Annotated in this window: 54 protein-coding genes and 3 pseudogenes (2 of these 57 cut by a window edge); 21 read left to right on the plus strand and 36 right to left on the minus strand. The window is 34.2% G+C overall.

What is annotated here, in order from left to right; genetic code table 11:
- The 3 genes from OPR42_RS03710 to OPR42_RS03720 form a co-directional block, all read right to left on the minus strand.
- Positions 1–1064, minus strand: the 5' portion of a protein-coding gene (locus OPR42_RS03710; RefSeq protein WP_265025439.1) for a phosphoglycerate kinase. It extends 124 nt beyond the left edge of the window; 1064 of the gene's 1188 nt are visible here — the first part of the coding sequence; its start codon is at positions 1062–1064; its stop codon lies beyond the left edge, outside the window.
- A gap of 79 nt (positions 1065–1143) precedes the next feature.
- Positions 1144–2421 (minus strand): serine hydroxymethyltransferase, encoded by a 1278-nt coding sequence (gene glyA, locus OPR42_RS03715; protein WP_265041860.1) that lies wholly within the window; start codon positions 2419–2421, stop codon positions 1144–1146.
- Entirely contained in the window at positions 2393–3628 is a 1236-nt protein-coding gene (locus OPR42_RS03720; RefSeq protein WP_265041861.1) for an MFS transporter, read from the minus strand. Before OPR42_RS03720 ends, glyA begins: the two co-directional genes overlap by 29 nt.
- A 387-nt stretch (positions 3629–4015) precedes the next feature.
- Here OPR42_RS03720 and OPR42_RS03725 point away from each other — a divergent pair, with 387 nt between their 5' ends.
- Positions 4016–4528 carry a hypothetical protein gene (locus OPR42_RS03725; RefSeq protein ID WP_264682827.1) on the plus strand — a complete coding sequence of 171 codons (513 nt, stop codon included), beginning with the start codon at positions 4016–4018 and terminating at the stop codon, positions 4526–4528.
- Positions 4529–4544: 16 nt separating this feature from the next.
- Here the strand turns inward: OPR42_RS03725 and OPR42_RS03730 are convergent, their stop codons facing one another.
- From OPR42_RS03730 to hemE, 3 genes are all read right to left on the minus strand, one after another.
- Complete coding sequence (locus OPR42_RS03730) at positions 4545–4862, minus strand: DMT family transporter (RefSeq protein WP_211907571.1); 318 nt, start codon at positions 4860–4862, stop codon at positions 4545–4547.
- 48 nt (positions 4863–4910) lie between these two features.
- A complete protein-coding gene (locus OPR42_RS03735; RefSeq protein WP_265041862.1) occupies positions 4911–6104 on the minus strand; it encodes a pyridoxal phosphate-dependent aminotransferase in 1194 nt (397 codons plus the stop codon).
- 254 nt (positions 6105–6358) lie between these two features.
- A complete protein-coding gene (hemE, locus tag OPR42_RS03740) occupies positions 6359–7375 on the minus strand; it encodes a uroporphyrinogen decarboxylase (protein WP_264375167.1) in 1017 nt (338 codons plus the stop codon).
- Between the two features lie 404 nt (positions 7376–7779).
- Here hemE and OPR42_RS03745 point away from each other — a divergent pair, with 404 nt between their 5' ends.
- Positions 7780–8598, plus strand: a complete 819-nt coding sequence (locus tag OPR42_RS03745) for a transporter associated domain-containing protein (protein WP_010403535.1) — start codon at positions 7780–7782, stop codon at positions 8596–8598.
- 239 nt (positions 8599–8837) lie between these two features.
- Here OPR42_RS03745 and OPR42_RS03750 read toward each other — a convergent pair.
- From OPR42_RS03750 to OPR42_RS03760, 3 genes and pseudogenes are all read right to left on the minus strand, one after another.
- Positions 8838–9264: pseudogene (locus OPR42_RS03750) on the minus strand (transposase); the annotation flags it as partial.
- Between the two features lie 21 nt (positions 9265–9285).
- Positions 9286–10638 carry an IS66 family transposase gene (gene tnpC / locus OPR42_RS03755; RefSeq protein ID WP_264330462.1) on the minus strand — a complete coding sequence of 451 codons (1353 nt, stop codon included), beginning with the start codon at positions 10636–10638 and terminating at the stop codon, positions 9286–9288.
- Between the two features lie 105 nt (positions 10639–10743).
- Positions 10744–11414 (minus strand): annotated as a pseudogene (locus OPR42_RS03760) (IS256 family transposase); the annotation flags it as partial.
- A gap of 219 nt (positions 11415–11633) precedes the next feature.
- On the opposite strand from OPR42_RS03760, the gene OPR42_RS03765 reads away from it, so the two are divergent.
- The 4 genes and pseudogenes from OPR42_RS03765 to OPR42_RS03785 all read left to right on the plus strand — a co-directional run bounded on the left by OPR42_RS03765 (position 11634) and on the right by OPR42_RS03785 (position 16154).
- Positions 11634–12656, plus strand: a complete 1023-nt coding sequence (locus OPR42_RS03765; protein WP_264375440.1) for an IS110 family RNA-guided transposase — start codon at positions 11634–11636, stop codon at positions 12654–12656.
- Positions 12657–12800: 144 nt separating this feature from the next.
- Positions 12801–13103, plus strand: coding sequence for a hypothetical protein (locus OPR42_RS03770; RefSeq protein WP_265041863.1), 303 nt, complete (start codon positions 12801–12803; stop codon positions 13101–13103).
- A gap of 492 nt (positions 13104–13595) precedes the next feature.
- Positions 13596–14512, plus strand: a pseudogene (locus OPR42_RS08905) (IS5 family transposase).
- A gap of 466 nt (positions 14513–14978) precedes the next feature.
- Positions 14979–16154, plus strand: a complete 1176-nt coding sequence (locus OPR42_RS03785) for a hypothetical protein (protein WP_265041865.1) — start codon at positions 14979–14981, stop codon at positions 16152–16154.
- A gap of 24 nt (positions 16155–16178) precedes the next feature.
- Here OPR42_RS03785 and thyX read toward each other — a convergent pair whose 3' ends face one another.
- The 4 genes from thyX to acpP form a co-directional block, all read right to left on the minus strand.
- Positions 16179–17021 carry an FAD-dependent thymidylate synthase gene (gene thyX, locus OPR42_RS03790; RefSeq protein ID WP_265041866.1) on the minus strand — a complete coding sequence of 281 codons (843 nt, stop codon included), beginning with the start codon at positions 17019–17021 and terminating at the stop codon, positions 16179–16181.
- 9 nt (positions 17022–17030) lie between these two features.
- A complete protein-coding gene (murA, locus tag OPR42_RS03795; protein WP_265041867.1) occupies positions 17031–18308 on the minus strand; it encodes a UDP-N-acetylglucosamine 1-carboxyvinyltransferase in 1278 nt (425 codons plus the stop codon).
- Positions 18309–18536: 228 nt separating this feature from the next.
- On the minus strand, positions 18537–19808 hold the full coding sequence (fabF, locus tag OPR42_RS03800) for a beta-ketoacyl-ACP synthase II (RefSeq protein WP_015588005.1): 1272 nt from the start codon (positions 19806–19808) through the stop codon (positions 18537–18539).
- Positions 19809–19814: 6 nt separating this feature from the next.
- Entirely contained in the window at positions 19815–20075 is a 261-nt protein-coding gene (gene acpP, locus OPR42_RS03805; RefSeq protein WP_064085853.1) for an acyl carrier protein, read from the minus strand.
- Positions 20076–20202: 127 nt separating this feature from the next.
- On the opposite strand from acpP, the gene OPR42_RS03810 reads away from it, so the two are divergent.
- Together OPR42_RS03810 and OPR42_RS03815 are read left to right on the plus strand one after the other, a co-directional pair.
- Positions 20203–20985, plus strand: coding sequence for a polyprenyl synthetase family protein (locus OPR42_RS03810; RefSeq protein WP_265041868.1), 783 nt, complete (start codon positions 20203–20205; stop codon positions 20983–20985).
- Positions 20978–21850: an FKBP-type peptidyl-prolyl cis-trans isomerase gene (locus OPR42_RS03815; RefSeq protein WP_265041869.1), complete on the plus strand. Its 873-nt coding sequence runs from the start codon at positions 20978–20980 to the stop codon at positions 21848–21850. Before OPR42_RS03810 ends, OPR42_RS03815 begins: the two co-directional genes overlap by 8 nt.
- 70 nt (positions 21851–21920) lie before the next feature.
- Here the strand turns inward: OPR42_RS03815 and hslU are convergent, their stop codons facing one another.
- Both hslU and hslV read right to left on the minus strand, forming a co-directional pair.
- Entirely contained in the window at positions 21921–23372 is a 1452-nt protein-coding gene (hslU, locus tag OPR42_RS03820; RefSeq protein ID WP_265041870.1) for an ATP-dependent protease ATPase subunit HslU, read from the minus strand.
- A gap of 1 nt (position 23373) precedes the next feature.
- A complete protein-coding gene (hslV, locus tag OPR42_RS03825; RefSeq protein ID WP_010406442.1) occupies positions 23374–23928 on the minus strand; it encodes an ATP-dependent protease subunit HslV in 555 nt (184 codons plus the stop codon).
- A gap of 82 nt (positions 23929–24010) precedes the next feature.
- On the opposite strand from hslV, the gene gshA reads away from it, so the two are divergent.
- On the plus strand, positions 24011–25165 hold the full coding sequence (gene gshA, locus OPR42_RS03830; protein WP_010406439.1) for a glutamate--cysteine ligase: 1155 nt from the start codon (positions 24011–24013) through the stop codon (positions 25163–25165).
- Here the strand turns inward: gshA and OPR42_RS03835 are convergent.
- The 3 genes from OPR42_RS03835 to OPR42_RS03845 all read right to left on the minus strand — a co-directional run bounded on the left by OPR42_RS03835 (position 25162) and on the right by OPR42_RS03845 (position 27807).
- Complete coding sequence (locus OPR42_RS03835) at positions 25162–25962, minus strand: hypothetical protein (protein ID WP_006014617.1); 801 nt, start codon at positions 25960–25962, stop codon at positions 25162–25164. The two genes, gshA and OPR42_RS03835, sit on opposite strands and share 4 nt — an antisense overlap.
- Positions 25963–26023: 61 nt before the next feature.
- Entirely contained in the window at positions 26024–26986 is a 963-nt protein-coding gene (hemH, locus tag OPR42_RS03840) for a ferrochelatase (protein WP_265041871.1), read from the minus strand.
- Entirely contained in the window at positions 26983–27807 is an 825-nt protein-coding gene (locus OPR42_RS03845) for a hypothetical protein (protein WP_265041872.1), read from the minus strand. The genes hemH and OPR42_RS03845 overlap by 4 nt, the downstream gene beginning before the upstream one ends.
- A gap of 114 nt (positions 27808–27921) precedes the next feature.
- On the opposite strand from OPR42_RS03845, the gene ndk reads away from it, so the two are divergent.
- From ndk to folD, 6 genes are all read left to right on the plus strand, one after another.
- Positions 27922–28341, plus strand: coding sequence for a nucleoside-diphosphate kinase (gene ndk, locus OPR42_RS03850; protein ID WP_265041873.1), 420 nt, complete (start codon positions 27922–27924; stop codon positions 28339–28341).
- 122 nt (positions 28342–28463) lie between these two features.
- Entirely contained in the window at positions 28464–29642 is a 1179-nt protein-coding gene (locus tag OPR42_RS03855; RefSeq protein WP_015587994.1) for an aspartate aminotransferase family protein, read from the plus strand.
- 68 nt (positions 29643–29710) lie between these two features.
- Positions 29711–30988, plus strand: a complete 1278-nt coding sequence (locus OPR42_RS03860) for an HlyC/CorC family transporter (protein ID WP_265041874.1) — start codon at positions 29711–29713, stop codon at positions 30986–30988.
- A gap of 9 nt (positions 30989–30997) precedes the next feature.
- Entirely contained in the window at positions 30998–31255 is a 258-nt protein-coding gene (locus tag OPR42_RS03865) for a DUF2312 domain-containing protein (RefSeq protein ID WP_064085427.1), read from the plus strand.
- Complete coding sequence (locus OPR42_RS03870) at positions 31248–31823, plus strand: UbiX family flavin prenyltransferase (RefSeq protein ID WP_010406412.1); 576 nt, start codon at positions 31248–31250, stop codon at positions 31821–31823. The genes OPR42_RS03865 and OPR42_RS03870 overlap by 8 nt, the downstream gene beginning before the upstream one ends.
- Positions 31807–32694, plus strand: a complete 888-nt coding sequence (gene folD, locus OPR42_RS03875) for a bifunctional methylenetetrahydrofolate dehydrogenase/methenyltetrahydrofolate cyclohydrolase FolD (RefSeq protein WP_265041875.1) — start codon at positions 31807–31809, stop codon at positions 32692–32694. The genes OPR42_RS03870 and folD overlap by 17 nt, the downstream gene beginning before the upstream one ends.
- 115 nt (positions 32695–32809) lie before the next feature.
- Here folD and OPR42_RS03880 read toward each other — a convergent pair whose 3' ends face one another.
- The 13 genes from OPR42_RS03880 to OPR42_RS03940 all read right to left on the minus strand — a co-directional run bounded on the left by OPR42_RS03880 (position 32810) and on the right by OPR42_RS03940 (position 46610).
- Entirely contained in the window at positions 32810–33535 is a 726-nt protein-coding gene (locus OPR42_RS03880) for a cell envelope biogenesis protein OmpA (RefSeq protein ID WP_265042365.1), read from the minus strand.
- Positions 33536–33659: 124 nt separating this feature from the next.
- Complete coding sequence (locus OPR42_RS03885; protein ID WP_265041876.1) at positions 33660–34229, minus strand: hypothetical protein; 570 nt, start codon at positions 34227–34229, stop codon at positions 33660–33662.
- A gap of 108 nt (positions 34230–34337) precedes the next feature.
- Entirely contained in the window at positions 34338–36797 is a 2460-nt protein-coding gene (gene leuS, locus OPR42_RS03890; RefSeq protein ID WP_265041877.1) for a leucine--tRNA ligase, read from the minus strand.
- Positions 36798–36801: 4 nt separating this feature from the next.
- Positions 36802–37392 (minus strand): murein hydrolase activator EnvC family protein, encoded by a 591-nt coding sequence (locus tag OPR42_RS03895; RefSeq protein ID WP_264682861.1) that lies wholly within the window; start codon positions 37390–37392, stop codon positions 36802–36804.
- 52 nt (positions 37393–37444) lie between these two features.
- Positions 37445–37771, minus strand: coding sequence for a MerR family transcriptional regulator (locus tag OPR42_RS03900; protein ID WP_012481900.1), 327 nt, complete (start codon positions 37769–37771; stop codon positions 37445–37447).
- The gene (locus OPR42_RS03905; protein WP_265041878.1) at positions 37768–38067 is read right to left on the minus strand and encodes an integration host factor subunit alpha; all 300 of its coding nucleotides are present in this window, start codon (positions 38065–38067) and stop codon (positions 37768–37770) included. The genes OPR42_RS03900 and OPR42_RS03905 overlap by 4 nt, the downstream gene beginning before the upstream one ends.
- 38 nt (positions 38068–38105) lie before the next feature.
- Entirely contained in the window at positions 38106–39302 is a 1197-nt protein-coding gene (locus OPR42_RS03910; RefSeq protein ID WP_264376050.1) for an MFS transporter, read from the minus strand.
- A 304-nt stretch (positions 39303–39606) separates the two neighbouring features.
- Complete coding sequence (uvrB, locus tag OPR42_RS03915) at positions 39607–41541, minus strand: excinuclease ABC subunit UvrB (protein WP_264682863.1); 1935 nt, start codon at positions 41539–41541, stop codon at positions 39607–39609.
- A gap of 86 nt (positions 41542–41627) precedes the next feature.
- Entirely contained in the window at positions 41628–42389 is a 762-nt protein-coding gene (locus OPR42_RS03920) for a cytochrome c1 (protein ID WP_265041879.1), read from the minus strand.
- Entirely contained in the window at positions 42389–43615 is a 1227-nt protein-coding gene (locus OPR42_RS03925; RefSeq protein ID WP_264376047.1) for a cytochrome b, read from the minus strand. The genes OPR42_RS03920 and OPR42_RS03925 overlap by 1 nt, the downstream gene beginning before the upstream one ends.
- Positions 43616–43737: 122 nt before the next feature.
- Positions 43738–44910: an ankyrin repeat domain-containing protein gene (locus OPR42_RS03930; protein WP_265041880.1), complete on the minus strand. Its 1173-nt coding sequence runs from the start codon at positions 44908–44910 to the stop codon at positions 43738–43740.
- Between the two features lie 259 nt (positions 44911–45169).
- Positions 45170–46267 carry an ankyrin repeat domain-containing protein gene (locus tag OPR42_RS03935; RefSeq protein WP_265041881.1) on the minus strand — a complete coding sequence of 366 codons (1098 nt, stop codon included), beginning with the start codon at positions 46265–46267 and terminating at the stop codon, positions 45170–45172.
- Between the two features lie 91 nt (positions 46268–46358).
- Complete coding sequence (locus OPR42_RS03940) at positions 46359–46610, minus strand: DnaJ domain-containing protein (RefSeq protein WP_236607909.1); 252 nt, start codon at positions 46608–46610, stop codon at positions 46359–46361.
- Positions 46611–46779: 169 nt separating this feature from the next.
- Here OPR42_RS03940 and OPR42_RS03945 point away from each other — a divergent pair, with 169 nt between their 5' ends.
- Both OPR42_RS03945 and hisS read left to right on the plus strand, forming a co-directional pair.
- Entirely contained in the window at positions 46780–47352 is a 573-nt protein-coding gene (locus OPR42_RS03945; RefSeq protein WP_265041882.1) for a NifU family protein, read from the plus strand.
- Positions 47349–48572: a histidine--tRNA ligase gene (hisS, locus tag OPR42_RS03950; protein ID WP_265041883.1), complete on the plus strand. Its 1224-nt coding sequence runs from the start codon at positions 47349–47351 to the stop codon at positions 48570–48572. Before OPR42_RS03945 ends, hisS begins: the two co-directional genes overlap by 4 nt.
- On the opposite strand, the gene surE is transcribed toward hisS, so the two are convergent.
- Positions 48569–49339, minus strand: coding sequence for a 5'/3'-nucleotidase SurE (gene surE, locus OPR42_RS03955; protein WP_265022967.1), 771 nt, complete (start codon positions 49337–49339; stop codon positions 48569–48571). The genes hisS and surE overlap by 4 nt on opposite strands.
- A gap of 210 nt (positions 49340–49549) precedes the next feature.
- Complete coding sequence (locus tag OPR42_RS03960; protein ID WP_265041884.1) at positions 49550–50725, minus strand: hypothetical protein; 1176 nt, start codon at positions 50723–50725, stop codon at positions 49550–49552.
- A gap of 376 nt (positions 50726–51101) precedes the next feature.
- Here OPR42_RS03960 and OPR42_RS03965 point away from each other — a divergent pair, with 376 nt between their 5' ends.
- The gene (locus tag OPR42_RS03965) at positions 51102–52376 is read left to right on the plus strand and encodes an APC family permease (protein ID WP_265041885.1); all 1275 of its coding nucleotides are present in this window, start codon (positions 51102–51104) and stop codon (positions 52374–52376) included.
- A 70-nt stretch (positions 52377–52446) separates the two neighbouring features.
- Positions 52447–53733 carry an APC family permease gene (locus OPR42_RS03970; protein ID WP_265030774.1) on the plus strand — a complete coding sequence of 429 codons (1287 nt, stop codon included), beginning with the start codon at positions 52447–52449 and terminating at the stop codon, positions 53731–53733.
- Between the two features lie 28 nt (positions 53734–53761).
- Here OPR42_RS03970 and OPR42_RS03975 read toward each other — a convergent pair whose 3' ends face one another.
- Positions 53762–54187 (minus strand): hypothetical protein, encoded by a 426-nt coding sequence (locus OPR42_RS03975; protein ID WP_264375113.1) that lies wholly within the window; start codon positions 54185–54187, stop codon positions 53762–53764.
- Positions 54188–54325: 138 nt separating this feature from the next.
- Between OPR42_RS03975 and OPR42_RS03980 the strand changes: the two genes are divergently transcribed.
- Complete coding sequence (locus tag OPR42_RS03980; RefSeq protein ID WP_265030776.1) at positions 54326–55348, plus strand: aspartate-semialdehyde dehydrogenase; 1023 nt, start codon at positions 54326–54328, stop codon at positions 55346–55348.
- 1 nt (position 55349) lies between these two features.
- Here OPR42_RS03980 and OPR42_RS03985 read toward each other — a convergent pair whose 3' ends face one another.
- On the minus strand, positions 55350–56426 hold the full coding sequence (locus OPR42_RS03985; RefSeq protein ID WP_264375254.1) for a 5-(carboxyamino)imidazole ribonucleotide synthase: 1077 nt from the start codon (positions 56424–56426) through the stop codon (positions 55350–55352).
- A gap of 106 nt (positions 56427–56532) precedes the next feature.
- On the opposite strand from OPR42_RS03985, the gene apaG reads away from it, so the two are divergent.
- The gene (gene apaG / locus OPR42_RS03990; RefSeq protein ID WP_010402892.1) at positions 56533–56937 is read left to right on the plus strand and encodes a Co2+/Mg2+ efflux protein ApaG; all 405 of its coding nucleotides are present in this window, start codon (positions 56533–56535) and stop codon (positions 56935–56937) included.
- Between the two features lie 218 nt (positions 56938–57155).
- Here apaG and OPR42_RS03995 read toward each other — a convergent pair whose 3' ends face one another.
- A protein-coding gene (locus tag OPR42_RS03995; protein WP_265041886.1) for an ABC transporter permease crosses the window boundary here: on the minus strand, positions 57156–57671 show its 3' portion. 1083 nt of this gene lie beyond the right edge of the window; the window shows 516 of its 1599 coding nt (coding positions 1084–1599); its start codon lies off the right edge, out of view; its stop codon occupies positions 57156–57158.

The following is a 57671-nucleotide window of genomic DNA, read 5'->3' on the forward strand; positions in this document are numbered from 1 at the left end:
AGACTATCTCCTCCTCCTATTACACTGGTTAATTTTCCTTCGTGTGTCAAATCACTTACTACTCTCATCACCTCTACTGTACCATTTGCAAAAGCTGAATGTTCAAAAACACCAATAGGTCCGTTCCACAGCAGAGTTTTACTGCTTGCTATTATACCGCTTATTGTGCTTAAAGTTTGAGGTCCGATATCTAAAATTATATCATCATCCAAAACGGATTCGGTTTTTCTTAAAACGCCAGTGCTATAATCAGAATTTACTGCAACCAAAACGTCTTCTGGCACAACTATTTTGCAATTGTTTTTATTTGCCGTCTCAACAATATCGTGCAGAAGATCATCAACGCCATCTTGAAAAAAAGACTTGCCTACATTAACTTTATTAAATAACAAAAAATTATTAGCAATTGCGCCGCCCAGAATAAGGTAATCAACCTTTTCTGCTAGCTTTATAAGCATTTTTATTTTAGTTGATATTTTAGCTCCACCAACTATCGCAGTAATAGGTTTAGCGTCAAACGATATAGCTTGCTCAAGATACTTTAGCTCATCTTGCAAGCAAAATCCTGCATAAGAAGGTAAAAATTCCGTAATGCGTGAAATAGAAGCGTGAGCTCTGTGAGAGCAAGAAAACGCATCATTTATATATATATCTGCTAGAGATGCTAATTGTTTAGCAAAATTTGAATCATTCTGCTCTTCTTCTTTATAAAACCTCAGATTCTCTAGTAATATTATATCTCCTCCATCCATCGCATTTATTGCTCTTTGTACTCTCTCACCAATACAATCATCAATAAATTTCACTTCTTTGCTTAGCAGCCGCGATAAAGTTTCAACTACGTTTTTTAGCGATAAGTTACTGTCTTTGGCTTTTGGACGCCCAAAATGTGAGATAACAATAACTTTTGCACCCGCATTTGCCAAATACTGAATGGTAGGTAGCGCTCTCAAAATACGAGTGGCATCACAAATTCTTCCATTTTTTATAGGAACATTGAAGTCAACCCTGAGCAGAACATTTTTATTGTGAAAATCACAACTCTCTATGCTAGGTACATTTATCATAAAATTAAAGAGCTATAAAATCACTATACAATAGTTTAATCCAAAGTAAAGGAAGGAAATTACAATGCTAAATAAATTAATAAATAGGAAAATTACTACAAATACTTTCAACTTTATTTTTCACTGCTTTTTCAACATCAGGGCTATTTCCATCAATTAATCCCTGAATTATTTCATTTATCAGATCAGCTATCTCTTTAAAATCTTTTTTCTCAAGTCCGCGTGTTGTCTCAGCAGCGGTACCAAAACGGAGCCCTGAAGTAATGGTTGGTTTTTCTGTGTCAAACGGCACGGAGTTTTTATTGCAGGTAATGCCAGCTCTTTCAAGGCTATTCACAACGTCTTTTCCAGTCAATTTCCGTGATCTTAAATCAACTAGCACTATATGAGAGTCAGTGCCGCCAGTTATAATGTCAAGTCTATGTTCTTGCAGCGCTTGAGCTAACACTTTTGCATTTTCTACAACTTTTTTACTATAAGTTTTAAACTCTGGCGCTAATGCTTCCTTAAATGCAACAGCTTTTGCAGCTATCACATGCATAAGTGGCCCACCTTGCAATCCTGGAAAAACTGCAGACTGAATTTTTTTATGTAACGCTTCATCATTTGTCATTACCACTCCACCACGAGGACCACGTAGAGTCTTGTGAGTTGTAGAAGTTATAATATGCGCATATTTGGCAGGTGATGGGTAACAACCTGCAGCAATAAGCCCTGAATAGTGAGCAATATCTGCAAGCAGATATGCACCAACTTTATTCGCAATTTCACGAAAGCGCTCGAAATCTATTTTTCTTGGATAAGCAGAAGCACCAGCAATAATTAATTTTGGTTTATGCTCCAGCGCTAGCCTTTCCACCTCATCCATATCAAGCAGGTAAGTGTCTCTATTAACTGTATACTGAATCGACTTAAACCACTTACCAGAAAGGTTTGGTGCTGCACCATGAGTTAAATGTCCACCGCAGTTCAGTGACAATCCAAGTATTGTATCACCCGGAGCAAGCAGTGAAGCAAACACTGCTTGATTTGCCTGAGAACCAGAATGAGGTTGAACATTTGCAAATTTAACACCAAATAGCTTACAAAGCCTTTCTATAGCCAGATTTTCAACTTCATCTACATACTCACAGCCACAGTAATATCTTTTACCAGGATAACCTTCTGCATATTTATTAGTCAGAAAAGAACCCTGTACTTCCATCACTGCTTTACTTGCAAAATTCTCCGATGCAATCAATTGCAACTGCGATCTTTGACGCTGCAGTTCCTTCTCTATAGAGAGATAAACTTCATTATCAAAAGACTTTAAATTATTTTCAGAGTTACAAATCCTTTCTGAAGCAATTGTCATAAGACCTTTTCCTTAACCACATAAATCCAAAAACAGCCAAAAGCAGACATACAGGAATAATTGATATTGCTTTTACCAGCAAATCAGTACCATACAAAGGATTTCCTTGTATTAACGTTCCATTCCAACATAAGTCTATTATTTTTGCAATTCCAGTATGAAAAAAATAGCCAAAAACCATAACTATCATGTTTGATACAGCTGTGGCCAAGCCTACCAAGTTATTGTTTACATAACTTATTGCCTTGTAAATAGTAATTACCTGATACCCAGATGCAAAGCCGATAACAAGAAGTGTAGGTAATGCAATATATAAACCGCCAACTTGTGTAAAAAGCAAAAGAAAGCTAGGGATCATTGCAAAAGAACACGCAATAATCACCTCGTAATGTTTGTCTGGATACTTCTCCAGTAAATAAGCGAGAAAGAATGATCCAGCCCCCATGCCTATGAACATGAGAGAGGAAAGTGAAGATGCCAAATCTCCGGTCATTTGATATGCTTCACATAAGAACGCTTTTGCCCAACCATCAGCAAAACCTTCTAGTGGCCCAACCATCAAGCCCCCAAAAAAGCTGATTAGAATGATATGTTTATTGAAAAGTACAGTCTTTAAATCTTGAAGTATGTTGTCATTTCTACTCTCCTCTATGTTACTTTTTGGCGTTATTAAAAGCAATAGCAGAGCAAGTAAACAACCAAATGCTGAGAAAGTGTATATAACATAATTCCAACCAAATTTATTGAGCAAGAAGTCTAGAGGTAATCCACCATAAATAGCTCCAAGTAACCCTATTATTATAGATAAACTAGCCATCCTTGCTGATTTTTCTTGTGAGAAATACATACTTGCAACTTTAAAGAGCCCAATTGCCGAAGCAGATGACCCAACTCCAACAATCATTCTACCAAGTATTGAGTAATACCACTCATCAAAGCATATTAGTGGTAATGTCCCAGCAAACGTTAAGACAATACATGCAGGTAAAACAAACTTTGGCCCAAATCTATCAAGGGCAAGACCAACAGGTATGTGAGCAAGCGTATAGCCTATATAATATAGCCCACCAAATTGACCAACATCTGTAATACTTATGTTAAATTTCGTTATTAATTCAGGCGCGATTATATTTGGAATTACACGTAATATATACTGGTATGCATAAAATAGTGATGCTAGCAACCATATGAAAAAGTTTCTCTTCAATGCTAATATTACCTAAAAAACAGGATTATATGTATTTTATCAGCAAGGAGCAACACTTTTGTAGATAGCTACTCTAATCCGAGTATCTTTCTAAAAGAGACCTTTTAGCATATCTATAACTGGTTCATGGATAAGGTATATGAAAAAAATTATACCACAGATGATAAGGATTTTTATAATTTTACCCTTGTTCATCTTAAGCTTTATTTTTTTTATTATAAGTTTTAGTTTTGTTACAAAGTTCATTTTACTTACGCTTTTATTTCGTGATAACAATTATATTTTAAATAATATAATTTTTAGTAAAACTTGGCTTTAGAGACGTCTAAGTTAACTTAATATTAACCTTTTCGCGTGTAAAATATAACATAAAAGCAAGGTGAGTGAATGAACATAGATACAATAGACAATACGCTACGAAACTACATAACAAAATACATTGAACAAACATTTGCCGCACACACAGGCAATAGATACGACAAGTTATACAGGGAACTTTTAAGTAGTGCAGAAGAAATAATAAAACTTACTGTAAACGAAGCAAAACAATATGATAAAAGCCTAGAAGAATTACATAACAATTCAATATTTCACGATAAGAAATTTATTCAAGCTGTTGCTAAACACCAGATATTAGAATTTCTGAATACTCATCCAAAGAAGAAAGAAATCGTTGCAGAATTTAAAAATGAACATCATATCAACGAAAGCGATTTAAAAATTTTAAAGGAAGGAAAAGATTTAGTGAATAAAATAAACGACATTAACTTAACTCAACAAAATGAGAAAAATGAAATATTGAACATTAGAAAGGTACTTTCTAAATCAATAGGAATGCCCTCTTCGAGAACTGAAAAATCCAAAGCAACTTTAGTAGAAAGTCCTGAGGTGGTAAAATAGACGTACTTAACTTTTCCTAATTGGAAAATACTTTTAATCCTATGATACCCAGCACTACCAAAGCAAGGGAAAATAAACGCCCCAAATTTACTGGGTCATTAAAAAACATTATTCCTATTATCGCTGCACCTATAGAACCTATACCAGTCCAAACTGCATAAGATGTACCAAGGGGAATAGACTTCATTGCTAACGATAGCCAGTAAAGACTTACAGAACCGCTAACTAAAATAATTACTACAGGTATAACACGAGTAAAGCCATTGCTATATTTCAGTGCTGTGGTCCATATTATTTCAACCAAACCAGCTAATAGCAAATATACCCATGCCATAAATCAACTCTATCTTACTGAAATATTATATATAGTAATATTAAAAAGTTAACTTAGCATTTCGCATGCTTTAGTAATACTATCACATCCAATTTCTAATTGTTCCTGAGAGGTTGCATAAGAAATTCTGATAAAATTTTTCAGACCAAATGCAATTCCTGGAACAACAGCAACTAAATGATCTTCTAATAAATATTCGGCGAAATCAAGATCACTATTTATTACTTTACCACTTTTCGTACTCTTACCCAATAAACCTTCACACGAGACAAACAAATAGAATGCACCTTGCGGAATAGATGCTGACAATCCTGGAGCAGAATTTAGCTTCTTTACTACAAAATCTCTACGACCCTTAAAGATTCTTGTTCTTTCTTTCAAAAAACTATGATCACCGTTTAACGCTTCAACTGCTGCTGCTTGTGCTATTGAATTTGGGTTAGAAGTACTTTGAGACTGCAGTGTAGAAATAGCTTTTACTATATCACTCCTACCTGCAATATAACCTATTCTCCAGCCAGTCATTGCATAGGCTTTTGATACTCCATTGACCACAAAAACCCTATCGTAAAGCTTTGGCTCAACCTGAGCAATGGTAAAAAACTTTTCATCGTATACTATGTGCTCATAAATATCATCTGTAACAATATTTACATGTGGATATTCAAGCAATACTTGCGCTATGCTTTTCAATTCATCATATGTATAGACAATTCCTGCTGGATTGTTCGGTGAATTAAGAATTAACCATTTAGTTTTCTTAGTTATCTTGCTCTTCAGTAGTTCTGGTGTCAGCTTAAAGTTTTGCTTGCACTCTACAACAACTGGCAGTCCGCCAAAAAGATTTACCATATCAACATACGAAACCCAATAAGGAGCTGGTATTATAGCCTCATCTCCAGGGTCAATTGTTGCCATAAATAAGTTGAATAACACCTGCTTAGCGCCTGCGCCGACACAAATTTGGTTCAGTGTATATTCTAGATTGTTATCCCTTTTTAACTTATTGATTATCGCCTCTTTAAGCTCATGCGTTCCATCAACAGCAGTATATTTAGTTTTGCCTTCATTTATCGATTGAATAGCTGCCTTTTTTATATGATCTGGAGTGTCAAAATCTGGCTCTCCCGCAGCTAAAACGCAAATTTTCTTTCCTTCGCTTTTTAATCTGTTTGCCTTATCGGTCACAGCAATTGTAGGCGACGGTTTTATCAGAGACATCCTCTTTGCAAGGTCTGACATAATCTCACTAAAGTTAAATAAAAATGATAAACTCTACACAACAAAAAAGCTAGAAATTTTATTATTTTACATAAAGGTTGGTATTTTTGTATTCTTAAATATAGATATTAAAAAGCTTAATAAATTGAAAAAGGCAAATAAATCCCTGTATAGCGAGTTTTAATAATGTAAATTGGCACTGTAATAATGTGCTAACGCTTAAAGTAAGAGCGATTTGGCTGACCACCCTCATAAAGGCTTTTCATACAAGAGTTTTAGTAGTTTCTTACTAGGTCCACTAATGCAGCAATATTTTCAACCGGAGTATCAGGAAGCACTCCATGTCCAAGATTAAATATAAAAGGTAACCCTCTAAAACAATCTATTATACGCTTTGCTTCTTCAATTGCTTCTGACTTATTGTAGGCCAAAAGACTAGGATTAAGGTTCCCTTGCAGAGGAATTTTTAGATTTTCTTTCGCCCATTCTATTGGAACATTATAATCTATACTTACTGCAGATACGCCTGTTTGTTCGCAGTAATCTGTATAAAGATTTTCAGCAGAGCGCGGAAAACCTATTATTGGAAAATTGGGAAATCTACTCTTTATTGCCGAAACAATTTCCTTTGTTGGCTTGATGATGTATCTTTCAAACAGTTTTTCCTTCAATACACCAGCATTGCTGTCAAATAACTGAATAACATCTGCTCCAAACTCTATCTGTTTGATCAGATAAATAATTGTCGCTTTCGTTATTTTGTTTATTATTTCCTCTAGTGCCAATGGACAGAAATTTAGCACCTTGGAAAAAGTTTTACTACCACCGCCCTCTATGATGTATGAACCTACCGTCCACGGCCCTCCAGCAAAGCCTATAAGCGATTTTTCTTCTGGCAACTGGCTTCTTACTTCTTTTATAGCATTTAGGATTGGTAATGTGTTAGATTCAATTCCTTGTAGACTCTTCAAGTCTTTAGCACTTTCTATAGGTCTTATTATTGGACCCACACCTCGAATAAAATTTACATTACAGCCTAAAATGTCAGCTATTATCAAAATATCAGAAAAAATTATCGCTGCATCCATGTTGAACCTTCTTATTGGTTGTAACGTTAACTCTGTTACCAAATCTGTGCTATAACATATCTCCATGAAATTATTCATGTTTTCCACTGCCTTCCTATACTCAGGAAGAGACCTACCAGCCTGACGCATTAACCAAATAGGAACTTTTTCATCTGACTCGTTCTGGCTGATGATTCTTGCTATTTTTGCTTTACTTCTTTTCAATCTACTTTATCTACTTTTTATTTAAACTAAAGTATAACAGTGGTAGTAGTTCTATCAATAAATTGTTATTAACTTAAAATTCAGTAAAAATTAGTATTACTTAGCTTGTGGATAAATATGTTAATAACTTCTCTATACTATTGATTTTCCTTTATGATTTATGTGTATAAGTAAGATGTCTAGAATGTTAGTAATTTTCTTTTATGGAAAAAAGCTTTACTATCATGGATTGTTATATAATTATGTATATGTCATTGAAAAAATTGTTGATCAATTGTTAGTATTTTATGTCAAAAAATAATTCACAAATTAATTTGACATTATTCACATGCTTATTAAACATTTAATAACAGTTTTCTTGATAGACCTTATCTAAAGATATTTTCACCATTAAAGGGAATAAATTGAATAAGAAAAGAACTTTAGTAGAAAAAATAGCATACAGAATTTTTCTCTTTCTCTTCAATAAAACTTCTGTGTTAAAAAAATGTGCGACTGAGTCATTAATGGGTGATCTGTCAGGTCTTGACATACTTAATAGTCTATTAAAATTCCGTGATTGTAGTATCATGGATATAATGACTCCACGTAAGGAGATATGTGCAGTAGACATTGAATCGAGCAAGGATGAGGTAATAAAGAAGGTGAAAAACACTTACCATGCTAAGATACCAACTTATATGAATAACTTTGACAACATAATAGGCTTTTTTTACGTAAAAGATATCATTTTCAATAAGAATAAAGATTTTAATCTGAGGAATATTATAAAAAATGTAATATTTGTCCCAGCCTCAATGAAAGCAACAAATCTTTTTGTTAAAATGAAATCTTCCAAGTCATATTTAGCTATTGTACTGGATGAATATGGCGGAACTGATGGTTTAATTTCGATAAATGATCTTATAGAAGAATTGATACCAAATATTGATAACGAGAATGAGGTAAATTCAGAACACACCATTACTGAATTATCTCAAAATAAGTTTGAAATATCGGCAAGGGCCCTTATAAAGGATATAGAGGAAAATCTAAAAATAGAGTTGTGTGAATCTGAAGAGCATTATGCCACACTTAGTGGTTTGGTTCTTTCAATTGCTGGTAAGGTACCTTCTGTAGATGAAGTTATAAGATATAAAAATGGTATAAAATTTATCATCAAGGATGCAAATGAACGATACATTAACAAAATAATACTAGACTTAAGTGATTACAAAAATTAAATTCAATATTTTTTAGTGAAAGGTACTTTATCTTGGAAGTAGGGGACATAGTAGCCAGGTATACAATTTAAACAATTTCTTAATATACAAAAGTTTGTAGTTCTATACGTTACTGTTTGATAATTAAGGTGGGAATAGTTTTATTGGTACAAAGTTATAAAAATTAGTTGTTTAAATATTTTTAGCGATCTGTAACTTTCAAAAAGGGAGTGTTAAATAAACTGTGTCAAACCGCATTTTTAATTCAACTCAATTTTTAACCTACAAGAAAAAAAGATATTAAGTTGAGAGATAGTTAAAGCCCAATAATGTATAGGCATAGCCCATTTTTCTCTTACCTTTTTTATAGCACAATATACCTGTTCATACAAGGCATTTGTGCTAGTAAATGAGCCCTTAGTTTTAGTAAATTTTCTGATCTGTCTATGTAGTCCCTCAATAGGATTTGTGGTATAAATTAACTTTCTTATAGGGCCAGAATATTTTAAATAACTAGACAAATTTTCCCAATTATTCTTCCAAAACCAACGGATATTTTTCTCCCCATTTTTCCTCTAGCTCAAGCAAATAATTTTCGGCAATTTCTCTACTTGCAGCACGGTATATTTTTTTCAAATCATTCATGAAAATTTTCACATCTTTGCTCGATGCATATTTCAGTGAATTGTATCCGTTCAGAGGTGTGGTTTAAGAAACAACAGCTAGCAGGTTTTGAAAAGGGTTTAATTCCTTTTGTTTCCAAGTCAGATACAACGAAATTATCCGCTCAAGAAATCTATTCCCTCGCTCTGACTGTGCAAAATATGAATTCTTACGATAGACAACATAATGCCGTATCTGTCGCTCAACATGGTTATTCGTTAATGGAATATTCTCTGGGTCATCCAAAAATGTCCACATCATTGACTCGGATTTTATAATACCCTTTACCGTTCGTGAAGCTCCTTTTGCTTCAAGTATATAAGATATTTTTATCATGCAGTACTGTATGTATCTTCGTAATTCTTTAGCTTGCTTAGTGAACTTTGAAATACTAATTTCATTTTCTGACAAAGCGTTTTTTAATACAAACAATCCATTAGCTGCGTCTTTTAAACAATGGCCAAGTCTCATTACTTCACTATTCCAACTATGAGATAACCTCTCGAAATTTCTCAATAAGTGAGCCCAACAAATTTGTCGTTTTTCATCACTGAAGTGGTTGTAAACTGCATATCTGTCAGTAATTACCAGGTTTTTGTAATCACAAAATGCACTATTCTTTAAAAATTTCATTCCTCTTGTATCTGCTAACTTCATAAGACTTGCTTTATTGTTGGCAAACATCCAGCACCATCCCAATTTGCCTTTGTTGTAGTGACTGGTTTCATCAATATGCAAAATTTCGCTTGCTTTTATTTCTTCCTCTATTTGTTCATAGGCTTCTTTACATTTTGACGAAACCCTTGCTTCACTATTGGACACACTACCAACACTTATACTCATGTTAAAGATGTCTTTCATAATATTCGCTATTTCTCGCTTTGAATTCTTATAAAACCCACTTAGTGATGCAACTACTGACTTAACTCTAGGACCAAAGGTATCCGGTGTAACTCCTTCTGGTAATTTGCTACTCCTTCTTTTTCCGCATTTACGACAGCGACCATGTTCTAATTGATACTCAACTACGTAAGGCTTAATTTCTGGTAAATCAACTTTTTGATAGACATATGGTTTTTCCGATATTGCGATTTCTTCACCACACTCGCATCTATTTGGTAACTCTACCTTCACCACCTCATCTGCTTCCATTTTAGCTCGGCAATTCCCCTTATGTCCAACTTGACCACCTATCTTCCTGCCGCCCTCTGACTTATCTTCTGGTGTGTCTTTTTTTATTTTGTACAGCTCTTTTGAACTTGGTAAAGATGAATTCCTTGAGTTTAAGCCGAGTCTCTCTCTTAGTTCAGCATTCTCTATTTCTAAGATTTTATTTTTTTCTTCAAGCTTTGCTACTTTCTGCTCTAAGTTTTTACATAACTCTACAATACTGATCAACAATTGAAGCATCTAGCCTTACTTTACTATCAACATTTTGTGTTATTACTACTTTAATATATTATGTCAATTGTTTTTTATCCTTGCCACACCTCTGAACGGATACAGTGAATTTCTTATCTGATGTACAATACATAGTTGTATTTCTGCTTTAGGAAATACACTGTTTATTGCTTTAGGAAAGCTTTTTAGCCCATCTACACATACAATCAGGATATCTTCTACTCCTTTCTCTTTTAAGTCATTTAACATCCCTAGCCAAAAGTTAGCTCCCTCACTTTCTGCTATATAAAAACCTAAAACTTCTTTCCTTTCATTCTGCTAATATATTCTACATATATTTACTTACGCAATGCCCGTCTTCTTTGACCTTAAAAAACCATAAACACTATTGGATACACTGATTGCAGTGGACGACTACGCCACTCATTTATTACAGGCAATAATTTATCAGTAATACTTGATATCTCCGCTACAGATATTTTATATCTCTTCTACATGCGACTCTATATCTCTATATACCATGCCACTGGCATATGTACTTAAAACCTTTGCTTCAAGTTCGGTTGTTTGCCTTTTTCTGACTACTTGTGGCTCAAAGCTTCCTTCCCTATCTATTGGTGTCAATAGTTCAAATACTTGTCCGTAAAGTCTTTGAATTTCTTCGGTTGTTTTTTTCGCTTTCAGCTGACAAATGGTTTTCTATCTCGCCTTCCCTCTAGCAGTTTTTTTACAAACGGTGTTAATGCACCATCTCTTTCCGTCAATGGTCTTGTATCTTGTAAAAAGCATCTAATGTTTTAAGCTTAAGCATTAGATGGAGAAGAGAAGAACTCTGTCAGTGGTCTTAGATATAAAATCTGTAAGGTAGATAAGAGTTCTCTTCTCAAGAGTACAGGCTGGACGGTATCGTAGAAAAACCTAAATGGTTCTAATTCTGTATTCACAAGACTAGCCTTACTTTTCATTTTTAATGGTAACGCATGGGGTTATATATGATCAACAACTTTTTAGGTATAGATGTATCGAAAGATCGCTTTGATGTTTTTCTCTCGTTCATAAGCAAAAAAGGAAGATGTGAAACTAGAAAAAGGAGTTTTAAAAACGAGGATTCTGGGTTTCAAGGTTTACTTAGCTTTCTACAAAAACATAATGTAGAAGAAGTAAAAGCCTGCATGGAGGCTACTGGTTGTTATAGCGAAGCTTTGGCTGAGTTTCTGCACAACGCTGGACATTCTGTTAGTGTTGTAAATCCTTATTGCATAAAATCTTATGCAAGGAGTAAGCTGATACGACAAAAGAATGATCAGACCGATGCAGAAGTTATTGCTGATTATTGCCAAAGACAGGAACCTTCTAGTTGGACACCACCTTCTCCTGAAATGAAAAAATTAAAACATCTTTATCGTTGCTCAGTTGCGTTAAAAGATGAGTTAACATTAGTAAATAACCACTTAGAAAAAAAAGAGAGACTGCTTAAAGAAGTTGCAAGTGCTTGGGAAGACCTTGCAATGAATATAGCTCAAAAAATAGAAACAATAAAAAACTCCGTACGTGAACTATTAAATCAACATAAAGAATTGTTGGAAAATTTTCAACTTCTATTGACTATTCCAGGAATAGGAGAAGAATCAGCAATAGCTATTTTAGCTGAAGTTCCTGACATAGAGGTTTTTAGAGATGCCAGGCAATTGGCAGCATATACAGGAGTTATACCACGAAATATGACGTCAGGTTCCTCTGTATATGCCAAACCCAGATTAAGTAAATCCGGTTCACAAACATTACGTAAAGCACTTTTCTTTCCTGCTATAGTAGCTAAGAATCACAATCCTATCATTATTAGTTTTTGCCAGAGATTAAAGGAAAAGGGTAAGCATAATATGGCTATCGTTGGTGCTGCAATGCGTAAGCTACTCCATATCATTTTCGGTGTTCTAAAATCCAAAAGTGCTTTTAATCCTGACCATATCAAGAATTACAGGGCAAAGCGGTTGGAGGAGAATTTAGTACTTTAAAATCAAAAAATGCGTACTTTCTATCTTATGTAAAATAGCATTTTACACAAATTTATTTAATGTAGTTGGTTAGTGTATATGTTGATAGAAAGTATTTTTTGATTTCGTAATACAGCTTAAGATTCAATTTCTATAATTTTCTTGTTGACTGACAAGACGGTATCTGCTATACAAGAGTTAGTAAAGAATGGAATTATTCAAAATTTTTCAGAAGAGAAAATGGCAAGGCTTATAGCAAAAGGTGAGAGTACTCATATAGAAGATAAGAAAGAACTTGAGGAGCTTATGGAGAATTTTCAACCTGAAATTATGGCAAGTGGTAATAATGAAATAGAGAAAGTGGAAGAAATAGTTAATAAGAAAGTTCACGAAGTGAACCCACGTACTAAATTAGGTATTCCAGCTACTGAACAAATTAGTGGAGAAGGAATCACAGGACCGAGTTGATACATTTGAGGAGCGTTTTGACGCAAAAGTGTATCTGTCTATCTTATTTTGCCACCCTGCTAAGCGGACACAAAAAATTACTTCCGCATATTTTCAATCTCATTATAATTACAAATAGAGATATTTTAAGAGCTCAAAATCTATCTTTAGTCTGCAGACTTTTTAATCAAACTTATTAAAAATGTATTCTTCAGTGTATATCTGTCGTATGTGCACTGCATTTTTTTCTAATCTTTTTTACAGGGGGATTTTATGTCCAGAATTCCAGATATTTGACCTTTACTTTAGCTAATAAAAACCAACTGGTACCTGCGGTTTTTATAGCTACGTTTCTCAAACAAGTTTCAAATGAATAGATTTCTTGCATAACTGGAATTCAAAAGTTGATGTCATTCTAGCGCGTGACGCTAGAATCCAGTCCTTTTGTGCGAAAAACGTTGTAAAGTAACTTAGTTGGATCCCAGTGGGCTTTTTAACTGTTGAAGAAAAAATATGCCACAGAAAATGAAAGTCAGTAACCAAAACGAATATAACAAATTGCTTGAAAAAAGGGGGAATATTTTTCGTTACATCGATGAAGCTATCGAAAATTGGTACGAGAATTGTCCAAAAATGCAGGGCGGCAACTATATTTATAGTGATAAAGTTGTGATTTTGGTGCATATAATCGTTAATCTTTTTAGAATTGGCTTAAGACAAACGGTAGGGTTTGTAAAAGGATATCTGCAACAAATAGGAAAAAATTTGCAGCTATTCACAAGCATCAAAAAAAACTTAATATTAAGATAAATGATTGCAGGATTGATAAAAGCAACATGGAAAATATTGAAATTATCATAGATAGCACAAATTTACAGTAACACTCCTGGCCACAGTAAGGAAAACAGTGCAGATAGAAAGTACCGAAGCTACGAGCAAGTAAGAAAGTTACATGTTATGTTAAGTGTGAATAGTAAAAAAGCTATAGCTGCAAGATACAGTAATGGCGTCTACTCTGACCACTTGCGATTTGCTTGAAGAAGTTAATTTTCAGCACAAAATAAAAGCATTATATGCAGATAGGGCATACGATAGGCAAAAACTTTATAAATTGTGTAAGAAATACGATATAAAGACAAAAGTTCTACCAAAAAAGGATGCAGCAGAACATTCAAAAATAGATTATATGTCTGACAGAAATGCTGCTATTAGGTTAATAAAATTATATGGACAAGATGGTGTAAAAGAGTGGAAAAAGGAAGTACATTATGGGAAAAGATCTTATATAGAAGGATTTTTCTCAAGGTTGAAGCAAGTATTTGTTTAGGAATAAATCTGAAGTAAATCGTGAAAAAGAATTACTAATTAAGTGCTATTTGCTTAATAAATTCACTGATATTGGTATGGCTAAATTTGAAATCATTACATAAATTTGTCGTAAACCATCACTGCTTAAGGTGCTATGCAACAAAGCCATCCCAGTGTCAGCTACTCTGATGACACCAAAGGGGCACTTGGATAGAGGCTACTTGAATAACACCATCATAAGGTGAAACTAGATTCCAGTGTCAAGCACTGACCATCTGCTATGCAATTTACTTTCAAAAATAAACGTTCCAGTGGTTTCATCTTCTTTCATCCCAGTGTTTCCTTCTCTTTTCATCCCAGTCTGGGATCCAGTTTTTCATATAATCTCATCACAAACATTTATTTTAATTTAAAATCAATACCAAATTTAGAATCAAAATTCCTGGATTCCAGTGTTAAGCACTGACCATCCACTATGTAATTTACTTTTTTATATAATAAATAGTACTAATTTACTAATATATTAATTGACAAGTGGTGTAGGTTATACTATTATTAAGATATATAGTTAATATCTTAATGACCAATATGCCAAAATATCTTAATCGCATTGCTCAATCTATTGTATTAAAAGTCTATACTGACAAGGAGAATGCTAAAATTAGAGTGTTTTCTAAAATTAAAGATGGAGAGGTTGAGAAAACACTTTCAAAGCAGCAAATTGTAGAATTTTTAAATTTATTTACTAATATAAGGAATCAAGGAAATAAAGAAATTGCTATCAGTAAAAATATAGAACGTGGTATCGTTGAAGATATAGAAGGTATACGTAGAGAAAATGGTAGATATGTATATAAAGCGCCAGATTTATCAGCTGAAGAACAATATAATAAATTATTTGAAAGTGAGCAAGCCATTCAATTTCATTTGAATGATTTCATGTCAGATAGCATATCTGGAATTGGACAATTAAAAAGTAGATTTGAAGAAATTTTAGATTTTGACCCTGAAGAAGGGTTATGTCACCCATTAAATTACTTTATTACCTTTATAAGATTAGAGAATAGGAAAGATTTTGTTCAATTCCTCGAGTCTGGTAATATTATATCTGAACAAGATTTTATGGACTATATTGATGGAAGAAAAGAACAAACGATTGAGTTATTAATGATGCAGTTTTTATTGCAATTCTTACCTGTTCTCGATGTTCAGAGCATTGAAAGGCGAGAAGGAGATCCATTTTATGATGAGACGATATATGAACAAGCATGTAACGATTTATCTTCAACAGAGGTATGGGTCTATACTAATCAAGAACAAATCAAACGTGCTTTAAATGATGTGAAGATAGGATGCTACTTAGAATTTAGTTTTTCTTGTTATGCTTGTAATGGAACAGATGATGAAGATGACGAGAATATTGCTCATTCTATGTTGGTATATAAAGCAGAGAATGATAAATACATATTTTTTGATCCTAGTAAAGGAGCGATTGGCTTTTGTCCTGATACAGGAGTTGCTAATTTTACATTAGAGGAAGTTTGTAGGGCAATAGAACTTGCTGTAAACCATTATTCATATAATATGTATGTTGAAAATTCTCCAGATTATTGCGAAATTTTTATTACGCTTAGAAATGCAACACTGATGTTAAAGAAAGCTGAAAAGCTTTATGAAATAACAGAAAGAACAAATTCAAAAATAATTGATATATCAGTTGATAAAGGCATGAATCAATTGTTGTTCACACCTGCAAGTCTGTGAACGTACATATCTTGATCTTTTTGGTTATTTACAAAGTATAGACATCAACTCATCCCATTCTCTTTTACCAATACCACTTTCTTCTCTCGTAACATTTTCTCCTTTTATTAGCTTGCGAATTATTTCAAGACCAGTTTTTGAAATACAGGCTGATTTTAAGGAGTATTCAATGAAAGCATTATAGGCCAGCGGGACCCATTTCTTTACTATGTCCAACATAACTTCTGCATAGACTCTAATTTCATATTGGGCGTGCTTATCAGCTCTAAGCCTTAAAAAGTGAAGAAGGTTGTGTAAATCTATTTTCCAATAAAACTGAGTATAGTAATTAAGTGTTAGATTAGTTCGGGCAATTTCTCTTGCAAGGCCCTGTTCAATAAATTTCTCATAATGAGAATATACTAAATTAGAATCATTTATTAGAGAATCTATTATTTCTTTTGAAGTACTTGAGTCAAAAGCTTCACCGCTGCCTTGTTTATTATTATCAGATTGTTTTGCAACCTGTTCTGGTATATAAAATTCATTATCAAGTATCGAATACCTTCCGGAATATTCATTCACATTTGCAGTTCTGTGTCTTATCCACTGTCTTGCAATAAAAATTGGAAGTTTCACGTGAAACTTAATTTCACACATTTCAAATGGAGTTGTATGATGATGTCTCATCAAGTATTTTATAAGCGCTTCATCTTGATTTATCTGTTTCGTTCCTTTTCCATAAGAAACGCGAGCAGCTTGAACTATGGCGCTATCAGAGCCCATATAATCAATTACTCGAACAAATCCATGATCTAACACCTTATGTTCTTCGTATAGAATTTTATCTATCTCTTTTACTGTAGTTCGCTTAGTTGTCTCATTCATAATATATTCTCAAGATGAAACAGAGATATCAGCTCCACATGAATTGAGTTTTTCGTGCATTGCCTCATATCCTCTCCATAAATGATGTGAGTTATTTATTGTAGTTTCTCCTTTAGCTACCAAAGAAGCGAGAATTAAAGCTGCTGTTGACCTTAAGTCATTAGCATGCAGATTAGCTCCAGATAGGCTCTTTGTTCCACTTATAGTAGCTTTACTTTTTTCGATGCTGATATTAGCGCCTAATTTTCTTAGCTCATTTGCATGTGCAAATCTACTTTCAAAAATGTTCTCTTCAATGATTGATATTCCATCTGCAATGCACATTGCAGACATGAGTTGTGGTTGCATATCACTGGGAAAGTTGGGATATGGATTTGTTGCAACGTGAGCAGATTTAATAGAGCCATTTTTTCTAGAAATAATAATACCATCATCATGTAACTCAACTCTGGCTCCTATAGTCTTCAATTCATTTGCAATACATTCTATATCAGACAAACTTACTCCTTCTAACTTTAGCTCGCCGTCGGTAATGATAGCAGCCAAAGCATAAGTACCGGCCTCTATGCGATCTGGTATTATTTTATGCTCACACCCATTTAATGCTTCAACACCTTCTATTGTGATTTTTGTATTATTAACTTCAATATTGGCACCCATAATCTTCAGAAACTCTATTAAATCAAGAACTTCCGGCTCCGTTGCGGCATTGTTTATTGTTGTTACTCCTTCTGCAAGTGTTGCTGCCATGATTATGTTTTCTGTTGCACCAACACTTACTTTTTCAAATGTTATTTCTTTGCCTTGCAATTGCCCCTTTGTTGTTGCAGTTATATTACAGCTATCAATTTCAATTTTAGCTCCCATTTCTTCGAGTGCCTTGATATGCATGTCAACAGGACGTTTTCCAATATTACATCCACCAGGAAATACTGTTGAAACTCTACCAAATCTGCTGAGCATTGGACCTAGCATTAAAAAAGATGCTCGCAGTCTGCTTGCAATTTTATGTGATATTAAATAGTTATTGATATTGCTACAGTCAATTTCCAAAGTGTGATTTGCTTTATAGTCTTTATTGCATATAAAATTTACTTCTGCACCAAGACTCTTAAGCAGCTCAGACATCAAATGCACGTCAATTAAATCAGGTACGTTATGCAAAGTTATTGAAGAATTACTAAACAAGCTTGCCGCCATTATTGGCAAGACTGCATTCTTTGAACCATTAATCTTGATTTTTCCAATCAAGGGCTTATGGTTACTTCTTACTAATATTTTATGCATTTAATCAAGCGATAGAACTTATCAAGTAAGTATAATAGGTTAGCGGTAAAAGGCAAAATTTTGCTTTTTCTTCTTCTGTCATTCGAGTAGCTGACACTGGGATCCATTTCTTCATCATCATCAAAATGTTATATTTCAACATTACTTTTATGCTGACCAATTTAACTGGATTCCAGTTTCAGCTACTCGAATGACATTTTCGTAGTCGATTCAAAATAGCATAATTAACTACACCTTTCCAAAGATGAGAGACGCGTTGGTACCACCAAAACCAAATGAATTAGAAAGCGCATATTGAATTTTATGCTCTTGAGCTTTAAGTGGTACAAAATTTAAATCACACCCTTCTGAAGGTTTGTGTAGGTTTAAAGTTGGTGGAACAATTCCATTGTTTAATGCAAGGATACTAAATATTGCTTCAACACTTCCTGCGGCACCAAGTAAATGTCCTATAGAAGATTTAGTCGAGGAAACAGGTATTTTATAGGCATAGTCACCGAATAACTGCTTCATTGCTATTACTTCAACTTTATCCCCAAGTGTTGTTGAAGTCCCATGTGCATTGATATACCCAATTTGACTTGGGCTTACTTGTGCACTCCTTAAAGCAAGTTCCATTGCCTTAAGTGCGCCTCTTCCTTCTGGATGTGGTGCTGTGATGTGGTGCGCATCTCCTGTTAACCCATATCCAGTGAGTTCTGCATATATTTTTGCTTCCCTTTTTTTTGCATGTTCATATTCTTCCAGAACTAATATACCTGCCCCTTCGCCCATGACAAATCCATCGCGTTCTTCGTCCCATGGCCTTGAGGCCTCTTCAGGCTTATCATTGAATTTAGTTGATAGCGCCTTCATCGATGCAAAACCTGCAATTCCAACTCTGCATAACGCACTTTCTGCTCCGCCTGCAATCATAATGTCAGCTTCACCGAGTTTTATAGCTCTTGCTGAGTTTATAATCGCATGCGCACCTGTTGCACATGCAGTTACCGCTGAGTCATTTGGACCTATAAATTCGTATTTAATAGAAATATGACCAGATATCAAATTTATTAGACTTGCAGGAACAAAAAATGGGCTAACACGTCTAGGCCCCTTCTCCTGCATGGTAATTACATTTTCCTGAATTGATGGAAGACCACCTATACCAGAACCAATAGCTACACCTATTCGCTCTTTATTAATATTTTTATTTTCCAAAATTAGTGAATCTTCTACTGCCTGAACAGCTGCTGCAATTCCGTAGTGAATAAAACGATCTGTTCTTTTTAGGTCTTTTTCAAAAATATAATCTGGTGGATTAAAATAGTGCTCAATGTTATCGGATTGCACAGGCACCTGCCCTGCAACCTGACAAGCAAGATCAGAAGAGTCGAACCTATCTGTATTGATTGCTTTGATGCCAGATTTACCTTCTTTCAGCTTTGACCAGGTGTTATTAACATCTGCTGCTAGTGGAGTAATTAAGCCAACACCGGTAACTACTACTCTTCTGCTCATTCAACATCAATTGTTTGCTTTGTTTACTACATATTCAACTATCTGTTCCATAGTTTCCATTTTTTGTGCATCTTCATCAGGAATCTCTATACCAAATTCTTCTTCAGCTGCCATGATTATTTCAACTGCATCTAAACTATCTGTGCCATGGTCTGAAAGCTTTGAAGAACTACTAAATCCCTCTACATCCTTACTGATGTGCTCTAGTATAATCTTCTTTACTTTTTCTTCTATATCTTCCCTAGTGCTTTTTGCCAATTCGCTCATTTCTTACTAAAAAATAACCTATTCTCTGATGTTATAAGAAATTTTGATGTTTGCAATAGCTTTTATGATTATATAAACTATTAAAAACTTCCTATCTCTTAGCACTCGATAATTAATAAATTTAAAAATGCTAGACGAAACAACAAAAAATTTGCTTGTTGTAGAAGTGAATAAGCTCTTACCTGAAAATAGCGAGAATAGACTTATATCAGCTATGCGTTATGTGCTTCTTGCTCCTGCAAAACATATACGTTCTTTTTTAGTTATAAAATCTTCGTCGATATTCAACATAAAGGTTGAAAAAGCAATAACAGCAGCAGCAGCGATTGAATTTATTCATGCTTACTCCCTAATTCACGATGATCTGCCATGTATGGATAACAGTGACACCCGCAGAGGCCAACCAAGCTGCCACAAAAAATTTGGTGAAGCAACAGCAGTACTGGCCGGAGATGCATTACTTACCCTGGCTTTTGAGGTATTATCTTTGTTAAATTGTGAGATCGTAAAAGTGCTCTCTCAAGCAATAGGAATGAAGGGAATGGTGGGAGGGCAGATTTTAGATATAGGTGCAGATTTTGACAAAATAAAAGAAATTCATTTGATGAAAACTGCAAAACTATTTGCAGCTTCATGTGAAATAGGGGCTATAATAGGCGGCGCTACAGACAAGGAGCGGGAAGCATTATATAACTATGGAATAAATCTAGGGCTTATTTTTCAATCCAAGGATGATATCGAAGACTATGAGCAAGATAAAACAAACAATTTAATGTCCGTGCTTGGCAAAAATGAAATGGAAAACTATATAGATAGTCTCTTTAAACAGGCCTCAGATAATTTAAGTACGCTTTCAGGGAATACTAATGACTTATATGATTTATTGAATCAAGTAAAAAAAGATGGTTAGAAAAATTATATTACAAATGTTTATCTCTGTAGTAATGATTCTCACTTTAGCTTCTGCTTTTATAATTACGATTGTTTATATAAACAAAGATAAACCAGAGAAAAGGGAAAAGCTTTACGAAATAAATGCTACACATGGTGGTTTGACACAGATGATAGCAAGTTATTTGGTCAGGCCGATACTTGAATCAGCTCTTGATCGTTATATTGAAAAGCATGGGTTAGCAGAATATTTAGAAGAAATAACACAGCAAAAAGAAGAAGAGATGATAAACTTTTATGAAATTACTGAAGGCAGTGGCAGTAAAGTTTTCTGTGGCCAAGAAGTTCTGCTACAAATGTACAAAGTCTCCAACAACCTAGCAACGCTACTTCCGACTGATGTCAATTTGAAAATAGGTCAGGATTACTTAAAAGAAGTGAGTTTAGGGGTAATAGGTATGAAAGAAGGTGGAGAGCGTGTAGTTACTATTGCCGCTGATGACAACAAAATGAGTTTTAACTCTTATTACATCAAACTGATTGAAGTAAAAGATAAATATCCTGATTCAGTAAATAACCTAATGATTTTTAATGACTTAATTAACAAAACTGGAAAACGAGTAAAATGTGGCGATGAGATATCAGTTCAATATAGCATAAAGAGACATAATGGTGAGTATATAATCAAAGATCAAATAGTGCAGTTTAAGGTTGGTGACAAAAAAATACCACTTGCTATAGAACTTGGAGTTGTGGGAATGAGAGCTGGTAATAAAAGAACAGTTCTTTCTCCACCTGATCTTTTAACTGATGTGTTAACAAAAGGCATAGATTGTGATATTGCAATAATTGATTTAAGCTTGAATTCTACTATTGGAAAATAGCTTGAAGAATTACGAAGTAAGAAAAAATAAAACCTCTTGAATGCTCTATATTACTTAAAGTAGGCTTCCTCTAAAGTATAAATTTAGATAAATCAAGCTGCTTTGAAATTGACTCTAGTTTATCTCTTACATATTTGCTATCTATAACAAATTTTTCACTATTTTTTTCAGAAGCGATAAAACTTATTTCATCCAAAAGCTTCTCCATGACAGTATGAAGTCTTCTTGCACCTATATTTTCCACTTCTCTATTAACTGTAAATGCTATTTCAGCTATAGTCTCTATACCATCATCAGTAAACTCAAGTGTTACATTTTCCGTTTTCATTAACGCTATATACTGTTTTAACAAACTAGATTCTGGTTCCTTTAATATTTTTATTAGATCCTCTTGAGTAAGCGCCTTAAGTTCCACTCTAATTGGCAATCTACCCTGTAATTCTGGTAAAAGATCAGATGGCTTAGATAAATGAAAAGCACCAGATGCAATAAATAATATATAGTCTGTTTTTACGGGGCCATACTTAGTTGAAACAGTTGTTCCCTCAAGTAATGGTAACAGATCGCGCTGCACTCCTTCTCTGTTGACTTCACCTTTTATTTCTGTACGTGCTGCAATTTTATCTATTTCATCTAAAAACACTATGCCTTCATTGCTAACAAGATCAATCGCTTCTTTGATTATCTTGTCTTCATCCATTAACCTTTCGCTTTCTTCATTAATCAATATTTCACGTGCTTCTTTCACTTTAACTGTAATAGTTTTTGTTTTTTTGCTCCCATTAAACATCTTGCCCACGATTTCTGTTACGTTCATCACACCAATTTGCCCACCTGGCATGCCAGGTATATCAAAAGTGGGTAACATACCCTTGCTCTCCCTGACGTTAATAGAAACTTCTCCATCTTCAAATTCCTTATTTCTCAGTCTTTCTCTGAAAACTTTTTTGCTTTCCTCGGTTGCATCTTCACCAACCATGGAGTTGACTATTATCTTTTCAGCCAAACCTAAAGCTTTTTTAGTTAAGGCTTTACGTGCTTTTTCCTTAACTAAAACTATTGCTGCGTCAACTAAATCACGTATTATCGAGTCAACATCACGTCCAACATATCCTATTTCAGTAAATTTCGTTGCTTCAACTTTTATAAAAGGTGCACCAGCAAGCTTTGCTAAACGGCGAGCTATTTCAGTTTTACCAACTCCCGTATGGCCTATCATGAGTATATTCTTAGGTATAATCTCTTCACGTAGTGGAAGTGGGACTTTATTTCGACGCCAACAATTTCTGAGTGCAATAGCAACAGCGCGCTTTGCATCATTCTGCCCGATTATAAATCTGTCTAATTCTTTAACTATCTTCTGTGGTGGTAGATCATCTAATAAAGCTTGTGAGCTTTGAATGCTGCTACTTCCTGTACCTTCATTTTCATAGAGGCTATTTTTCTCATTATAGTCATCATTATTATCAAATTGACCTACTACAGATTGACTAGAAAAATTGGCACACAAAGTTCTTGACATATTACTCCTCTATTTTTTCGATAATTAGATTATGGTTTGTATAAACACATATATCGGCAGCTATCTTCATAGCCTTTTTTGCAATCTCCTCTATTGATATTCCTTCAACGTCAATCAAAGCTTTTGCTGCAGATAAAGCAAAATTTCCTCCAGAGCCAATGGCTGCAATGCCATCTTCAGGTTCAAGAACATCACCCGTTCCTGTAATGACCAATGAAATGGACTTGTCTGCCACGATCATCATAGCTTCTAATTTTCTTAGATATTTATCCATTCTCCAGTCTTTTGCAAGTTCAACACATGCCCTCATTAACTGTCCTGGGTGCTTATCAAGTTTAGATTCTAGCCTTTCGAAGAGAGTAAATGCATCAGCTGTTGCTCCAGCAAAACCGGCAATTACGGAATCACCAGAAAGACGCCTAACTTTTTTTGCTCCAGATTTTATAACGGTATGGCCTAGCGAGACTTGCCCATCACCTATTACTACTACATTTTTGTCTCTTCTAATTGACAGTATAGTAGTACCATACATTTTACTGCTGTCATGATGAATCATTTTTTTGTTATTTTAATTCGTTATATTATATTAAGATTATAACTTATAATATAGTACTTTTCTTATAACATTTAAAGTGTAGATGCAAAACATAATTCATCCAAATCTGGAAAAAGATATAAATAATTGGTTCAAAACAAAATTTAATGGTTTTACATTACCATTTTATAGCTCCATAGATCTTAGGAATTCAGGCTACAAAATTGCTCCAGTAGACGCCAATTTATTTCCTGCAGGGTTTAATAACCTAAGTGAAGTATCAAAAGCGATAGCAGCAAAATTGATAAAAAGCTACTTCGAAACAAAACAATATAAAAAGGCCCTTATAATACCGGAGAATTACACACGAAATAAAATGTATATAGAAAATGTATTTGCTATAGAAAAGGTACTGCAACTCGCAGGTTTTGAAACTAGAATTGGCCTCTTTCATAATGAAACGTACAATTTAATAGAACAGTATGAAACTGTTGTGAAAGAAAACTCTTTGCTGAAGACAACTTCAGGATTTGTGCCTGATATTATTATACTGAACCGTGATATGACGAGCCACATTCCAGACACGCTAGAAAACGTAAAACAAGAGATAGTGCCAAGTCCATTATATGGCTGGCACAGTAGGCAGAAATTTCAATATTTTGAAATCTATCAAAAATTAGTGTCCGAATTTTGTGGCGAATTTAAAATGGACCCATGGCTTATTTCTGTGCTTACAGAAAGCTGTAATGGAGTTGACTTTAATGATGATTCATCACTAGGAGCAGTAGCGACTAAAGTTGACCAAATATTATCTCTAGTGCAAAAAAAATATGAGGAATATGAAATAAAAACACAACCTTACGTTTTTATCAAAGCAAGCAATGGCACATATGGAATGGGCATTATAACAGCAACAAGTGGAAAGGAAATATTAAATCTCAATAAAAAAAAGCGTCATAAAATGAAAAAGATAAAAGAAGGAATAGCAATCAATAGTGTTATTATACAAGAAGGTGTACCAACTATTGACATATTTAAAAGTAGTTCTGCAGAACCGCTAATATACTATATAGGAGATACTCCAACATGTTACTTATACCGATGTAATAGCAGGAAAGATGTATATTCTAGCTTGAATTCCACTGACTGTGAATTTTATGACATCAGCCAAGAAAATAAAACTTTGCCACTTTGGAATATTGTTAGCAAATTAGCAGTGCTAGCATTGGCAGTAGAAATTAAGTCTTTTCATCTCTAATAATTAATTTCTACAATGCTGCCATTATGCTGAATATGGTGAGCGTCATCAAGTCCAGTAGAAGGATCAGTACCATTATTAGGTTGATTGACAAACTTATCGATGTTTGATACTAGATATGCTATGCTTAGTATCAAACTGACCGTAACAGTTAAGTTGAAATTATAGATTATGCCACCACCCAAGTCTATTGGTATGGTTGGAAGTTCCATTCTTTTTAATATGAAGCTTAACAAGCCCAATGACAAAGCGAATGTGCTAAAAATAACTTCTTTGCCATATTTAGCAGACTTTTCAGAATCCTTATTATCTAGATACTTCTTCCATGTATAATAACAGTTTATGCATTCTGAAAATAGAAATAGAACTGCTGATGTTAAGCTAATATAACTTATTACATCCTTATTGTTTCTAGCTAAGAAATGAATGATTTTTGTCTGCATCAATATTCCTATGACACAGTTTGCCAAGAAGGCTAAGCTACCCACAACCTGTATTGGTTTTTCAGGTTCATTTCCCCCTTTACCATTCTGAAGTTTTTTAGATTTATATCCAGCTAAATTGAGACCAAAGTGAAGAGCAAATATTATTGATGTTGGTAGTTTTATGAACTTAGAAATATCTAATATAGTACAAATATTGGATCTGTTGTTATCAATAAACTCGCAACAGAATTGCAATGAAATTTTACACAATATGCCTGTTAAACCTACTGCAATACAATACATCTTTCTAATATCATGATTGTGAGCATCATGTATACTTTCTATAAATGTATTTGGCTTACCTTTTGGCATAAGTAGATAATAAAATAATAACTTTTTAATATTATACTATAAAAATCTAAAAAGAAAAGTGCTATAAATCAGTACTTTGAGAGTGATCTAAACATAAATCGGCCAAGCACTTGATAAATAAGAGATCAGTACTGAGAGTTGGTACGCGAAAGTAATATCCGTCTTTGATAATTGCTTTATACTCTATATCAAGTTCAACCAGTGTTTCAGAATGCTCAGAAACAAAAGATATAGGTGATAAAACTACAGGTATATTATCGTCTTTTGCGCGTGATAGCTCACTTTCAGTGCTAGGCTCCAACCATTTTACAGGGCCAACCTTACTCTGATAACATATTCCCCAATCAAGATCTTCAATATTCAATTTTTTTACTATTAATTTTACTGTTTTTTCTATCTGTGAAGCGTAAGGGTCGCCTTTTTTAATGATACTAAGAGGTAAGCTATGAGCCGAGAATAGGACTCTTGGCTTACCGATTTTGCTAGCTAATTTATAATATTTAGACGTCAGATTAACATGAGCTTCAATAAAGTCTTCATTGTCATAATAATTATTGATTATTGTTGTGTTACATTCTAGGCTATGTTTTTTGGCATTTTTTTGCCAATTCTCGATGGATGATAGAGTTGTGGTGGTTGAATATTGAGGATATAGTGGTAACAGAATGATTTCGTCAGGGTCGAATTGCTTTACGCTTTTAACAACTTCATCAGCAAATGGATGCCAATAACGCATGCAGATGAATATCTTATACACATGGTTTCCATCTTCATTTAATTTTAGTTCTAAAGCATCAGCTTGTGCTTTTGTATTCTCCAAGATTGGCGATTTACCTCCAATGTGCTCGTATATTTCTTGTGCAGTACTTTCTCGCCTTTTGGAGATAAACTTTGCTAAAAGGAAGCGAAAAGGATTTGGTAGATTTATTATTCTTTTATCGTAAAAAAGATTAAATAAGAAAGGACGGACCGCACTTAGTGAATCAGGTCCGCCTAGGTTAAATAAGATTACTGCCTTCTTCACTGACAGCACCTTTCTTCAGGTTTGCCTATAAAATCAGCTACACACTCATCAAGTTTAGTTACAGGCACTAAATTTCTTACACTGGCATACAATAGATGAGCAGATCTCTTCATGTTACTCTGTGTAAATGCAAAGCCTCTATCGAAAACCACATCAACACAAAAACTTGGCACTGCTTCAAGAAGTTCAACAGCAGCCAAAGATATCATTATGCAGCTTTGTAGAGCCTTCAGAAAAATCGTAAGGGGGAAAAGTAAAACCTTAACAAAAAGAGAGGGAGGACTTTCATTCATTAGTTGTCCTGGATTAGGAGAATTATATTCAATATGCTGTCTGTTTTTATCAAAGATAGGAAATTTTATAGTGTCTTTCTTAAATTCCTGCTCTATTTGTTCCTCGGTATAATTTTCATTATTAGTCATTTTTTTCAATAACTTTTCACGCAAGTAAAAGGTTCTCACAACAAAACATGTTGCAACCATCAGTGCAGCACATATAAGCGCACAATGCATGAGGTTCATCCCACCTATCATAGATGGTAATGCAAGACAAACAAATGGCACTATGATAGCCATTTCGAAAAATGGAATAGTATTCCTTTTTATTGCAAAAACAGCGCCTTCTTTTAATTTTGTATTATTGTGTAAGCTATACTCTAAATAACTCAAAAATGCCAAATTAAAAGTTAAAAATCCTTTTGTCCCACAAAAAATTGATGACTTGAATTGATTAACCCATTCTTTAGCAGTAAGTGTAGTTTCAATTGATTGTTTAACATTAGGATCGACTGGTTTGTTGTTTTTTTTATTACAACACCCCATAAAACACCTCCTTGATGGTTTATTCTTAACTATAAGTGAAAAATTGCTTTTATCAAATCAAAGTTTATAATAAAATAAATCTATAAATATACGATCTTAATATAAGGGAATGATATGGCAATTGAGAGAACACTTTCGATATTAAAACCTGATGCAGTAAAAAATAATATTACAGGCAGTATAAATTCTTATATTGAAAAATCTGGACTAAAAATTATAGCACAAAGAATGATGATGCTGACAAAAAAACAAGCAGAGCTGTTTTATGAAATTCATAAGGGTAGGCCTTTTTTTGGAGAGTTGGTGGAATTTATGACTTCTGGGTCTGTGATAGTTCAAGTTTTAATCGGTGAAAATGCAGTCAGTAAATACAGGCAAATCATGGGTGCTACAGATCCAAAGCAGGCAGATAAAGGTACAATTAGGGGTGATTTTGCTGATGATATTAGTGAAAATAGAGTGCATGGTTCTGATAGTCTAGAGAATGCTCATAGAGAAATAGCTTTCTTTTTTGCTGAATGTGAATTGGTGTAGTTTTACTTTTTTACATATTAAATTTCTGAATTTTATGTTGAACTGTATAATATTAGCCCAATTTTTAGTTTAAGCAATATTAAGGGAAAGCTTTTTCATGCACAGTATAGATAATATTTAAAATGGATCATGTTGTTAACGCTTATAATAGATCTGAAGCTTCTATAGTTAGAGGAGAAGGAGTATATCTCTTCGATAAGGATGGTAAAAAATATTTAGACTTTGCTGCAGGAATTTCTACAACCTCTCTAGGGCATTGTCATCCATACATTACAGATAAACTGAAGGAGCAACTGGATTCATTATGGCACTGCTCTAATATTTTTACTATTCCTCAGCAGGAAAGGCTTGCTCAGCGTTTAACAGAACTTACCTTTGCCGATAAAGTTTTTTTCTGCTCAAGTGGACTTGAAGCAACAGAAGCTGCAATTAAATTTATTCGCCGCTATTTCTACTTAAATGGACAAGAAAAGCGCAGTCACATCATTACAATTGAAGGAGGTTTTCATGGCCGCAGTATTGCTGCAATTTCAGCTGGGGGAAATGAAAAATCACGCGAAGGTTTTGCTCCACTCCTTTCTGGTTTTGATAAAGTTCCAAGAAATAACATTGAAGCATTAGAAAAGAAAATCAATAGCGAAACAGCTGCCATATTTTTAGAGCCCATACAAAGTGAAGGCGGAGTACATCCATTGGACGTAGAGTATCTTAAAAAAGTAAGAGAGATAACAAAAGCTCAAGGAATAATTTTATGCTTTGATGAAGTGCAATGCGGATATGGACGGATTGGCTCTCTATTTTACTATCAAAATATAGGAGTTGAACCTGATATGCTCACTTGTGCGAAGGCTATGGGTAATGGATTTCCTCTGGCTGCATGTTTAGTAAAAGATTATATAGCAGAAGCAATCACTCCAGGAACTCATGGGTCAACTTATGGAGGTAATCCACTTGCCATGACTGTTGGTAATGCAGTACTCGATGTAATGCTAAAGGAAGGCTTTTTTGACCATGTTAAGAAGGTCAGTAAATATCTAAAAGAAAAGTTGTTGCCTTTGACTGAAGAATTTCCGAAGATCGTTTCAGAAGTTCGTGGGGAGGGTTTATTGATAGGGATAGAGCTTAGAGTACCTTTGGCTGATAAAATTGTTAAACAATCTCTTGACAAAGGCTTAATAATGACTAAAATTTTAAATAATAGGGTAATAAGAATAACTCCTCCACTTGTTGTTGAGAATATGCATGTGAATGCAGTGTGTGATATATTTCATGATTTATTTTTTTATATTAAAGATATATAGACTTGCAAATGCTTCTTACAACATATAAAATCAACTCTGTTTCTATATCGCAATAACATCATACTTTAATGGATTGGTTATTGATTTCAGTATTGTTAGCAATTTTTTTCTTATTGATTTTATCGTTTTTGTTCTCAGGAGCAGAAATAGGGTTAACCTCAATTAGCCGATCCCGAGTGAATAAACTAAAGCTAGAAGGTAACAAAAAAGCCAAGATAATAGAGCTTTTGTTAGGTAAAAAAGAATTAACAATAGGAACAATATTACTGTGTAATACAATTATTAACATTACTTGCTCTGCTTTATTTACAGTAATATTTATAAATTCTTTTGGGAGTGAGGGCATATTTCTTTCAACATTCATGATGACGTTTTGTATTTTGCTATTTTGTGAAGTTTTACCAAAAACTTACGCCATGCAAAATCCTGAAAAATTTACATTACTTTCTGCTTATTTTATGCTGTTTTTTGTCAAGGTTCTTTCTCCATTGACATTAGGCATTCAGTTTATTGTCAATATCATTCTGAAGTTATGTGGGCTTCATAAGAATAGGGAGGTAATATCTGCAGCAGATGCAATGCGTAATATGATTACTCTTCACCGCAGTGAGGGCACTATGTTACAACAGGATTTAGATATGCTAAATAGTATACTTGATTTGGCTGAGACAGAAATATCACAAATTATGACCCACAGGAGAAACTTATTTTCTCTTGATATAGATCGAAACAAAGAAGAGTTAATAAGAGAGATTTTAACCAGTAGCCATAGCAGAGTACCTTTATGGCAAAAAGAACCAGATAATATTGTTGGAGTGGTTCACGTGAAAAATCTAATAAATGCCTTGCGTGAAAAGGATAATAAAATAGAGATTGCCAAAGTTATGTCAAAGCCTTGGTTTATACCAGAAAGTACGCCACTCAGTGTACAACTTCACAACTTCCGTAAAAACAGGAAACACCTTGCATTTGTTATTGATGAGTATGGAGCACTACAGGGAATCGTAACTCTTGAGGATATACTGGAAGAAATAGTTGGAGAAATTTCAGATGAACATGATTTGATCACAGAGAATTTTATAAAAAAGATATCCGATAATATGTATCACATAGAAGGAAAATCTACTATTAGGGATATTAATAGACAGTTACATTGGGATCTTCCTGATGAAGAAGCTACAACTCTAGCAGGTATGATTGTAAACGAGATAGAGCGCATTCCTGAAGAAAATGAAGAGTTTTCCATGTACGGTTTTTACTTTAAGATTTTAAAAAAAGATAAAAATATTATTACTATGATTGAAGTACAAGTAAAAACTGATAATACTGTAGTAGCAATTAATTAGTTGGGTTCTATGGAAGATACAGTAAAAATAACGGCTGAAGATTTGAAGAGCTATATAGAGAGAATCGAAAAACTTGAACAAGAAAAGAGGGATGTGCAAGATCACATTCGTGATGTATATGCAAAAGCTGCAGATGAAGGTTGGGATATAAAAGTGATGAAACAGATTATTAGGCTAAGAAAGATGGATGATGATGACAGGGAGGAACAGGAAATATTACTTTATACCTACAAACGTGCATTGGGAATGAATTACGAAGGTGAATAGTAGGATTGTAATTGGAATAAGTGGAGCATCTGGTTCTATTTACGGTGTACGGATTCTAGAGGCACTAAAAAATACCAATCATGAAACTCATTTAGTGATCAGCAGTGCTGGAAAAATAACTATAGCTCATGAGATTAAAGAAAAACTTGAAGATATTATATCGCTTGCAGATTTTTACTATTCTGAAGAAAAAATAGGAGAAAAAATAGCAAGCGGCTCATTTAAAACCTCAGGTATGGTTATTGCTCCATGTTCTATGAAAACAATGTCTGAAATAGCATCGGGGGTGACTTCCAATCTATTAACAAGGGCTGCAGATGTAACTCTAAAAGAAAGAAGAAAATTAGTTCTTATGGTGCGAGAATCTCCACTACATCTTGGACATCTCCGAAATATGTTAAAACTAACGGAGATGGGAGCAATTATTGCTCCGCCGATGCCTGCTTTTTATATTAAACCAAAATCTTTGGATGATATTGTAAATCATGCTGTTGGTAAAGTATTGAATTTATTTGATATCGCATTACCTGACTTCAAGGAGTGGCAAGGAAATGTCAATTATTATTAACGGTAAAAAAATAGCAAATGATCTCTGTGAGGAGCTATCAAAAAAAATTGATATTTTAAAGAAAGAGTATAATGTTTTTCCTTGTCTTAAAGTAATTCTTGTGGGTAGCAATCCAGCAAGTCAGGTCTACGTTCGTAATAAACAAAGAAAAGCAGAATCAATAGGCATAAGTTCTGAAACTATTGTTTTGCCTGATAGTATCTCAGAAGATGAATTGATTGAAAAAGTTAATACATTAAATGAAGATTCATCTGTGCATGGAATTTTAGTTCAGTTACCTTTACCAAAGCACATCAGTGCAAGTAGAATACTTAATACAGTAAGTGTTGAAAAAGATGTAGATGGCTTTCATGATGAGAATGTTGGCAGGTTAGTTAAAGGTGAAAAAAATTGTCTGATACCTTGTACTCCCAAAGGTTCTTTGCATTTAATTAAGTCAGTTGAAAATAATCTGTCCGGTAAAAATGCGGTAATCATTGGCAGATCAAATATTGTGGGTAAGCCAATGTTTCACCTATTGTTGCAAGAAAATTGCACTGTTACCATCTTGCATTCACAAAGTAGGGATTTAGCTGATTATTGCTCTAAGGCGGATATAGTAGTTGCAGCAGTTGGAAAGCCAAATTTTGTTCAACCAGATTGGATAAAAAAAGGTGCAATAGTGATTGATGTTGGCATAAATAGCATTAACATAGGAAATCAAAGTAAGCTTGTGGGTGATGTTGACTTTGAGGGAGTAAAAGAAAAAGTCAAAGCTATTACTCCAGTGCCTGGTGGAGTTGGCCCGATGACAATAGCATTTCTTATGATGAACACTGTAATTGCTGCTTGCTTGCAGCGGGGAGTTGATGCTTCTGATTTCATTAATTGAGGGCATAAGAAAAATAGATACCCGTCTCTAGATAATAACATCGAATTTTTATCCAAATAGCAAACCTCTTTGCAGGATTATCTTATTCACTACAAGAAATATGCAATTTAGAACATTAAAAATTATAACGTATGCCTACTTCTATGATTGCATCTGGTATTTGTACTGGTGGCTTGAAGGCACTTAATTGCCCACTTGCAGCAATAGCAACTGTAGCAACTATCTGCGGAGTAAATTCATAATCAACACCTACCTTTAGTTTATAGGAAATAGAACTCAGTATTTTGTCTACTAAAGATGGATCAGACGTTACTTTGCTTCCATCAGCAGCTAGTAGAGCTGGAGCTTCTCTCTCTTTTTCCTCTTCCCTTGTATTATCGTTTTCTGTACTATCTTTATCCACAATGTTACCTGAATTACCGCTATCTGCAACATTTTTGCCTGTACTACTGCTACCGAAGCCAAAAGAAGGCAATACTTGGATATATCCACCCAGTCCTATACTGGCATATAATTTAATGGGATCAATTTCAAGATCAGGATAGTAACGGTAATTCGCCAATAAACCAGCTCCTACTTTCCTATTTTGTGCATTAGTTATATCACTTATGTTGGCAAGAACCTCAAGTTCAAATTTAGAATTTTTGTCATAATTATAACCAAAAACAACGCTAGGTTTCATTTTAAAAGTATCACCCCATCCAGCACCAAAGTTTAAACCTACATAGTACTGATCTTCGTACCGATCTTCGTACCGATCTTCTAACTCACTTGCACTACTACTAGCTGTACTTGCTAAAGATGAAGCAAGCAATATAGCAAACAATTTTTTCATTTTCATATTACTCATATGTAACATTCCTTAAAACATACTAAAATAAGTGTTCAAACATGCTAGCAGCAAGTTTTGAGCATTGCTTATGGTTACACCTAACCATTAAACATGTACACAATGCCATCCAGCATTAAAAACTATAACGTACTCCTACTTCCAGCATCGCATCTGGTATTTGTTTTGCTTTTAAACCACTCAGTTGCCCGCCTACGGTTAAAGCAGCTGTACCAACTATCTGTGGAGCAACTTCATAATCAACACCAACCTTCAGTTTGTACGAAATAGCACCCAGTATTTTATCTAGTGTTTCAGTGCCAACAATGTCAAAAGGATATACTTGTAGATGTCCTCCTAAACCTCCACTGACATATAGTTTCACAGGATCAATGTCAACGTCAGGATAATAACGGTAATGTGCTAATAAACTAGCTCCCATTTTCTTGTCTGCTGCACCAAACATATCACTTACGTCGGTGAGAATCTCAAGTTCAAACTTAGAGCTTTTATCATAATTATAACCAAAAACTAAGCCAGGTTTTATTTTTAATCCAGTACCCCATCCACCACCAAAGTTTAAACCTGCGTAGTACTGCTCTTTTGCACTATTACTAGCTGCTTTATTACTAGCTGCACCTGCTAGAGATGAAGTGAGCAACACAGCTAAAACACACAATCCTTTTATTTTCATATAACTACCCATACAAAAAAATATATAATGCACAAGTATATATCCTTTATATTAAAAAAGATATAATCTCATATCAAAAAAAGTATACCTACGAAATTAGGGACATGCTACTCAAAATTTTTATATAACTATGTTTACTACCTTATTTGGTACAGCATATATAGTGCGAATTTTGCTTTGATCGATTCTATTGGATACAGAACCTGTTGCTATTTTCTTCAATTCTTCTTGAGGTAAATCAGTTGCCACTTCAATGGTCGCACGTAACTTTCCATTGATCTGCACTGCTACAGTTACCATATTATCAATTAGTAGTGATTCATCAGCTTTTGGCCAAGGCTTTAGATATAGCATACCTTTGCCTCCTATTTCTTGCCATAAATTTTCAGCCAGGTGTGGCATGAATGGCTCAATTACTCTGATTAGTATGCATATACCTTCATCAATAAGAGATTTTCCAGTTTTTACGTCTATTTCAGCTATTAAATTTGTCATTTCACGAAACTTTGCTACCACACAGTTTAATCTGCAGTTTTCCAAGTCATCTGTAAGTCCGTGTAAGAGTTTGTGGATTTTTTTTCTGTACTCTAGGAGTTTACCTACAATGTTTTCATTATCATAGTGTATGTTTACGGGCCTAAGTTGCACTACCATACGCCACAATTTATTTATGTAGCGAAAACAACCTTCCACGCCATCATCAGACCATTCCATATCTTTTTCTGGGGGGGTATCGGATAATACAAACAAACGAGCAGTATCAGCACCGTATTTTTCTATGATAAAGTTTGGGTCAACTGTATTCTTCTTTGACTTACTCATCTTTTCGACTTTTCCAACTTGGATCTTAGCACCCTTCGCAATCAACTCTTTTGCTTCTTCGGGAAAGAGCCATTTGCCATTCTCATCTTTATAAGTTATATGGCAGACCATTCCTTGAGTGATTAAAGTAGAGAAAGGCTCTTTAACGTCAAAATAGCCACATCTAGTTAAAGCACGGCAGAAAAACCTTGAGTAAAGCAAATGTAGAATTGCATGTTCTATTCCACCTATGTAATAATCAACAGGCATAAAACGATTACAAGTATCTTTATTAATCGATTTATTTTCACTGCAAAATGCAGCAAAATACCAAGAAGATTCAAAAAAAGTGTCAAATGTATCAGTTTCACGTTCTGCTTGCTTTCCGCACTTTGGACAATCAACAAATTTCCAGGTTGGGTGCTTATCCAGGGGATTACCACCACTTGTAAATTCTACATCCGTTGGTAGAACAACAGGGAGGTCTTTTTCTGGAACTGGAACAATTCCACAATCTTTACAATGTATAATAGGTATAGGACATCCCCAATAACGTTGCCTTGAAATTCCCCAATCGTGTAGACGATAGTTTATTGTTTTCTTACCTATTCCTTTTTCTTCAAGTTTTTTTATGATTACTTTTTTTGCCTCATTAATCATTAGTCCGTTTAAGAATTCAGAATTGAACATCACTCCATCACCGAAGTACGGTTCTTTTAAGATCTCTGTGCTCTCTTCACAAACTACAGGAATAATCGGTAAACCATACTTCTGTGCAAATTCAAAATCACGCTGATCATGTGCAGGGCAACCAAAAATCGCACCTTCTCCATACTCCATCAACACAAAATTCGCTATATAAAGTGGTAATTCTTTATCAAGAAATGGGTGTTTTACGTTTAATCCAGTGTAAATTCCTATTTTTTCATCATTCTCCCCCTTTGCCTTCATATTACCAATAAAGTCTCTTATTTCTTTGTCCTTAAGGTCTTGTACAATAGGGTGCTCTGCTCCTACTGAAAGAAAAGAAGCTCCAAATAAAGTATGAGGAGAAGTTGTAAAAATCTTTAATTTCTTATTCAGGCTAACTATTTCAAATTCTATAATTACACCTTCAGATTTTCCTATCCAGCGCTCTTGCATAGTTTTGACTTTTTCTGGCCAATTTTTTAAACTTTGCAAACAATGAAGCAAATCTTCAGCAAAATCAGTAATCTTTAAAAACCATTGGAATAACTTACGTTTTTCAACAACTGCACCTGATCGCCATCCTTTTCCATCAACCACTTGCTCATTTGCAAGCACTGTTTGGTCCACTGGATCCCAATTAACCCACGACTCTTTTCGATAGGTAAGACCATGCTTTAAAAAATCCAGAAAAAATTTCTGTTCGTGTTTGTAATAATCAGGCTCACATGTGGAGAGCTCACGATCCCAATTGTATGAAAGACCTATAGATTTTAGCTGCGCGCGCATATTATCTATATTATCTTGTGTCCATGCTGCAGGGTTAATGTTATTGTCCCTTGCTGCATTTTCAGCTGGTAATCCAAACGCATCCCAGCCAATTGGGTGCAAAACCTCAAATCCACGAGCTCTCTTGTAACGTGCTATAACATCTCCTATTGCATAGTTACGCAGGTGCCCCATATGAATCTTACCAGATGGATATGGAAACATTTCCAACACGTAACATTTCTTCTTTTTACTATCTTTGCTTACAGAAAAATCCCACTTATTTTGGTAGAATTTTTCAACGTTTTTAAAATCATATTTCATAAATTCAATCACAGTTTATATGTACTAAAGGATCGACTGCTTGACCATTATGTCTTATTGTGAAACACATCTGCGGATCTTTATCTTGTGTGCTTGATTTACCTGCAGATCCAATTACTTGACCTTGTTTTACTTTATCACCAATTTCAACTTGTATGTTTTTTAAATAGGAGTACATAGTCATGTAATTATCTTTATGTTCCACTATAATTAAATTTCCGTACCACCTCAGGCCTTTGCCTACGTATATTACTTTGCCAGGTGCAGAAGCAATAACCTTTGTTCCACTTTGAGCAGTAATTTTTATGCCATCTTGACATATTTTATCAGAAGAGGTAACTGCACCTTTAACCGGTATTACAAATTTACACATGCTTTGTGCATTATTGTTATATACCTTATCTACAAAGGCTTTTCTACTTTCTTTTCGCAGCGAAGAATCAACATTTTCTTTAATCAAATGATACTCCCTTGTGTACTCTAGGTCTCTTTTCCCATAAAATTCTTCGCCTTTAAGTAGTACAGGTGCAGGTTTTTGCAGGCCACAGCTTGTCAGTATTGCTGATAATATAAAGAACAAGGCTATACGACACATACACTTATCTCTAGATATATCAACTTTCACAAAACTTTATAGTGTTTTTCGTCTATTTATTACTTTCTTCATTTATTTTATCAGTCAAATAGTCTCTTAAATCGGTAAGTTCTTTCAACAAATTTCTTGAATAATGATCAATTCTTACATCGTTACCAAATTCCTTTTGTACTCCTTTTATTGTATATCCTTTGTCATATAGCATATATTTTATTTTCTTTATTGCCTCTATACACTTATGATCATATAGTCTTCTTCCCTTCCGTTTTATGGGTTTAATTTGATGGAATTGACTTTCCCAGAATCTTAAAACATGCTGCTCCAAATGTAGTTCTTCAGCTACTTCTCCAATTGTGTAAAATAATTTTTCTTTATTCATCGGTTGTTTATTAATTTCTTCATCATTTTTGAAGGTCTAAAAGAAATTGATTTTCTCGCTTTAATTACTACCATTTCCGATGTCTTTGGTATATTTCCTGGTCTTTCTTTCTTGTTTTTAACCAAAAATGTTCCAAATGAAGATATTTTTACTATTCCATCCTTTGCTAAGCTCGTTTTTATCTCATCCAATATGCCATCTATTATTGCAATAGAGTCTTCTTTCGATAATCCAATTTCCTGGTTTATACATTCAGCTATTGTTGCCTTAGTTACTGTTGTGTCTTTTGTTGTCATAATTTATTACAGTATGTTAATATAATATAACAATCGACTCAAGATTCAGCTACTTTATTTTTATAGTATGTTTCTTTTGTAGCGTAATTAAAAATACTAGCAAATGTTAACATTGCAAATATTGTGAAAAGCGCCATTTGATGATCTGAAAAAAGTGCTAAAATTGACACTAAAATTCCACTCATAACAAACATAAATCCATTGATAATGGATGATGATGTGCTAATATACTTCTGCTCAACAATCTCACTACCAACAGTAAAATTAAGCATATGTCCTCCTGCAAAAAAACCAAACATTAACATACAAAAGTATATAATATGAACTGTTAAATTACCGCATAGTAAAATAATAGCTGAAATACTTTGCAATGTGGCAAAAGCAGAGATTACGTGCCTTCTATTTTTAAATAGATTTGAGATTAGATCTGCAATTGGAGCACCAACTGCAAGACCAAGCCACAATATTGCAGTTGCCACACCTAACTCCATTGTATTGAGTTCTAAGTTGCTTAGTAACCTTGGTGCCCACAGCATATTAAGCGCTAAAAATGTTCCAAAAGTAATAGCACCCACTATTGAGGTTATCCAGATATCTCTTAATTTTAGCACTGTTAGTACAGAACATATTACTGTTTTTATAGAGCTCTTTATTGTGTATTCCCCCAAATTTTTTTTTGAAAGTCCTTTCGGATAAAAAAACATAAGTACAAATATCGATACGCCAAATAATATTACGCATACAATAAGATTTTTCCAATCTGCACCTTCGGCAAGCAAGCTAGAGAAGCACATTTGAATCATCAAAGCAGAAAGACTTGAAATTGTCTGCACTAGTGAGAACATCAGTCCAAATTGAGTAAGGGGAAAATATGTGCTACTTACATGAGCAGCGCCAATAAAACCAAACGATGCTCCAATTGCGATCAAAAATTGAGATAAAATTAAATGGGCAAAATTGTCACTCTTGATAAGGACAAAAAAACCAAAGAGCATGATTGACAATGAGAAAAAATAAATTTTTTTGCTGGAAAAAACATTAAACATTGCTCCACTAAAAAATTGTGAGATAGCAAAAGTCCAAGTATATGCTGAATTAGCTAGTGCAACTTGCGCGATTGTGAGCCCAAGTTCTTTTTCAAGATTCACGCTTATAAAGGTGTAGATTATCTGCATATTGCTGAATACAACAATCAAGTTACTGATTAGCCAAATGAACCAAGCTTTATTTTCCATAAGATTTTTTATAAATAGTTCATTGATAATAAACCTCTTTTAGGCTCTGATTATTGTTAAAACAGTTGCAATTATAGTATGATATAAAAGCTATGAAACAACAAATTTGTTGTGAGATTTAATTTGTTAGAGTCTGTACATAATCTCAAGAAAGGAATAAATTCAACAATCATCATCTATAAGATAAAGGTGAAAATTTGAAATTATCATGAACTGGCTCATTTTTCTGCCACTCGAATGATGTTCTTTCAATTGTTGGTAAATCAAAGTCAGTTTAGCTATTAATTATTCATCTTTTTTCTAATTATGCAGTGGATCTATTATTAAACCTTTCAATAATACTTTTTATTTTTGCTGCCTCTTCAAACTCTAAATTTTCAGCATGCTTCAACATTTGCTTTTTCAAACTGTTTAGATCATCCTTATTAAAATTCTCAACTACCACTTTTTCCTGTAGAGTATTTGATATAGGCTTTATTATAGTTTTTGGTACAATATTATGCAGTGTATTATGCTCTGTCTGTTTCTTTCTTCTCCTTTCAGTTTCTTTCAGTGCACGATCCATAGAATTAGTAATTTTGTCTGCATATAAAATTACTCTGCCTTCAACATTTCGTGCAGCACGACCTATCGTTTGAATGAGCGAAGTCTCTGATCGTAAAAACCCTTCTTTGTCAGCATCTAAAATTGCAACCAATCCACACTCGGGAATATCAAGACCTTCCCGCAATAAGTTAACGCCAACAAGAACATCTATTTCTTTCGATCTTAATTTGCATATAATTTCAATTCTCTCCAGTGCACCAATATCTGAATGTAGGTAAGTTACTTTCATACTGAGCTCACTCATATGCTCAGCTAGTTTTTCAGCCATTTTTTTTGTCAATGTGGTAATTAGAATACAAAACCCTTTTTTTATCGTCACTTGTGCCTCATGAATCACATCATCAACCTGACTCCCTGTTGGTTTTATGATGCAGATGGGATCTGTCAGTCCTGTTGGGCGGATAACTTGCTCTATAAATGCGTGATTAGTCTTTTCTAATTCATATTTTCCTGGAGTAGCCGAAACGTAAATAGTCTGTGGCCGTATTGCCTCCCACTCTTCCAATTTTAATGGACGGTTATCAAAAGCAGAAGGTAGCCTAAAACCATAATCTATCAATTTCTTTTTACGTGCTTCATTACCGCTATACATTGCACCTATCTGGGGAACGGTTACATGGCTTTCATCAACAAATAAAATTACATCTTTAGGTAAATACTCAAACAATGTAGGTGGTGGATCTCCGGCTTTCATTCCGTAAAGATAACGCGAATAATTTTCAATACCTTTACACACTCCCGTTGCCATCATCATTTCAATATCAAAATTAGTACGCTGCTCAAGGCGTTTTGCTTCAACAATTTTGTTCTGTGAATAGTAATAATCCAGGCGTTCATGTAGTTCTTTTTTAATCAATTGAACTGCTTGCAAAAGAGTCTCACGTGATGTAGTGTAATAGCTATTTGGAAAAATGGTGACTGTATCTATGCGTCTGATAATATTGCTGTTCATGGCATCAATCTCAGAAATTTCCTCTATTTCATCACCAAACAATGATAAACGCCAAGCTTTATTTTCATAATAGGCAGGAAATATATCAATAATATCGCCGCGCACTCTGAAATATCCTCGCTCAAATCTGACATCAGAACGTTTATATTGGAGATTAACTAAATTATTCAGAAAGTCATTAACATGAATCTTATCTCCAGCACTTAAAGTCAAGGTCATGCTGAGATAGCTCTCAGGCGAACCAAGACCATATATACAAGAAACACTCGCAACTACAATCGTGTCCCTACGCTCCAAAAGAGAGCATATAGCAGAATAGCGTAGCATATCAATTCTTTCATTTATTAAAGAGTCTTTTTCAATATAAGTGTCTGTTTGTGGTGAATAAGCCTCAGGCTGATAATAATCATAATAAGAAATGAAGTATCCAACAGCATTGTGAGGGAAAAATCCTCTCATCTCCTCGTAAAGCTGCGCCGCTAAAGTTTTATTATGTGCCATAATTAACGCAGGCCTGTTTGTTCTTGCAATAACATTTGCCATAGTAAAAGTTTTTCCAGAGCCAGTTACTCCAAGTAAAACCTGATCTCTTTTTTTGTTATTTAGTCCTTCAACTAAACTATCTATTGCTTGTGGTTGATCCCCAGCTGGCTGAAAATTTGTAACTATTTGAAATGCCATAATCCCTATACTTTCATAATATATTTATCATTACATAATACACATGATATTATGAGTAAGGTATAAAAACGAGCGTAAATGAAGTTCTATTTTCCTTTTTTATAGAGTTGGCTCCAAACTCTATTGTTAGTGAGAACAAAAAATACCGTCAAAATTATAAAATATGTCACTATTTTTAGCCCAAGTTTATGTCGGCGCTCCAGTTCTGGCTCTGCTGCCCATTGTAAGAAATTTACCACATCATATGCCATATTTTCAACTGTGGCTTGCCTTGTACCATCATATTCTACCATTCCTTCAGAGAGTGGTGGTGCCATAGCTAACCTGCCTGTTGAAAAATATGGATTAAAATATAAACCGTTCTCATCATGTTCACCGTTTTGATAACCAATTAGTAGTGAATAGACATAATTTGCACCATCATGTCTTGCTTTGACAATTAATGATAAGTCCGGTGGAATTGCTCCATTGTTGCTTGCTGCAGCTGCTTCTTTTGTATCAAAAGGTGCAATAAAATAATCCGAAGACACTCCCGGCCTATCAAACATTTCACCCAAATCATTCGGACCATCTTTAACTTGGTAAGAGGCTGCAATTTGTTTTACATCCTCTTCAGAAAAACCAACATCTTGCAAATTACGAAACGCTATTCTATTCATTGAATGGCAAGCAGCACATACTTCCTTGTATACTTTATAGCCACGCTGAATTGACTCTCTATCGAAAGATCCAGTAATTCCATCAAAACTCCAGTCGATTTTCTTATTTGGTAAAGGTTTAAACTCCTCTGCAGACAAAGAATTAGTGAGAAGTAATATACAAAATACAGCAACTTTAACCAACAGCATCACTTCATCTCCGGAACGGAATCGCTTATTGTTTTTGGTAATTTTTTTGGTTTCTCATACTTACTAAGTAAAGGTAAAACTATCACAAAATATGAAAAATAATAAAGAGTTGAGAGCCTACTTAAAGTAATGTAAGGCTCCTTAACTTCTTGTCCCCCAAGCCAGGCAAGAAATGCAAAATTTATTGCAAAAACCCAAAAAAATTTCTTAAATAATGGGCGATAAGCACCACTTTTAACCTTTGATTTATCAAGCCAAGGCAAAAGAAACCACACTAAAATAGATCCAAACATGGTAAGTACACCAATAAGTTTATTTGGAATTGAACGCAGCATCGCATAAAAAGGTAAGAAATACCACTCTGGCACTATATGTACTGGAGTTACCATAGGATCAGCCTCTATATAATTATCAGGATGCCCAAGATAATTAGGGGCATAAAAAACAAATGCAAATAAAATTATAAAAAATAAACCAAAAGTTATGCAGTCCTTTGCTATATAGTAAGGATAAAAAGGAATGGTATCCTTATCTGACCTGACTTCTATTCCACTTGGATTATTAGAGCCAAACCTATGCAGAGCAACAACATGCAACATAGCTAAAGCGATAATAATGAAAGGCATAAGATAATGCAGCGCAAAAAAACGATTGAGCGTTGGATTATCAACAGAGAAACTTCCCCATAGCCATATAACTATTTTATCACCAATTAAAGGTATAGCCGAGAATAAATTAGTTATAACTGTTGCACCCCAAAAACTCATTTGTCCCCATGGAAGAACATATCCCATAAAGGCAGTTGCCATCATTGCAAAAAATATAAATATGCCAATAAACCATACCATTTCTCGCGGTCTCTTATAAGATCCGTAATATAATCCACGCATGATATGAACATAGACCACCATAAAGAAGAGCGACGCCCCAACAGCATGAGTATAACGTATCAGCCATCCATAACTTACGTCACGCATTATACGCTCCACACTATTAAATGCATGATCAACATGCGGAGTGTAGTGCATGGCAAGAAATATACCTGTTATTATTTGTAAAATCAGCGCTATACCAGCTAAAGAACCAAAATTCCAAGCATAATTTAAATTTTTTGGTACTTGATAAGAAGCAGTATGTTTTAGAAAAGAAAATATAGGCAGTCTATACTCTATCCAACCTAATATACCTTTTTCTTCTATTATTTCTTTTTTGCTATCATCTTCCATAACTTAAAGCTTTGTCATCTTAACTCATTGTATTGTAACAATTTAACGCTAATAAACAATAAAAAGTTTAAGTTTAAAGAGTAGATTTCACAAAAACAAGCACTCAAATTTGAGTGCTTGTTTTAAAGGGACTTTTGATGACATACACCTTTAGATATTGTTGAATTGCTTAATGAACTTCGAGGACATTGATAAAGTTTTTCACACTTACTGAGTGCCGTCTCGAATTTTTTTTCTATAATGTCAAGTTCTCTTTCTTTATTTTTTTCTGCTGTCAAAGGTGAATCGTCTAGTTGCCTAAAATGTTGTTTTCTTGTGAACTTACTTATTGCTAAAGCAGTTAGCAGAACTGTTCCATTACAATCAATTTGTGAAGAACCAATAGGACTTCCAGTTAAACGTGCAACAGATTGCTGTACAGTAGGTAAAGCAGGAGCGCTGCTGAATAAGCAACTGATGGTGGTAGTCATCCAACTAAATATACTATTAATAAAAGAAGAAGGTTTTACTGCATTGCTTGCAGTGCTGCTAACTTCTTCAAAATTTTCTCTGATAAGAGTGAAGGAAGAATTCACTGTTCTATTTGCCAAGTCTGTGGTATTACTAACTTCCAATTCTATCTTGATTGCTTTGGTAGGGAATAATGAAAGATTCGCTGCACTACTTACAGAATCTGTGGCGTCATTAGCGTCTAACCCTACCTTAACACCTGCTTTTATAGAAGTTAATTTTGCTTCACAATCGTCTTCAGTAGCACTGCTCAATACAGATTCTATCTCTTGAATTTTACTATTGCTATTACATCTATCTTTTCTATAACCTCCAACAACATCTAATGCTGTTTTGCCGTACTGACTTTGAATACTAGCATCAGCACCTCTACAGAGTAGGAGTTTTACCATATCTAAATGACAATGGTTAAATGCTAAGTACAAAGGTGTAAAGCCTTTATAATTTGTAGCATTGATGTTAGCATCACGATCAAGTAAAAACTGTGCTATTTCTAGTTTGCCATTAATAGCAGCAATGTGTAAGGGAGTACTCAAATATCGACTGCTAATAGTAGTATTAACATCAGCACCACTGTCACACAAAAACTGCAATACCTTTAAGTTACCTATGTAAGTAGCAGAATGCATAGGCTTCATACTATATTTTTCATTATTCAAAATCTCATTTTTTATGTGTCTATGTTCTGCCTCTTCAATATATTCTTTAACTTTCTCAAAATCATCTCTGTTTATAGCAGAAAATAATTTTTTTCTCAGGCTCTCAATTATTTCTTGTCTTTCCATCAAATACCTCCTAAAAGACAACGTTCCCGGCTTCATATCACACAATTTAGTATGTGCAAGTGAAATTTACAGAGAAAAAATTTCAATAGTTAAAAATTAGGTCTTCATCAATCTATCACTTTAACTTTCGTACAAGACATGCTGAGCTTCCTTATTCAAATTTTTTTGCTCTTAATAAGAAGCAATATGCTTTAGAAAAGGAAATAAGGGATAAGTTTTGTAAATAAGCACTCGAATTCGAGTGCTTATTTTAACTGATTTAGAGGGACTTTTGATGCATACCTTTAGATATCGTTAAATTGCTTAATGAACTTTCAGGATGTTGATAAAGTTTTTCACACTTACTAAGTGCTGTCTCGAAGTTTTTTTCTATAGTGTTAAGCCTTCTTTCTCTAATTTCTTGTATTGTGAGAAGTGAATCTTCTAGTGGCCTTGAGTATTTTTTCTCTGTGAACTTTCTGATCATTACATCAGTTAGTAGAGCTGTTGAATTAAAATCAACTTGTGAAGAACCAATTGGGCTACCAGCCAAGTGATCAACAGATTGTTGTGCAGGAAGTAAAGTAGGAGCACTGCTGAATAAGCCATTGAGTGTGGCAGTGGTTACCCAACTAAATATACTATTAATAAAAGAAAAAGGTTTTACTGCACTGCTTGGTGCAGGATCTGGAGTATCACCAGCTTCCAATCCTATCTTAGTATTTGCCCTGGTGGAGGCTGAGAAAGGGTTCGCTGTACTACTTGCTGCATCTGGAGTATCACCAGCTTCTAATTCTAACTTAGTATTTATTCTAGCAGAAAGTAATAGTTCTGTACAATTATTTTTATGAAATCTTAACACAGCTAAGAATATTTTTTTTATGTCACAGCCATCACTGCAAAGACTTTCATAACCTGGAATAACCTCAAATGCTATTTTGCCATTTGTACTTCTAATATTAATATCAATATTATTATCAAGCAGAACTTTTGCTATATCTAATCGACACTGATAAAGTGCTAAGTGTAAAGCTGTAAAATTTTGCATTCCTTGAAAGCTAGTGTTGCCGTGAATACAATCAAATACAACTTTCTCCATATCATATGTTACAACAATGGATACGGAAGGAACAATGCACGCATCACTCACAGCATTAACACGAGCACCATTGTTAATCAAAAACTGCAATATCTTTGAGTTAGCTCTGTAAGTAGCAAAATGTATAGGTGACATGCCATATTGCTTACCATTAATAATATCATTTTGTACACCTTTAATCTTTGCCTTTCTAACACATCTTTTAACTTTCTCAAAATCAAGTTTGTTTATAGCAATAAACAATTTATTCCTTAACTCTTCTATTCTGTATTTTCGCATCAAATACCTCCTATAAGACAATGCCCTTGGCTTTGTATCACATGATTTAGTATTTACAAGTAAAATTTACAGAGAAAACAATAGTTAAAAATTAGGTCTTTAGCAATCTATCACGTGCTGCGTTTAACTTTTGTGCAAAATATTCCGAGCCTCCCTTGTCTGGATGGACCAGTTTCATTAAATTTTGGTATGCCTTATTGATTTCATTTTGGCTTGCCTCGGAATTCAGCCCCAGTATTTTTAATGCTTCATCTTTGGACATATTATCACCAGTGTAATTTTTGGTGTAACTTTTACTGCTGTTAAATTCGTTCAAAAACTTACTTAATATAGAGTTCATCATAAAACTTATGTTATTTCTCTTTGCCAAAAAGAGAAAAAATACAACAACGCTAGGTAAAACAAACGTGATTATTGTGAATATCAAAAAAAGGAAGAAGATGAATGACATGTATATTTTTTTATCATTTTATGATTAAATAGTAACAATTATAATTGTCATGGTAAATAACATGTTTATCCAGATTGAAGAAACACCAAACCCAAACACGCTGAAATTTCTTCCTGGTTTTGAAATTCTGAGCGAAGGAGAAACAGCTGATTTTTCAAATGCAGATGAAATAAAGAACTCCAAACTAGCAGTAAATCTTTTTCAAATAGAACATGTTGTAAGAGTATTTTTTGGGCATGATTTTATTTCGGTAACAAAATCAGATAGAATGAATTGGGATATAGTAAAGGTGGAAATTTTAACTACAATTATGGATCACTTTACTTCTGGTGGAAAAGCATTTGATAAAGAAGGAGTAAGTGATAATAAAATGCTAGAGGAAGAATTCTTTAATGAAAATGATATAGAAATTGTAAATAGAATAAAAGAATTGATGGAAAGTTATATTAAACCTGCAGTTGCTCAAGATGGTGGTGATATCAAGTTCCGTGGCTATAAAGACGGAATAGTTTACGTTGAACTGCAAGGAGCTTGCTCTGGGTGCCCAAGTGCTGCAATTACCTTAAAACAAGGAGTGCAGAATATGCTGAGCTACCACATACCAGAGGTTGCAGGTATAGAGACCACACTATGACTAATCAAACAGCTAGAGGAACAAAAGATCTCCTGTTTGATGAATGGTACAAGTTTAAACACATAGAACAAACAGCAAGCAGAATCTCAAGTTTATACGGCTTTTTACCTGTTCAAACTCCGATATTTGAATACACAGAAGTCTTTACAAAGACTTTAGGTGATAGCTCAGATATTATCACTAAAGAGATGTATACTTTTATTGATAAAGGGGGAAAGAGCATAACTCTGCGTCCTGAGTTCACTGCAGCTATTGTTAGGTTACTCATTGAAAAAAAACTGCAAACGCCGATAAAATTATTTTCAATAGGGCCTGCATTTCGCTATGAAAGACCGCAAAAGGGAAGACAAAGGCAATTTCATCAGATAAATTTTGAGGTTTTTGGCATAGAAGATCCAAAAGCTGATATTGAATTGATATCACTCGCTCAGCACTTACTAACTGAATTTGGCATCAATAAAAATGTAAAGCTGGAAATCAACTCTCTGGGTGATAGTGAAACAACAAGTAAGTATAGAGAAGCTTTGATATCGTATTTAAAAAAGTTTCAAAATGACCTATCAGAAGATAGTCAAAATAGATTGATTAAAAACCCACTCAGAATATTAGACTCTAAGGATAAGACAGATAAAGAAATAATCTCTGACGCACCAAAAATCAGTGATTATTATACAAAAGAATCTTCATATTTCTTTGACCAGGTGTTAAATGGACTCCAAGCTCTTGGCATACCTTACACTGTAAATAGCAAATTAGTTCGAGGTCTAGACTATTATTGTCACACAGTATTTGAATTTGTCACAGAAGATTTAGGTGCACAAGGAGCAGTTTTTGCCGGTGGAAGATACGATAATCTAGTATCTTCAGTAGGTGGAAAACACACTCCAGCGATAGGATTTGCAGGAGGTATTGAACGCATAATGGAATTAATCAACTATGCTGAAAAAAAAGAGAGGCCTATTTATATAATTCCAATCGGTGGAGAAGCTGAAGAACATGCTCTAACACTTGCAAGTGAATTACGCAGAAATGGTTTATATGTGATTTACGAATATAGTGGAACTCTAAAAACCCGAATGAAAAAAGCAAATCAAGCAAATGCAAAAGTTGTATTAATCTTTGGTGATGAAGAGCTAAGCAGTAAAACTTTAAAAATTAAAAATATGGACACGGGTGAAGAAAAAATGATTGCTCGCGATAAAACCGTAGAAAATATCTAATCAGAAGCAATAGGAGTGTTAGCTATAGAAGAAAATTCCTCTGCACAAGAATTTTTCATAGCATTTAATATATCATAATCTGTAAAATCTAATTTTATCGGTGTAATAGTAATAAAACCTCCTTTTATTTTATCTACACTACCACTGCCTGAGTGTTCCCGAGACCAATTTAAGCTCAAAGAACCATTTAAGTTTTCAGTAAAAGTTAAATCACCATCAATGTTATATTCACCTTGTTCAGCAAATTCGACCCCTTTGACTTTTTCTGTAGCAGGAAAATTTATACTCATCACTATATCTTTAGGCCAACCAACTTTCATTAGCTTGCTGATAACCTTTGGTGCAAAAACTTTTGTATTGTTCCAGTCTATTTTATCATGATAAACTTGGCTCAGCGCAATAGAAGGTATAGATCTTGCAGCACCTTCCATTGCAGCACCGATTGTGCCTGAATAACAAATATCATCTCCAACATTTGATCCAATATTTACTCCAGATAATATTAAGTCTGGTTTTTTATTCATAATTTTATTTAACGCGATAATGACACAATCTGCGGGAGTACCAGACACACTAAACTCCCTTTCACTATGTTGACTTATTTTAATAAATTGCTTTACTGGATAGTCAAGAGACCTTGCAGCTCCACTCCTATCAGTATCTGGTGCCACTATCCATACTTCCGATGCAAAATTGTGTGCAATTTCTTTAAGTAGTCTTATTCCTTCACTTTCAAAGCCATCATCATTTGTTATCAATATTATCATATGCAGTACTCGACTATCAAAGTATACTGATGAGGTTTTAAGTTTCTTTGCATAACTATGAACTGTAACAAAGAACCTGCTACGAATCAATAAGGAAAAATTAGAGAGTGACCAGTTTGCTATCCTTTAGCTTGCTGTGAGTTAATCGTAAGTACCAATTTTTAGCTTCACACCTAACTCACAATCAAAGCTTAGGCAAGTCTCAGAGCTTTAAGCAGCAGAGAATCTTGTATGCCCTGCAAAAAATGCTTTCATCTTTTCAAAATAAGTAGATGGTTTTTCAGGGATTTCTATATTATCTATTACAGCATTTACTGCTTCCTTGATATCCTCATCTGTAATTAGTTCTTTCAATTTCTGCTTTATAGGACCCCTTCCAACTTCTTGGCCATATCTATTATAGTAATCGACATACAACTTATTAAAGACAAATTGCTTTGCCTCTTCCATCAACTTACCCATACTATCTTTTACTTCAGGATCCATACCATTCTCAGAGTAGAAATTGTTAAAATTATTCTTTAAAATCTTCATCTTTTTGCTTTCATAATGGTTGAGAAACTCTTCCGTAATGCTTGGCATTCTTTCGTATACTTGAGCATTTACCTCAACTGTAAAGTTATTTTTTGCTTCAAGGCAACTAAGCGAATAAATAATACGATTAAACATTCCAAGATGACATGCACCACTTCCTTCTTGTAAACGCATGAGTAACATGCATTTTAGTAAATCTACATCTAACTTTTGATCCTTGGCTGCAGCTAAAACTAAGTTTGCAGCTTGTGTTAGCGTTAATTCAGTTCTTGATTCTCTATAAGTTGCTCCATTGGAACCATTAAAATTAAGATAAAGTTTTAATTGCTCTTTTTGCTCAGTTTTCAGCTCATCTGAATTATTTATGTAATCTTCAAAGTCTTTATTGAGTACATTTGATTGATTCCCAAATTTCTGCTTTAAATCTTGAGCGCATTCTAGAATGCTATACTCAAAACTACTCGTATGGACGCTCTGACCACCAGTGCCTACATCGCTTATATTAAACAAAAAGCTAAGTTGCTTTACACTCAAACCCAAAGGTGAGAAAAGCTTTACCAATGGATACTTTATTAATTCAAGAAGTGCTACTGGAATTAGCAGTATATAATTTAACAATAATAAACCGAAATTGAATATAAAAAATCTACGTAGAGCTGATACCTTTGATGCAATGTACAAAAATGGAAGCTGTAGGTAATATATTAGATGTATATTAAAGAATAAGATTTTGTCCTTTAATTTTATTGTTGGATCTTTGTAAACCTCAAATAACATGCTATTACTATCAATGTTGTCGTTTTTAAATGAGTTATAGTTGTTTATGATTTTGTCTTGTAAAGGAAGGAGCATTTTATTCAAACAAATAAATGCAGCGATAACAATAAAACCTGTAGCAAAAAATGCTAGTACAGGGCTAGAGGTACTTGTAGATAAGTAGGTGTAAAGATTACTAATTAAATCATTACAAGGGCGAACTAGAATTGGATCAAGGATATAGTTAATAAGAAGACTTAAATAATAATAAATGGCAAGTGATAATAAAATAAAAGCACAAGTAATCAGGAGTTTTTTTAACCTTGGATTCATAAACCACCTCTTAATAATTTATTAATATACTTCTCATTATATGCTTAAATTAAAAAAAAATGCAAATTAAAAAGATCAATTGAAATTTTCGAGCTTCAGCTATATTGTTAATATATTCAGATAAAAATTAAACATTGTCGTGTCAAATAAAATAGGCTTTTTGGCTATTTTCGCCTTGGTGATCAGTAGCCAAATCGGCTCTGGAATTTTTATGCTCCCAATTAGCCTTGCACCATACGGCGCTTATAGCCTCATAAGCTGGGTTATATCAGGATTTGGTGCTATATCTCTAGCTTTGGTTTTTGCTTCACTCTGCGCAAAGTTTCCAGAAACGGGGGGACCACACATTTATGTGAAACATGCTTTTGGTTCTACAGCAGCTTTTTTTGTTGGTTGGACATATTGGGTAAGTTCGTGGGTTAGCTCAACTGCTGTAACGATTGCAAGTATCGGTTATTTAGCTCCACTTTTTCATAATGATATACAAGATATACGTTTGCTTTTAGAAATAATATTAATTTTAGCTATTATGCTAATAAACTTAAGAGGAGTAACTACTGCTGGCCGTGTTGAGCTTCTGCTGACCATTGTTAAAATTATTGCACTTCTCGCAATACCTATCGCAGGGTTGTTTTTCTTTGATAAAAATAATTTTATTGTAAGCGAGGAAGTATCAAACTTTACAATATCACAAACTCTTGCTCGTTCTACACTCCTTACTTTATGGTGTTTTATTGGGCTTGAATCAGCAACAGCACCTGCAGGATCTGTCAATAATCCCTCTAAAACAATACCAAGGGCTATAGTGCTTGGAACAGTCTGTGTTGCTGTGATATATTTCATCAATAGTCTTTCAATTATGGGATTGATAAGTGGTAATGACCTAGCTAGTTCAAAAGCACCATATGTTGATGCGATAAAAATTATGTTTCCAGGTAATTGGCATTTAATTATTTCTGTTGTTGCCTTTATCGTTTCTGTAAGTAATTTAAATGCTTGGTTTTTAGCTGATGGACAGGTCACCTTAGGCCTTGCAAAAGACAAGTTAATGCCGCAATTTTTTGGCAAAAAAAATAAGCATGATGCTCCATTATGGGGAATAATACTCAGTACTTTGGGGGTGTTAGTTTTACTTATCCTAACGTCAAACAAAAGTTTTGCTGAGCAAGTAACTTCAATAATTGATATCTCTGTGGTGTCATTTTTGTTTATCTACTTAGCATGTAGCCTTGCTTTTCTCAAAGTTAATATACAAGACAAAAGCTACTGCAAATTTTTAATTGGAGGTGTGGCTGTATCTTTTTGCTGTTGGGTAATATACGAGACTTCTATAAAAACATTGTTAATATCAAGTCTATTCCCTTTAAGCGGAACACTTATTTATCTACTTTGGTATCATAAACTAAAAACTTAACTTAAATTTTTTATTTGCTAAAATTCTTAAGCTATACTACTGGCTTACATTAATAGAATTAAGAGGTATTGTGTCAAATAAAATAGGTTTTTGGGCTGTTTTTGCTTTAGTCATTAGTAGTCAGATCGGCTCTGGGGTTTTTATGCTTCCAATTAGCCTTGCTCCATATGGCGCTTATAGCCTTATAAGTTGGATGATATCAGGAGCTGGTGCTGTGTCTCTTGCGCTAGTTTTTGCTACGCTATGTGCAAAGTTTCCAGAAACAGGAGGTCCTCACGTTTATGTGAAACATACTTTTGGTCCTGCTGCAGCGTTCTTTGTTGGTTGGACATATTGGGTAATCTCATGGGTTAGTACAACAGCTTTAATAGTTGTGGGTGTTGGCTATCTTACACCATTTTTCCATGAAGATATCAAAAGTATGCGTTTATTTTTAGAGCTGTTGTTATTTACAATCATTACATTAATAAATTTAAGGGGAATAGCCACTGCAGGGCGCGTTGAGTTTCTGCTCACGGTTGTGAAGGTTGCTGTATTGCTTGCAATACCTGTAGCAGCGTTGTTTTTTTTCGATAGAAATAATTTTATCATAAGTGAAGAAATATTAAGTCTTACAACATCGCAAATTCTTGCCCGCTCTACACTCCTTACTTTATGGTGTTTTATTGGACTTGAATTGGCAACAGCACCTGCAGGGTCAGTTGATAATCCAGCTAAAACTATACCAAAAGCTGTGGTGCTTGGCACAGTTTGTGTTGCTGTTATATATTTTATCAACAATTTTGCAATTATGGGATTGATCAATGGCAACAATTTAGCAAGTTCAAGAGCACCATATGTTGATGCGATAAAAATTATGTTTTCTGGTAATTGGCATTTAATTGTTTCTATAGTTGCATTCATTTTTTGTGTTGGCAGTCTAAACGCTTGGGTTTTATCTAGTGGACAAGTTGCTTTTGGTCTTGCAGAAGATAGACTAATGCCAAAATTCTTTGCTAAAAGGAACAAGCATGGCTCTCCTTTTTGGGGAATAACAGTTAGTTCAATTGGAACTGCAATTTTACTAATTCTCACTTCAAACAACAATTTTGCCCAGCAGATTACGTCGATTATTGACTTTTCTGTAATTTCATTTTTGTTCGTTTATCTTGCGTGCTGTTTTGCCTTTCTAAAGGTTATTATACAGGAGAGGAGTTGTTATAAGCTTTTAATTGGTAGCATAGCAACAACCTTTTGTTGTTGGGTGATATTAGAAACCCCTGTAGGTACTCTGCTGACTTCGAGCCTGTTCACTGCAAGTGGCATACCCATTTATTTATTTTGGTACTGCAAAACTTCTGTGCAACAAATTCAGTAGTGAGAGATACACTTTAAATGGTTAATATTTATGGGCCAAGATTTTTTTTCTCTTTATCTACTTGTTCAATATTACCATTCTCAAGTTTGCTACCTACTTCTTCTGTGCGTTTATTATCTATGTAGATCTCATTTTTTGCTTTATTAGAAAGACCTATTTGCGATTGCAGTTTTTTATACTCTTCTTTTTCAGGCGTGAAAATTTTCACTAAAGATCTTCCTATTATTGGTATTGAACTTAAAAAATCTCTTAATCCAAAAGATTCTTGCTTCTTGTTTGAAAGATGCTGGTCTATCTTAGAAATTTTCACACCATACTTTTTATCATCAAAATTTATCGCTGGCTTGCTTTTTTTCGAAAGAACATTTTGAATCTCTAATCTATTGATTTTTTCAGGCTTTTGAAATGCAGATACTGCAGGTTTGACCTTAGTGTCATCATGTTTTTTACTCATTTCATTCTACCATGTAATATTACTAGTGTCTTATAATTATAACTAAATTATGGTTAATTGCAAGGTAAAAATATTAAAGTAATTGTAAATTTTATCAGTAAAAATATAATATAGCTTTAAAATCAGAGGTTTATTTATATGGGATGTAAGATTGCAGTTATTGGAGCAACAGGAAGAGTAGGATATGAGGTATTGACCATGCTTGCTGAGTTTCAAAAAGAGGGAAAATTTTCGATAGATTCTGTTGTTGCTTTTGCATCGAAAAAATCAAAGGGAAAAAAGGTGAGTTTTGGTGACAAAGAGTTAACAGTTTTATGCCTTGAGGATTATGACTTCGTTGGAACTAATATAGCCATTTTCTGTGCAGAATCTCATGTTTCTGAGAGATACGTACCAATTGCAACTGAGGCTGGGTGCGTTGTGATAGATAACACTTCCTATTTTAGGATGAAAGAAGGCGTGCCACTAGTTATTCCAGAGATCAACAAAGATAAAATTACGGAATATAAAAACCATAACATAATATCTAATCCAAACTGTACTACAATACAAATGTTGCTGGCATTACATTTATTACACAAAAAAGCAAAAATAAAGAGAATCGTTGCTTCAACTTATCAATCAACTTCTGGTGTAGGTAAAGCAGCAATGGATGAGCTTTACAATCAGACAAAAAAAATCTTTATGAATGAAGCTAAAAAACCTGAAATATTTCCTAAGCAAATAGCATTTAATTGCATTCCTCATATAGGAGAGTTCATGGAAGATGGTTCTACAAAAGAGGAGTGGAAAATGCAAGAGGAGACAAAAAAAATTTTAGAAGAGGATATAAAAGTAACTGCAACTTGTGTCCGAGTACCTGTTCTTGTTGGTCATGCTATAGCAGTAAATGTAGAATTTGATCAGCATATAACTGAAGAAGAAGCTCGTGAAATGCTCAGTGAAGACGATGGAGTTTTAGTGAAAGATAAGCGCGAAGATGGTGGATATATGACTCAGATTGATGTTGTGCAAGAGGATGCCGTATACATATCGCGTATTAGACAAGACGATACCGTTAAACACGGATTAAATATGTGGATAGTAGCTGATAATCTACGCAAAGGTGCAGCACTAAATATAGTGCAGATCTTGGAGATCTTGATCAAAGAGCATTTATAGCTCAATAACTTAAATCTATATTGACATGTCCCATTTTACGCTTGTCCCTAACCTCTTTTTTCCCATATATGGTTAAACTAGCTCTTTCGTTGCTCAAATATTTGTGAGAATTATATATATCATTACCTATTATATTTTTTGTCATGCAAGGAAAGCGTAATACTACTTCCTGCATAGGTAATCCGCATATTACCCTCACCAGCTGCTCGAATTGACTAACGTTGCATGCATCCAAGCTCCAGTGGCAAGAATTGTGGGGTCTTGGGGCCAGTTCATTAACTAGTAATTCATGATTTTGAGTGATGAAAAATTCAATAGCTAGAATTCCTACTACATCAAGCGCAGTTGCTATTTTCTTTGCAGTTTTTTGTACCTCTTGGGCTAATTTATTATCTATTTTAGCTGGTGCTATTGAAGTATTAAGTATTCCGTCAACGTGGTGATTCTCTGCTATAGGAAAAAAAGCTACTTTACCGTTTTTATTTCTTGCAACGACTATTGAAACCTCTTTCAGTAAATCAACACTTGCTTCAAGAATGTACTCTTTATTCCAATCGAAGGAAGCAAATTGCTTCAGTTCAGAATCATTTTCAATCACATATTGTCCTTTTCCATCATAACCCATTTCTGTTGTTTTTAGCCTCACTGGATAGCTAAAAGTTTCACTACTTTCTAGTAGCTGATTATAATTTTGTATACTTTTGTAATCAGCAGTTTTTATGCTTAAATCTCTAATAAAATCTTTCTCTCTCAGCCTATTTTGCGAAATGTGTAACGCCTTTTTGCCTGGATAAAAATCTGCGTGCAGCGACACAATATCAATTGCACTACATGGAATATTTTCAGACTCAATAGTGACTAAATCCACACTCTGTGCAAAAGATTCAAGTGCCCTCTTATCACAGAAGTCTGCTATTGTTAAATCATCAGCAACAGAACAAGCTGGATCGTTTTTAGCACTGGCAAAAATATGCGTTTTGTGCCCAAGTTTTATTGCAGCGATAGCAGTCATTTTACCTAATTGCCCACTTCCTATTATTCCTATCACTTTTTTATCCAGTGGATCTGTTTTGTTCATCATGTAGATTAATATTTCCTAGTTAGAGTACGATAATATGCTTGGAAAATCTATGAAAAAAGTGTATAATTGAAGTGTGTTAAATTTTTATCATGAACACTTTACGATGACCATGAAATACACACTTATTACTAATTCTGTTGAAGTTACAGTTTTGCCAATTTACATTGAAGAGCAATCCATTCCTTATGAAAATTGTTACGTATGGATGTATAATGTTAAGATAAAAAATAAAAGCTCATCAACCATTCAATTATTAAGTCGCTATTGGCGAATAATAGATCATAAGGGCAAAATAAATGAAATTGCTGGAGTTGGTGTTATTGGAGAACAACCTGTAATAAAATCTGGAGAGGTATTCAAATATACAAGTGGAACATACTTAAATACACCATCAGGAATAATGCAGGGTAAATATGAATTTCTGAACGAAGAGAGCATAAAAACCTTTGATGTTATGGTACCACCCTTTTCCTTAGATAGTCCATACGTTAACACTAGACCTCATTGATCATCAAGATAGTGTATTTGTTTAAGTGCATCTGAAACCAGTGCTTCTTGTTTTGTCATTTGAGCTTCCATAATGTCATCCGAGTAGCTGATACTGAGATCCAACTAAGTTGATAAACACGAAAGCACTGACCATTTGCTTCTATAGTTGTCTTTTTTCGTCTATCTTATTTTGTTACTCTCTTATTTTGTTACTCTGCTGAACAGATGCAAAATAGTTTATTTTTGATTCTTATCATCAAGTGTGAATAAGATTATTGTAGAGGTTAAACCTATAATAACTATCATTAACGAAAATGGGGCAGCTTCTCTGTAACGCTCATCGCTGACAAGTTCATATACTCTAGTTGATATAGTTTCAAAATTAAATGGTCTGATAATTAGTGTTGCCGTGAGTTCTTTTACCGTATCCATAAACACGAGCAGAAATCCCGATAGTATGCTTTTCTTGATAAGGGGAATATGAATATTCAGGCACGTGGAAATAGGCCCATGACCCATAGTATATGCAGTCCATTCAATTTCATTTGGTGTTTTTTTGAGTCCCGACTCTATCGCCTTGAAAGATATAGCAAAAAAACGAAATAAATATGAGTAAACTAATGCGCCAATAGTTCCTACCAAGCTAATTTCTACAATATATTGAGTAATTAAAGAAGATATTCTGCTTAAAAACATTATTATGCTAATTGCAATAATTGCATTTGGAATTGCATATCCAAGAGAAATTAGACG

This window comes from Wolbachia endosymbiont (group B) of Melanostoma mellinum, from assembly GCF_947251465.1.
Classification (GTDB): Bacteria; Pseudomonadota; Alphaproteobacteria; order Rickettsiales; family Anaplasmataceae; genus Wolbachia.

Coding starts and splice junctions, on each gene's coding strand:
- OPR42_RS03985 (WP_264375254.1), bottom strand. CDS start 56,426: ATGAACAAAACAGATCCACTGGATAAAAAAGTGATAGGAATAATAGGA.
- fabF (WP_015588005.1), bottom strand. CDS start 19,808: ATGAGCAGAAGAGTAGTAGTTACCGGTGTTGGCTTAATTACTCCACTA.
- acpP (WP_064085853.1), bottom strand. CDS start 20,075: ATGAGCGAATTGGCAAAAAGCACTAGGGAAGATATAGAAGAAAAAGTA.
- OPR42_RS03895 (WP_264682861.1), bottom strand. CDS start 37,392: ATGTGTCGTATAGCCTTGTTCTTTATATTATCAGCAATACTGACAAGC.
- thyX (WP_265041866.1), bottom strand. CDS start 17,021: ATGAATGAGACAACTAAGCGAACTACAGTAAAAGAGATAGATAAAATT.
- OPR42_RS03910 (WP_264376050.1), bottom strand. CDS start 39,302: ATGGAAAATAAAGCTTGGTTCATTTGGCTAATCAGTAACTTGATTGTT.
- OPR42_RS03785 (WP_265041865.1), top strand. CDS start 14,979: ATGCCAAAATATCTTAATCGCATTGCTCAATCTATTGTATTAAAAGTC.
- OPR42_RS03905 (WP_265041878.1), bottom strand. CDS start 38,067: ATGACAACAAAAGACACAACAGTAACTAAGGCAACAATAGCTGAATGT.
- leuS (WP_265041877.1), bottom strand. CDS start 36,797: ATGAAATATGATTTTAAAAACGTTGAAAAATTCTACCAAAATAAGTGG.
- OPR42_RS03935 (WP_265041881.1), bottom strand. CDS start 46,267: ATGCGAAAATACAGAATAGAAGAGTTAAGGAATAAATTGTTTATTGCT.
- OPR42_RS03880 (WP_265042365.1), bottom strand. CDS start 33,535: ATGAAAATGAAAAAATTGTTTGCTATATTGCTTGCTTCATCTTTAGCA.
- OPR42_RS03810 (WP_265041868.1), top strand. CDS start 20,203: ATGCTAGACGAAACAACAAAAAATTTGCTTGTTGTAGAAGTGAATAAG.
- OPR42_RS03975 (WP_264375113.1), bottom strand. CDS start 54,187: ATGAGTAAAAAACATGATGACACTAAGGTCAAACCTGCAGTATCTGCA.
- hslU (WP_265041870.1), bottom strand. CDS start 23,372: ATGTCAAGAACTTTGTGTGCCAATTTTTCTAGTCAATCTGTAGTAGGT.
- OPR42_RS03860 (WP_265041874.1), top strand. CDS start 29,711: ATGGATTGGTTATTGATTTCAGTATTGTTAGCAATTTTTTTCTTATTG.
- OPR42_RS03920 (WP_265041879.1), bottom strand. CDS start 42,389: ATGCTGTTGGTTAAAGTTGCTGTATTTTGTATATTACTTCTCACTAAT.
- uvrB (WP_264682863.1), bottom strand. CDS start 41,541: ATGGCATTTCAAATAGTTACAAATTTTCAGCCAGCTGGGGATCAACCA.
- hslV (WP_010406442.1), bottom strand. CDS start 23,928: ATGATTCATCATGACAGCAGTAAAATGTATGGTACTACTATACTGTCA.
- murA (WP_265041867.1), bottom strand. CDS start 18,308: ATGCATAAAATATTAGTAAGAAGTAACCATAAGCCCTTGATTGGAAAA.
- OPR42_RS03815 (WP_265041869.1), top strand. CDS start 20,978: ATGGTTAGAAAAATTATATTACAAATGTTTATCTCTGTAGTAATGATT.
- OPR42_RS03725 (WP_264682827.1), top strand. CDS start 4,016: ATGAACATAGATACAATAGACAATACGCTACGAAACTACATAACAAAA.
- surE (WP_265022967.1), bottom strand. CDS start 49,339: ATGATAATATTGATAACAAATGATGATGGCTTTGAAAGTGAAGGAATA.
- OPR42_RS03855 (WP_015587994.1), top strand. CDS start 28,464: ATGGATCATGTTGTTAACGCTTATAATAGATCTGAAGCTTCTATAGTT.
- glyA (WP_265041860.1), bottom strand. CDS start 2,421: ATGACAATTGCTTCAGAAAGGATTTGTAACTCTGAAAATAATTTAAAG.
- OPR42_RS03930 (WP_265041880.1), bottom strand. CDS start 44,910: ATGGAAAGACAAGAAATAATTGAGAGCCTGAGAAAAAAATTATTTTCT.
- OPR42_RS03960 (WP_265041884.1), bottom strand. CDS start 50,725: ATGCTCCTTCCTTTACAAGACAAAATCATAAACAACTATAACTCATTT.
- OPR42_RS03835 (WP_006014617.1), bottom strand. CDS start 25,962: ATGCCAAAAGGTAAGCCAAATACATTTATAGAAAGTATACATGATGCT.
- OPR42_RS03765 (WP_264375440.1), top strand. CDS start 11,634: ATGATCAACAACTTTTTAGGTATAGATGTATCGAAAGATCGCTTTGAT.
- OPR42_RS03845 (WP_265041872.1), bottom strand. CDS start 27,807: ATGGGGTGTTGTAATAAAAAAAACAACAAACCAGTCGATCCTAATGTT.
- OPR42_RS03735 (WP_265041862.1), bottom strand. CDS start 6,104: ATGTCAGACCTTGCAAAGAGGATGTCTCTGATAAAACCGTCGCCTACA.
- OPR42_RS03940 (WP_236607909.1), bottom strand. CDS start 46,610: ATGATGAACTCTATATTAAGTAAGTTTTTGAACGAATTTAACAGCAGT.
- gshA (WP_010406439.1), top strand. CDS start 24,011: ATGCAAAACATAATTCATCCAAATCTGGAAAAAGATATAAATAATTGG.
- OPR42_RS03945 (WP_265041882.1), top strand. CDS start 46,780: ATGTTTATCCAGATTGAAGAAACACCAAACCCAAACACGCTGAAATTT.
- OPR42_RS03730 (WP_211907571.1), bottom strand. CDS start 4,862: ATGGCATGGGTATATTTGCTATTAGCTGGTTTGGTTGAAATAATATGG.
- apaG (WP_010402892.1), top strand. CDS start 56,533: ATGACCATGAAATACACACTTATTACTAATTCTGTTGAAGTTACAGTT.
- OPR42_RS03865 (WP_064085427.1), top strand. CDS start 30,998: ATGGAAGATACAGTAAAAATAACGGCTGAAGATTTGAAGAGCTATATA.
- OPR42_RS03925 (WP_264376047.1), bottom strand. CDS start 43,615: ATGGAAGATGATAGCAAAAAAGAAATAATAGAAGAAAAAGGTATATTA.
- OPR42_RS03900 (WP_012481900.1), bottom strand. CDS start 37,771: ATGAATAAAGAAAAATTATTTTACACAATTGGAGAAGTAGCTGAAGAA.
- OPR42_RS03885 (WP_265041876.1), bottom strand. CDS start 34,229: ATGGGTAGTTATATGAAAATAAAAGGATTGTGTGTTTTAGCTGTGTTG.
- ndk (WP_265041873.1), top strand. CDS start 27,922: ATGGCAATTGAGAGAACACTTTCGATATTAAAACCTGATGCAGTAAAA.
- OPR42_RS03980 (WP_265030776.1), top strand. CDS start 54,326: ATGGGATGTAAGATTGCAGTTATTGGAGCAACAGGAAGAGTAGGATAT.
- folD (WP_265041875.1), top strand. CDS start 31,807: ATGTCAATTATTATTAACGGTAAAAAAATAGCAAATGATCTCTGTGAG.
- hisS (WP_265041883.1), top strand. CDS start 47,349: ATGACTAATCAAACAGCTAGAGGAACAAAAGATCTCCTGTTTGATGAA.